Below are 55393 nucleotides of genomic sequence, written 5' to 3' on the forward strand. Positions count from 1 at the left end.
GGGTTGGGCCCCCCCGGGCCCGGTGGGCGGGGGGCCGGCCCCCCCCCCCCCCCCCCCGCGCGCCCGGGGGCGGGGGCCGCCCACCCCGCCCCCCGCCGCCCCCGGGCCGCCGTGCTGTCGGCGCCCGGCCGGCCGACGCGCGGATTCCGCCGCCGGAGCGGTCGGCAACATGCCGAACAAAATTGTTGACAATCTTGTTGGTCTAGATTTACGTTCGACAGGCACTCACTCAGGGAGGGCGCAATGCAGAAGGAAGCCCGTCCAGGCACCGGCGAGCAGGCCAAGCAGCACGCGTTGGCGCAGCTGCGGCAGGCGATTCTGCGCGGAGAGATGGCACCGGCCCAGCGGCTGGTGGAGAACGAACTCGCCGAGCAGTTCGGGGTCACCCGGGCCAGTGTGCGGGCGGCGCTGATCGAGCTGGAATCGGAGGGGCTGGTCGAACGGATCCGCAACCGCGGATCACGCGTCCGGGTGGTGACCGTGGAGGAAGCGGTCGCCATCACCGAGTGCCGCATGGCGCTCGAAGGGCTCTGCGCCGCCAAGGCGGCCGTCCTGGCCACCGACGACCAGCTCGCCGAGCTGGCCGACCTGGGCGCCGCGATGGTCAAGGCGGTCGCCGACGGCGAACCGGTCACCTACTCCGAGCTCAACCACGAAGTGCACGCCCGGATCAGGGAGTTCTCAGGCCAGCGGACGGCCGTGGAGCTCCTGGAACGGCTCAACGCCCAACTGGTGCGCCACCGCTTCCAGTTGGCGCTGCGTCCCGGCCGTGCCCAGCAGTCCCTGAGTGAACACCTGGCCATGATCGAGGCGATCGGGGCCAGGGACCCGCAGGCGGCCGAAGCGGCCGTCCGCGCCCACCTCGGCAGTGTGATCGAAGCGCTGCGCGACTGACGCACCGCGCGGCGACGCGCGGTGCGGCGGACGGCCGAGGCGGACGCACACCTGTCCACCAAGGAGATTGCTGCAATGACGCACGGCTACGCGCCCGCCGCCCCCGACCCCTCGGCCCCGCCCGGGCAGGGGGCGCGCCCATCACGATCGACGCTGGTCGTCACCGCGCACGCCGGGGACTTCGTGTGGCGGGCGGGGGGCGCCATCGCCCTGGCCGCCTCCCGGGGGGAGAAGGTCACCATCGCGTGCCTGACCTTCGGTGAGCGCGGCGAGTCCGCGAAGGCCTGGCGCGAGGGCAAGAAGCTCGACGAGATCAAGGCGATACGGCGCGAGGAGGCCGAGAAGGCGGCCGCCGCGCTCGGCGCCGCGGTCCGCTTCTTCGACGCCGGCGACTACCCGCTGACCGCCACCGCCGAACTCACCGACCAGCTGGTGACGGTCTACCGCGAGACCCAGCCCGACGTCGTGCTCACCCACCCCACCGAGGACCCGTACAACGGCGACCACCCCGCCGCCAACCGCATGGCGCTGGAGGCCCGCGTCCTCGCCCAGGCCATCGGGTACCCCGGCGAGGGCGAGATCATCGGCGCCCCGCCCGTCTTCTACTTCGAGCCCCACCAGCCCGAGATGAGCGGCTTCCGGCCCGAGGTCCTCCTCGACATCACCGAGGTGTGGGAGACCAAGCGCAAGGCCATGGAATGCCTCGGCGCCCAGCAGCACCTGTGGGACTACTACACCGACCTCGCCGTGCGCCGCGGCGTCCAGCTCAAGCGCAACGCCGGCCCCAACCTGGGCCTGGCCCACAGGACCATGGCCGAGGCGTTCATGCGTCCCTACCCGCAGATCGCGAAGGAGCTGGCATGAGCGGCGTGATCGTCACCGGCCCGCCGAAGGCGGACCCGGAGGACGTCGAGGCGATCGCCGGGTACGGCACCGCCACCGTGCACGAGGCGATGGGCCGCACCGGGCTCCTCGGCACCGGGCTGCGCCCCGTCCAGCAGGGCGTCCGCGTCGCGGGCACCGCGGTCACCGTGCTGTCCTGGCCCGGCGACAACCTCATGATCCACGCCGCCGTGGAGCAGTGCGGCGAGGGCGACGTCCTGGTCGTCACCACCACCTCGCCCTCCACCGACGGCATGTTCGGCGAGCTGTTCGCCACCGCGCTCCAGCGCCGGGGCGTGCGCGGTCTGGTCATCAACGCCGGGGTCCGGGACACCGCCGAACTGCGCGAGATGGGCTTCCCCGCCTGGTCCGCGGCCGTCAGCCCGCAGGGCACCGTGAAGGCGACCGGCGGCTCCGTGAACGTGCCGGTGGCCGTCGGCGGCCAGATCGTCCGGCCCGGCGACGTGATCCTCGCCGACGACGACGGCGTGGTGTGCGTGCCGCGCGCGGAGGCCCGCGGTGTCGCCGATGCCTCCGCGGCCCGCGAACGCAAGGAGGCGCTGGCCCGCGCCGCCTTCCTCGAAGGCGAACTCGGCCTGGACCGCTACGGGCTGCGCGAGACCCTGGAACGCCTGGGCGTGACCTACACCTCGTACGACGACTACGTGCGGGACGGAGCCGCGCCGTGAGCGGGTCCGAGGGGGTGCGCTGCATGCTCCTGCGCGGCGGCACCTCCAAGGGCGCCTACTTCCTCGCCGACGACCTGCCCGAGGACGCCGCCGAACGCGACGGCCTGCTGCTGCGCGTGATGGGCAGCCCCGACCCGCGCCAGATCGACGGCCTGGGCGGCGCGCACCCGCTGACCAGCAAGGTCGCCGTGGTCTCGGTCTCCGCCGACCCCGCCGCGGACGTCGACTACCTGTTCCTCCAGGTCGCCGTGGACGAAGCGGAGCTGTCGGACCGTCAGAACTGCGGCAACATCCTCGCCGGGATCGGCCCGTTCGCCGTCGAACGCGGACTGGTCGAGCCGGGGGAGGGCGTCACCTCGGTACGCGTCCGCATGGTCAACTCGGGCGGCCTCGCGCTCGCGACCTTCCCCACCGTGGACGGACGCGTGGTCTACGAGGGCGACGCCGAGATCTCCGGGGTGCCCGGGACCGCGGCGCCCGTCGTCATCGAGTTCCCGCGGGGGAGCGCCCCGCTGCTGCCCACCGGCCGTGCCCGGGACATCGTCGCCGACACCCCCGTGACGTGCGTCGACAACGGCATGCCGACCGTGCTGATCGCCGCGTCCTCGCTGGGCGTCACCGGGTACGAGGCCCCGAAGGACCTGGAGGAGGACCCGGCGCTGGCCGGCCGGCTCCGCGAGATCCGCCTGGAGGCGGGCAAGCTGATGGGCCTCGGGGACGTCGGGAACACCACCGTGCCCAAGCTGACCCTGCTCGCCCCTCCCCGCGAGGGCGGAGCCGTCACGACCCGCACCTTCATCCCGGTGCGCTGCCACACCTCCATCGGCGTCCTCGGCGCGGCGAGCGTCGCCGCCGGGCTGCGCGTGGAGGGCGGCGTGGGACACGCCGTGGCGCACCTGCCCGGACGGGGCGACCGGCTGCGCATCGAACACCCCACCGGATTCCTCGACATCGAGGCCGGTGTCGACCACGGCCCCGACGGCGGCACACCCGTGGCCCGGCGCACCGCCGTCGTCCGCACCGCACGCAAGATCTTCGACGGCACCGTCTTCCCCAGGTCCGCCGGCACGGCACCGACACCCGCACCACCCCAAGGAGGTCCGCGATGACCCCGCCCCTCGGCGACATCGCCCACATCGGCCACGCCCAGCTCTTCACCCCGGACCTGGACGCCAGCGTCGCCTTCTTCACCGACTACATGGGCCTCACGGTCAACGGGGAGCAGGACGGCACCGTCTACCTGCGGACCTTCGACGACTACGAGCACCACAGCCTGGTCCTCACGGCCCGGGAACAGCCCGGCCTCGGCCGGCTCGCCCTGCGCACCTCCAGCGAGGAGGCCCTCCACCGCCGGATCGGGGCGGTCGAGGCGGCGGGCGGCACCGGCCACTGGGCCGAGGACGAACCGGGGCTCGGCAAGGTGTACGTCACCACCGACCCGGACGGCCACGAGCACGCCCTGTACTGGGAGAGCGAGTACTACCGGGCCCCCGACGGGATGGAGCCGGCCCTGAAGAACCAGCCGCAGGCCAAACCCAACCGCGGCGTGGGCGTGCGGCGCCTGGACCACGTCAACTTCCTCGCCGCCGACGTGGTCGCCAACGCCGAGTTCCAGCAGCACGTGCTGGGCGCCCGGCCCACCGAGCAGATCCGGCTCGACACCGGGAGGATCGCGGCGCGCTGGCTGACCTTCACCGACAAGTCGTACGACGTCGTCTACACCTCGGACTGGACCGGCTCGGCCGGACGCCTGCACCACATCGCGTTCGCCACGGACACCCGTGAGGACATCCTGCGCGCGGCCGATCTCGCCATCGACACCGGCGTGTTCATCGAGACGGGCCCGCACAAGCACGCCATCCAGCAGACGTTCTTCCTGTACGTCTACGAACCCGGCGGCAACCGCATCGAGTTGTGCAACCCGCTCACCCGTCTCGTCCTGGCGCCCGACTGGCCGCTGGTCACCTGGACCGAGGAGGAGCGGAAGAAGGGCCAGGCGTGGGGTCTGAAGACCATCGAGTCCTTCCACACCCACGGCACGCCGCCCGTCGGCTGACCGCGTCCGCGGCTCCCCGCCGGGCGACGAACGGCTGAGCGAACCGTTCCGGCCGGTACCCGCGTGCGGGCGGCACCGATCGTGTGCCGCCCGCACGTGCTTTCACCTGCCCGCCGGCCGCTCCGGTTCCGCCATGACGAGTGGCCGGATCGTTTCCAAGATTGTTGACAAAAGCGTTGACACTTCAGGAGTCGGCTCCTTAGCGTCTGTCGCACAATCGGGTCAGCCGCACGAGCCGCGTCGGCCCGCACCCACGACCCCCCTCCAGGGCCCCCACCTCTGGACGAGAGGAAACAACGATGTCCTCCTCCCTCGCCCTGCCCGCTCGCGGCGGCAGCAGACTGGCCGCCCTGGTCGTCGGCCTCTGCTGGCTGGTCGTCCTCTTCGACGGCCTCGACATGTTCATCTACGGCTCCGTGCTGCCGCACATGCTGGAGACGAAGGCGCTCGGCATCGACCCCGGCAAGGCCGGCGACGTCGGCTCCTGGGCCACCTTCGGCATGCTGATCGGCGCCCTGTCCTCGGGCACCGTCAGCGACTGGGTCGGCCGCAAGAAGACGATCATCGCTTCGACCGCCGTGTTCTCACTGGCCTCCGCGGTCTGCGCCGCCGCCGGGAGCCTGGGCGTCTTCAGCCTCGGCCGCTTCCTGGCCGGACTCGGCCTCGGCGGCCTGCTGCCGAGCGCGATCACCATGGTCACCGAGTACGCGCCCCGCGGCCGCCGCGCGCTGATCGTGGGCTCCCTGATGACCGCGCACCAGGCCGGCGGCATCGCCGCCGGATTCGTCGCCCTCGGGACGGGCGACTGGCGGGTCTCCTTCTGGATCTGCGTGATACCGCTGTTCGTCGGGGTTCCGCTGACCGCCGCCTTCCTGCCCGAGTCGATGGCCTTCCTCCAGGCCAAGGGCCGCACCGACGAGGCCCGCGCGCTCGCCGAGCGCTACGGCGTCGACCTGGCCGCCCGCGCCGAGGAGCGCCAGGCCGTCGCCGACCGCTTCGGCGCCGTCACCGCCCTGTTCCGCGGCGGCCGCTGGATCCAGACCCTGCTCTTCTGGACCGCCTCCTTCGGCGGTCTCCTCCTCGTCTACGGCGTCTCGCAGTGGCTGCCCTCGCTGATGAGGGCCAACGGATACAACCTCGGTTCCTCGATCGGCTTCGTGATCGTCATCAACCTCGGCGGCATCGTCGGCATGCTGGTCGGCGGCCGCCTGACCGACAGGTTCGGCGGCTCGGTCGTCTCGGCGGTCTGGTTCGGCGCCACCGCCGTCGGCATCTACTCCCTCAGCATCAAGATGCCGCTGCCCCTCACGTACACCGTCGTCTTCCTGACCGGCCTGTTCCTCTTCAGCGCCCAGGCGATGATCTACGCGACGGTGGCGCACCGCTCCGAGGACGACAACCGCGCCACCGCGGTCGGCTGGACCTCCGGAATGGGACGCTTCGGCGCCGTCTTCGGCCCCTGGCTCGGCGGCCAGCTCCTGGCCACCGGCTCGACCACGACGGGCTTCACCGTCTTCGCCCTCGCGGGCGTCTTCTCCCTGGTGTTCGTCAGCCTGACCGGTCTGCGCCGTGTCCAGGTGACGTCCCCGGACTCCGTCCCGCGGCAGGAGCTGACCGCCACCGGCTGACCGGAGCGGCACGCAGCCGGCGTCCGGGCGGGGCCTGAGGAAGGGCCCGCCCGGACGCTCCCGTGTCCGGGCCGCGCGAAGGGCGGGGGAGGGGCGAAGGGCGGGGGAGGGGGAGGGGGAGAGGACCACGGCGCCCGTCCGTGATGTCCATGGACACTTATTCCCGTTGCCCCGTTCGTCCCGGGATGCTGGAGTGACCCCATGGATCACGTAGCGGTACTGGCGCTGTTCGACCGGGACATGCGGGAAGGCGCGCGGCCCGACGCGCCGGGGGCCCGGGTCGAGCGCGTCGGCAAGGTGGTGCGCCAGAGCGGCGCGGACAAGGGCTGGAACGGGGTGGTGTGGTCCGGCCTCGACGCGGCGAGCGCCGACGCGGCCATCGCCGAACAGGTGCGCTTCTTCTCCGGGCTCGGCGGCGGCTTCGAGTGGAAGCTGTACGGGCACGACCGGCCGGAGGACCTGGGACAGCGGCTGCGGGCGGCCGGCTTCACCGCCCAGCCCGAGGAGACTCTGATGGTCGCCGAGCTGAGCGATCTGGACCTCGACGTCGAACCGCCCGAGGGCGTACGGCTGCTTCCGGTCACCGACCGCGCGGGCGTGGCCCTCGTCGCCGACGTCCACGAGCAGGCCTTCGGCGACGACAGCACCCTCCTGCGCCACCAACTGCTCGCCCAGCTCACCGGCGACGCGGACACCGTCGTGGCCGTCGTGGCGCTCGCCGGGGACGTCCCGGTCAGCGCGGCCCGCATGGAACTCCCGCCGGGGGCCCGGTTCGCCGGGCTGTGGGGCGGCGGCACCGTCGAGGCCTGGCGGGGCCGGGGCATCTACCGCGCCCTCGTCTCCCACCGCGCCCGGGTCGCCGCCGAGCGCGGCTACCGCTACGTCCAGGTCGACGCCTCCAGCCAGAGCCGCCCCATCCTCACCCGCCTGGGCTTCCAGCCGCTCACCACGACCACCCCGTACGTGTACGAAGGCTGACGCCGCCCCTCACAGGTCCAGCCGGTACTCCAGCTCCCGGTGGGTCGGCCGGTAGCCGAGCGCGTCGTTGATGCCGATCATGTGCGCGTTGCCGTCGGCCGTGTCCGTCAGCAGGCCGGAGAGTTCCGGGTACCGCAGACGGGCTCCCCGAACCGACTCCGCCTTCATCCACAGCCCGAGGCCGTGTCCGCGGTGCTCGGGCAGGACGCCGGTTCCGTAGTGCTGGGCGTCGCCGCGCCCGTCGCCCGGTACGACGAGTTCCGAGAAGCCGGCGAGGGAGCCGTCCGAGCGGTCCACCACGGCCACCGTGTGCAGCGCGTCGCCCCGTTCGAGGACGGCCTCGGCCACGGCCACGACCCGCTCCACGTCCCAGACGCCGACGCCGACGCCGTGGTCGCTGTCCTCCATCGGCATGTCGTCCATGGCCCGCCGGGAGTCGGCGAAGGTGCGCGCCAGCTCGTCCGGCACGACGCCGTCCCAGCTCACCAGCGCGTAGCCGGGGTGCGGGCGCCCGGCGATCTCGGTGACGGCCTCGAGGTCGAGCTCCGGCAGCGGGAGGCGGGCGAAGGTCAGGGCCAGCACCGGGCGGAACCCGTGGGCCGTGAGAAACGGTTCACCGGGGGAGCCGGCCGTGACCTGGGCGACCAGCGACCGCCGTCCCTCGCCCCGCGCGGCCGTACGGGCGGCGCCGAGGAGGGCGCCGCCCACTCCGGTGCGCCGGTTCGCGGGGTGCACGGTGATCTCCAGCTCGGCACGGTGGTCCTGGCCCTCCTTGTCGGACAGCCGGAGGAACGCCGAGCCCACCGGTACCCCGTCGGCGTCCGAGGCCAGCCAGGCCAGACGCCGGCTCGACGGGGAGGAGTCCGGATCGGTCAACGGCGTGATGCGCGGCGGCAAGGCGTCTCCGTGGTGTGGGCGCGGACGAGTGCGGGCTGGTGCGGGCGGACAGCCCGCAGAAGGTAGCCGTGCCCGCACCCGCTCCGCAACGCGATTCCCGCGCGGCGCGCCCCGCGGATCTCCGACGTGCACAGTGCGGCGCGCCCCGCGCCCGGGTCCTGCCCCTCAGCCGGGTCCGGCCCGGTGCCGGCCGGTCAGTGGCGCCCCCTCGCCCGGTCCAGCGCCGCGACGCCGATCGCGGCCAGGCCTATCTGGACGAGCCACTCGATCCAGTCGACGCCTTCGGTGTCGGCGACGTCGAACGCGGCCGCGACCCCCGACCCGATGAACGCGGCCACGATGCCGACCACGATCGTCCACAGGACGCCGATGCGCTGGCGTCCGGGCACGACGAGCCGGCCCAGCACACCGATGACGATGCCGATGACGACGGCACTGATGACGCCCGAGATCTCCATCTCAGCCCCTCCTGGTCGGTCCCCGTAGTCATGTGTCTGCCCACGCCGGGCGGACCCGGTCCGCCGTCCGGGGCCGGGGGCGGGTCCGTGACCGGGCCCGCCCCCGGCCGGGCGGTCAGTAGAAGCGGCGGACGAAGACGTCCGGCTCGCCGTTGGTGTCGCCGGGCACGATGTCGTCGGCCGTGGACCGGAAGACCACGTCGCGCCCGCCGGCGCTCACCGCGCCCCTCCCCGCCGAGGCGGGCCGGTCCGAGACGGTCTCGTCGCTGCCCGTCCGCAGGTCGCGCAGCGTGAGCGACGGCCCGCTCGTGTCGTTCGGGGCGTACAGCAGATGGCGGCCGGTGGGATCGATGGCCACGCCCCGCGCGTCCGGCACCTGCTGGACGGTGCCCGAGCGCAGGTCGCGGACGTAGGTGTCGGAGCCCGAGAGGTAGACGACCTTGCCGCCGTCGTCGCTGAGCTGGACCAGCGCCGCCTGCTCGTCCGGCCCCTCGACCGGGCCGGAGGTGGTGCCGTCGGTCCGGTCCCACACGAGGACGTCCTCCGCCTGTCCGTCCTGGTAGGCGACGTAGCGGCCGTCGCCGCTGACGGAGGGCTGGGACGGCAGCGAGTGGCCGAGGGCGGCGACGGTGGTCACGGTGTTGGTCCTCCAGTCCAGGACCTCGATGCGCTGAGTGCGCGAGGGCTGCGCCAGAAGGACGGCGTAGGCGGTGTGGCGGCCGTCCGTGCTCAGCGACGGCTGGCTGCAGCCCGGCAGGCAGTTGACGGAGGCCGTCGCTCCCGTGCTCACCTGGAACCGGCGAATCCGTATGTCGTTGAACCACCGCACCTGATAGGCGGCGTACGCCCCGTCACCGCTGATCACCGGGGGCTGGAGCGGGGACAGGGACCCCATCCGCGCGTTCGTCCCCGCCCGCCGGTCGCGGACGAACACCTGGTCGCTCCCCGTCGCGCTGTCGGCCGTGAGGTTCCTCGCCGACGACGTGAAGACGACATGGCGGCCGTCGGGCGTGATCGAGGCGCCGCCGGAGCCGCCGTCGGCCTCGGTGCCGTCGGCCGCGACACTGATCCTCTCGACACCGGCGCCGCCGTCGCCCGCCACGGCCCCGGGCTCGGCCGAGGCGGCTCCCGGCAGCACCACCGCCGTGACCGCGCAGACCGCGGCCGCCGCGCCCAGGGCGGCCCGCACACGTCGGGTGGTGCCCGGGCTCGCGTTTCCCCTCATGGCTTCTCCCCCTCGAAGAGACCGGATCCTCCCTCCGGCTCCCCGCCGGAAGGACCCCCGGCATGCAACCGCGACGGCACCACGGGGTCAACGCGGCACACGGCGTGACGGGAGACGCGGTCCTCACCCGAGGCGGGGGCCGGCGCCTTCGAGGTGGTTCCAGGTCCGCAGGACGACGTCCCGGCCCTTCGCCGTACGGACCACGGGCGAGTCGTCGGTGAGGACGAAACCCGTCGCCCTGGCGACCGCCTCGCTCGCGGTGTTCCCGTCCTCGATGCACAGCACGACGCGCCGGCCCCCGACGCGCCGGTGGGCGAAGTCCACGGCGAGCCGGACCGCGCGGGTCGCGAACCCCCGGCCCCGGTGGGCGGCCCCCACGCCGTAGGCCAGCTCGACGTCACGCCCGTCGGCAGTGCCGGGGAACAGCAGGATCTCGCCCCGGGGCCGCACGCCGTCCGTCGTGATGGCGAGCTGCACCCCGCGCCTCTCGGCGGTCTTCTGCTCGGCCGCCGCGAGATAGGCGAGCGCCGCCTCGGTGTCGAAGGGTGAGACGACCGGCGTCCACCGGTCGATCTCGGGGTCGTCGTAGAGCGCCACGAGATCCGCGACGTCGTCGTCGGACCACTCGCGCAGTTGCAGTCCCAGCCCCCCGATGCTCAGGGGCCGGGGAAAGTCGAAGGTCGGTCGGCTGTCCATCGGACGATCGTGACGCGCCGGGCACGCGGAGGCCAAGGACGTCAGGACACGCACATGGATCCGGACGTCACCGTCGGTACCCGTTCGTGTGTTCTCCGGATGCGCGGGGACGGGGCCAGGATAGAAAGGGAGCATCGTCCGATCTTCGGGAGGCCGTGATGCTCGTCCCCTTCGGAGCACTTGATTTCCTGGACCGCGCCGTCACCGTGTACGGCGACCGCCTGGGCGTCGTCGACGAACCCGACCAGCCGGCCGAGCCCTGGGAGGGGCTGACCTACCGGAGCGTCGGTGAGCTGGCCAGGGCCCAGGCCGCGGGTCTCGACGCGCTCGGCGTCCCGCACGGCGCACGCGTGGCCGTCGTCTCGCCCAACAGCGCCAGGCTGCTCACCTCCTTCTTCGGCGTCAGCGGTCACGGCCGGGTCCTCGTACCGGTCAACTTCCGGCTGACGTCCGAAGAGGTGAACTACATCGTCGAGCACTCGGGCGCGAGCGTCCTGCTCGTCGACCCCGAACTGGCCGACCGCCTCTCCGGGGTCGGCTGCAAGCACCGCTTCACCCTCGGCGCCGCCGCGGACGCCGAGCTGTACCGCTTCGGCGTCGAACCCCAGCCCTGGGACGCGGACGAGAACGCCACCGCGACGATCAACTACACCAGCGGCACGACGGCCCGGCCCAAGGGCGTACAGATCACGCACCGCAACATCTGGGTCAACGCCACGACCTTCGCCCTGCACGCCGGTGTCACCGACCGTGACGTGTATCTGCACACCCTGCCCATGTTCCACGCGAACGGATGGGGGATGCCCTTCGCGATGGCGGGTCTCGGCGTCCGGCAGATCGCGCTGCGCAAGGTCGACGGGGCGGAGATCCTGCGCCGGGTCGCCGAGCACGGCGTGACGGTGATGTGCGCGGCCCCGGCCGTCGTCAACGCCGTTCTGGCCGCCGCCGAGTCCTGGGAGGGCGAGATCCCCGGCCGTGACCGGGTCCGCATCATCGTCGCCGGCGCGCCGCCGCCCACCAGGACCGTCGCACGGGTCGAGTCACTGCTGGGCTGGGAGTTCATCCAGATCTACGGCCTCACCGAGACCTCGCCCCTGCTCACCGTCAACCGCACCCGCGCGGAGTGGGACGACCTCGACCCGCGGGCCCGCGCCGAGAAACTGGTGCGCGCGGGCGCCCCCGCGCTGGGCGTGACCCTGCGCACCGCCGCCGACGGCGAGATCCTCGCGCGCTCCAACGTCGTGCTGGAGGGCTACTGGGAGCAGCCCGAGGAGACCGGACGGGCGCTGGCCGACGGCTGGTTCCACACCGGCGACGGCGGATCCCTCGGCGAGGACGGCTATCTCACGATCAGCGACCGCAAGAAGGACGTGATCATCACCGGCGGTGAGAACGTGTCCTCGATCGAGGTCGAGGACACGCTCTTCGGCCATCCGGCGGTCGCCGAGGTCGCGGTCATCGGCGTGCCGCACGAGAAGTGGGGCGAGACCGTCAAGGCCCTGGTGGTCCTCGCTCCGGACGCCGGGGTGACGGAGAGCGAACTGATCCGGTACTGCAAGGAGCGCCTCGCCGGGTACAAGGCGCCGACCTCGGTCGAGTTCCGGGAGGTCCTGGCCCGGACGGCCACCGGCAAGCTCCAGAAGTACAAGCTGCGCGAGCCGTACTGGGAAGGACACGAACGGCACGTCAACTGATCGCTGCTCGCGGTGACGGCGGCCGGGCCGCCCGGTACTTCCTTCCCCCCTCCGGAAGAAGTTCGTGCCCGGCCAATCCGTTCCGCCCCTTGCTCCGGAATATCTCCGAGAGCCCGCTCCCCGGACGAGGAGCCGGGCGGGAGGAATCCGATGACGACGAGGCACCGGTCCGCGGACGCACCGGACGGCGGCGGGCACACCGGAGGGGAACGGCAGGGAGCGCTCGGGCGTACGGCCGTGATCGGCGGGGGAGTGGCCGGGCTCACCGCCGCCCACGTGCTGAGCCGTGAGCGGCCCGTGGCCCTCTACGAAGCGGACGACCGGCTCGGCGGGCACGCCCACACCCACGACCTGACCTCGTCCGACGGACGCCTGCACCGCGTCGACTCGGGCTTCATCGTGCACAACCGCCGCACCTACCCGAACCTGCTGCGGCTGTTCGCCGAACTCGGCGTCGCCACCCAGGAGTCCGAGATGAGCATGTCGGTGCGGTGCGAGGGGTGCGGCCTCCAGTACGCGGGCGCCCGGGGCCCCGCCGGTCTGTTCGCCCGCCCGCGCAACGCGCTGCGCGGCCCCTACCTGCGGATGCTCACCGAAGTGCCGGCGTTCCACCGCGCCGCCCGCCGACTGCTGGCCGAGGGCGCCGAAGACACCCTCACCCTGGGCGGGTTCATCGCCCGGCAGGGCTTCTCGCCCTATTTCACCCGCCACTTCATGACCCCGCTCGTCTCCGCCGTCTGGTCCTGCGACGCCGCCACGGCCCGCCGCCACCCGGCCGCCCACCTGTTCCGCTTCCTCGACCACCACGGCATGCTCTCGGTGGGCGGATCACCCGCCTGGCGCACGGTCACCGCGGGCTCCCGCTCCTACGTCGACCGGCTGGCCAAGAAGCTCGACGCGGTGCACACCTCCACTCCCGTCCGGGCCGTGCGCCGCCACGCCGACGGGGTGGACATCACCACCGAGGACGGCACCACCGCCTCGTACGGCTCCGTCGTCGTCGCGGTGCACCCCGGCCAGGCCCTTCGGCTCCTCGCCGACCCCACCCCCCTGGAACGCGAGGTGCTCGGGGCGTTCCGCTGCTCCCGCAACACCACCCTCCTCCACACCGACACCACGCTCCTGCCGAGCGCCCGCCTGGCACGGGCCTCCTGGAACTACCTGATGCCCGACTGCGACACCGGCGCGGACCGGGTCCGGGTCAGCTACGACATGAACCGGCTGCAACGCCTGGACGCGCCCGAGACGTTCGTCGTCACCCTCGGCGGCGAGGACCGCGTCGACCCGGCCCGGATCCTGGCCCGCATGGAGTACGAACACCCCGTCCACACCCCCGAGTCCGTCGCCGCCCAGCGACGGCTCCCCGCCCTGAACGGCCCGGTGACCGCGTACGCGGGCGCCTACCACGGCTGGGGCTTCCACGAGGACGGCTGCCGGTCCGGCGTGGAGGCGGCCGGGGCCCTGGGGGTGACCTGGTGACCGGCGTCCCCGCCCTCTACCCCTGCACGATCACGCACGTACGGACCGGACCCACCCGGTACGCGCTCCGCCACCGGACGTACATGTGGCTGACCGACCCCGACCAACCACCCGAACTGCCCCGTCCACTGCGCCCGTTGGCCCGCTTCGACCCCCGCGACCACTTCGACGGCGACCAGCCGTGCATCCGGGCGGGCCTGGACCGGTTCCTCGCCTCGCACGGCGTCGACCTGCACGGCGGACCGGTGCTGATGCTCGCCCACGCACGGGTCCTCGGCCACGTCTTCAACCCGCTGACCCTGTACTGGTGCCACGACCCCGACGGCACCGCCCGCTGCGTCGTCGCCGAGGTCCACAACACCTACGGCGAACGGCACTCCTACCTGCTGCGCCCCGACGGCGGCGGCACCGCCCGGACCGGCAAGGAGTTCTACGTGTCGCCGTTCTTCCCCGTCGACGGCGCCTACCGCATGCGTCTGCCCGAGCCCGGCAGCCGGCTCGACCTGACGGTCCATCTGGAACGCGCGGGCACCCGGCCCTTCACCGCGACCGTACGCGGAAGGCGCGGCAGCGCGACCGCCGGCGCGCTGCTGCGCCAGGCGCTGCGCCACCCGTGGTCCACCGTCGCCGTGTCCGCCGGCATCCGCCTCCACGGCATCCGCCTCTACCTGCGCGGACTGCCCGTCCAGCCCCGGCCCCCGCGACGAGCCCAGGAGAACGAGAGATGAGGACGGCCGAGCCCTGCCCCGCCGAGGAGGCACCCCGACGGGACACCGGCCCGCTTAGGGGGCTTCTGATGGATCTCCGCGGCGTCGCGACGCCCGGCACGCACTCTCGCCGCACCGGCCGAAAGCCCGAGTACGCCCAGTACGAGGGCTTCCAGCCGGCACGCCGAGAGCACGCACCGGACGCCGCTCCTTCCTCCACGGAGATCCATCAGAAACCCCCTGGCCGGCCGGACGCGGTGCCCCGGCCGCCGTCGTCGCGGGCCCGTACGGCCGTCACCCGCGCGGTGGTGCGCCGCGCGCTCGAACGGCTGCCGCTCCGGGCGCGGTTCGCCGACGGAACCAGCGCCGGTCTCGGCGGCCCGGTCGTCGAGATCCACGACCCGGCCGCCTTCCACGGCCGCATCGGCGCCCAAGGTCTCATCGGCTTCGGCGAGTCCTACATGGCGGGGGAGTGGGACGCGCCGGACCTGACCGCCGCGCTCACCGTGTTCGCGGGCAACGCGGCCCGGCTGGTCCCCGCCCCGCTGCAGAGGCTGCGCGGGCTCTGGGCGACGCGCCGGCCGGACGCCCAGCGCAACACCCCCACGGGAGCCCGCGACAACATCAGCCGCCACTACGACCTGTCCAACGACCTGTTCGCGCTCTTCCTCGACGACACCCTCAGTTACTCGGCGGCCCTCTTCGACGGCTTCCCCGCCACCTGGCCGCTGCTCGCCGCCGCCCAGCACCGCAAGATCGACCGGCTGCTGGACCTCGCCGGCGTGGGACCGGGCACCCACCTCCTCGAAATCGGCACCGGCTGGGGCGAACTGGCGATCCGCGCCGCCGCGCGCGGTGCCCGGGTCACCTCGCTCACCCTCTCCCGCGAACAACGGGCCCTGGCCCGTGAACGGGTCCGCGAGGCGGGACTCGACGGCCGGGTGAGCGTCGAACTGCGCGACTACCGCGAGGCCACCGGGACGTACGACGCCGTGGTCAGCGTCGAGATGATCGAAGCGGTGGGCGAGGAGTTCTGGCCCGTCTACTTCACCACCCTGGACGCGCGGCTCGCCCCCGGCGGCCGCGCCGCGCTCCAGGCGATCACCATGCCGCACGACCGCATGCTCGCCTCCCGCGACACCTTCACCTGGATCCAGAAGTACGTCTTCCCGGGAGGGCTGCTGCCCTCCGTGGAGGCGGTGGAAGAGGTGACCCGCGCGCACACCGGTCTGCGCGTCACCCGCAGGGACGCCTTCGGGACGCACTACGCGGAGACCCTGCGGCTGTGGCGCGAGCGGTTCACCGAACGGGCCGACGAGGTCGCGGCCCTCGGCTTCGACGAGACCTTCCGCCGGATGTGGACCTTCTACCTCGCCTACTCCGAAGCCGGATTCCGCTCCGGCTACCTGGACGTCCAGCAGTACCTGCTCACGAAGGAACCGGAGGAGGACCGTACGCCGTGAACGGATTCCCCTGGGAGGAGTTCGCCCGGAACCTCGCACTCGCGGCCGGCGCGGCGTTCGCCGTCATGCTCGTCACCTTCGCCGTCGCCGTACGCGGGGGACTGCACCGGATCGTCGACGTCGCCTGGGGGCTCGGCTTCACCGCGGTGGCCCTCGTCACCTTCCTGGCGTCCGCCGGTGAGGGCGACGAGGCCCGCCGCGTGCTCGTCACCGTCCTCACCTCGGTGTGGGGACTGCGGCTGGCCGCGCACATCGCGTGGCGCGGCCGGGGACACGGCGAGGACCCGCGCTACGAAGCCCTGCTGGCCAAGGCGCCCGGCAGCCGGAACCTCTACGCCCTGCGGATGGTCTACCTCCTGCAGGGCGCGCTCGTATGGCTGGTGTCGCTGCCCGTCCAGGCCGCGCAGTACGTTCCGGGGCCGCTCACGGGCCTCGCCTGGGCGGGCACCGCGCTGTGGGCCCTCGGACTGTTCTTCGAGGCGGTCGGCGACGCCCAGCTCGCCCGCTTCAAGGCCGACCCGGCGAACCGCGGCCGCCTCATGGACCGCGGCCTGTGGAGCTGGACCCGGCACCCCAACTACTTCGGCGACTTCTGCGTCTGGTGGGGCCTGTTCCTGCTCGCCTGCGACAGCCCGCAGTCGGCCGCCGTGGCCGTGGTCTCGCCGCTGGTGATGAGCTGCCTCCTGATCGGCGGCAGCGGGAAGCCGATGCTGGAGCGCCACATGGGGCGCCGCCCGGGCTACGCCGAGTACGCGGCGCGCACCAGCGGCTTCTTCCCGCTGCCACCACGGCCACGCCGCTGACCGGCCCCGGTGGACCGCGCCGCCGACCGGCCCCGGCGCGCGTGACGTGCCGGGGGCTCGTTCCGTCCCCCGGCCCGAGGGGACGAACGCTCAGAGGGGCAGACCCAGCAGGGCCACCGGCGCGGACGTCGGTCCCGGGGAGCCGCCGGCCGGTTCCACGGTGATCCCCACCCCGGACGCGCCGTCGACGGGCCCCTCCATCAGGACGGTCCCGGTGGTGCGGCCCGGGTCCATCAGCCCGGCGGACCGCATGGTGCCGGCGTCGTCGAACCACAACTGGTAGACCTTGCCGTCCGGCGGTCTCGCCATGTCCGAGGAGACGAACACCGCCCGGTCCCGGCTCCTGGACACCACGACCGTGCCGCTCGCCCCGTCCGCCAGTCTCGCCGTACGGGACTTCGCGTCGGGGGCGGTGAGGACCGCGGCCACCTGGTCCGCGCGCCGTTCGGCCCGCCGGGCCTGCTCCTGGGCGTCCTGGGCGCGTTCGTGCTGCCACACCGCCGTACCGCCCAGCGCGGCCGCCGCGGCCAGGGCCGCGGCGAGCGCCCGGCGCCCGGGCCGGCGCCGGCGGACGCCGGCCCGGGGAACCGCGAGGGGAAGGACGCGCGGCGGCTCCTGGCGGACCACGGTGATCCGCCGCATCACCCGGTCCTTGAGGGCGGGGTCCGGCGAAGCGGTGACGGCCAGGCCCAGGTGCGCGGTCGCGGCCCTCAGCTCAAGGACCTCCCGCGCGCAGTCGGCGCAGTCCGCGACGTGCCTCTCGAAACGCCCGCGTTCGTCGTCGGCCAGGGCGTGCAGCACGTACGCGCCGGTCAGCGTGTGCAGCTCCTCCGTCGTCACACCGTGACCCCCAGACAGTCACGCAGCCGGATCAGGCCGTCGCGCAGCCGGGTCTTGACCGTGCCGAGCGGAGTCGCCAGCAGCTCCGCCACCTCCCGGTAGGTCAGCCCGCGGTAGTAGGCCAGCGTCACCGACTGGCGCTGGAGCTCCGTCAGCGTGCGCAGACAGCGCCGTACCTGCTCACGTTCGAGGTGCGCCTCGACCTGCTCGGCCACCTCGTCGAACTCGGGCGTCCGGTCGAGGAGCGCCGCCCTGTGCTCCCGCGCCGCCGACGCCTCGACCGAGCGCACCCGGTCCACGGCCCGCTGATGGGTGAGGGTGAGCACCCAGTTCATGACCGACCCCCGCTCGGGTCGGTAGCGGGCCGCGGTCCGCCACACCTCGACCAGCACCTCCTGGGCGACCTCCTCCGACTGCGCCCGGTCGCGCAGCACCCTGCGCGCGATGCCCAGGACGGGACCCGCCACCACGTCGTACAGCGAGGCGAACGCCTCCTGGTCACCGCCGGCGACCCGGGTCATGAGATCCGGCAGGTCCGGCTCCGCGGACGGGTGACGTCCGATCTCCACGGCTTCCTTCACGATGTCGGTCCTCCAAGACGCTTCGACGGCCCGGACGCGGTCCGCAGCCGGTGGGCCGGAAAGACGGGAGCGGGCCGTCCGCGCTCAGACCTCGGCGACCGGGCGCAGACAGTCGCGGAGCTGGTGCATACCGCGCCGGGAGTGGCTCTTGACCGTGCCGAGGGGCCAGCCCGTGCGCTGGGCGATCTGGGTCTGGGTGAGGTCCTCGTAGAAGGCGAGGTGAAGCACCCGGCGCTGGGGTGTCGGGAGTTTGGCCAGCTCGTGCCGGACGAGGACGCGGTCGAGCGCGGCCTCGGGCCGGGTCCGGGTGTCGTCGGCGAGGACCAGGAGGGCGCCGGCCGCGCCCACCAGGTCGGTGCGCCGGGTCCGCGCGGACAGCGCGTCGGCGATCTTGCGCCGGGTGATGCCGACGAGCCACGCGGCCACCGGGCCGCGTTCGGGCCGGTAACCCCGCGCCCCGCGCCACACGGCGAGGAACACCTGCTGGGTGACGTCCTCCGCCTCGCGCGCGTCGCCGAGCGCGCGACGGGCGAGGGCCTGGACGAGGGGTGCCCAGCGCCGGTACGCGGTGGCCAGCGACGCCTCGTCCCCGTCGACGATGCCACGGGCCAGATCCACGTCGGTGATCGCGTCACCCGGCTCTGCGGTCGGGTGCTCGGCGGTCGGATCTGCGCTCATGGCCACGGCTCCTCGTTCCGGGAACTCCCTGTGCGGGCCCCGTGGAACCGATTGTGTGAACCGGGGGACAGAGGCGACAACTCGCATCGTTTCTGCGTCGTATAGTCGCCGTATGGGTGATGGCCGGCCGGATCGGGGGAGCGAACCGGGCGCGGGATCCGCCGAGGCCGGTGTCACCACCGGCGCGCTGGCCCGCCGCCTGGGAGTCTCGCCCACGACACTGCGTTCCTGGGACCGCAGGTACGGAATGGGACCCGCGGTCCGTTCCGACGGGAGGCACCGCCGCTGGACGCCCCGGGACGTGGCGGTGCTCGAGGAGATGTGCCGGCTGACCTCGGCCGGAGTGCCGCCCGCCGAGGCGGCCAGGGCCGCGAAGGGCGGGTCCGACCTCCCTGCTCAGCAGGACGGCGGCGCGGCCGGGGTGCCGGAGTCCCCGGCGCGGGCGGCCGGAGCGGAGTCCCTCGGGGACCCCCGGCAGGAGTGCAAGGGGCTCGCGCGCGCCGTCGTACGCCTCGACGCGCCTTCCGTGGAGGACCAGTTGACCTCGCTCGTCGAGCGGCACGGCGTGGTCGTCGGCTGGGAGGAGGTGATGGTGCCGACCCTGCACGCGGTGGGCCGCAAGTGGGAGTCCGCCGGGGACCGTTACGTGGAGGTGGAGCACCTGCTGTCGTGGCACATCTCCCGGGTGCTGCACCGGGCTTCGGGACCGGCGGGCCCCGGAGCGCCGGTCACCGGGGCGGGGCCGGTCCTGCTGGCCTGTGTGCCGGGCGAGCAACACTGCCTTCCGCTGGAGGCGTTGCACGCGGGGCTGGTCGAACGGGGCCTGCCCACGCGGATGTTCGGCCCCGCCGTGCCCCCGGAGGCGCTGACCGCGGCGGTGCGGCGGCTGGGGCCGGTCGCCGTCGTGCTGTGGTCGCAGACCCGTTCCACCGCCGACCGCCCCCTGGCCCGGCACATCGCGGCCATGTCATGGGGGGTCAAGGGCGCCCGGGGGCGTCCCGCCGTCCTTCTCGGCGGCCCCGGCTGGGCCGGACGCCCGGAGCAGGGCATGCTCCGGCCGGCGGGTCTGCGAGAGGCGCTCACTACGCTGGCGGGCCTGGCCGAGGGCTGAGACGCAAAGCGGCCGCCCTCGCGGAACTTCCGCTCGGACGGCCACCGTCGGCCGGGTCTCGTGGGGGTCAGCCCACCGTCGGCGTCGGAGAGGGCAGCGCGGCTCCCGGGGGCTGCGACGCCCCGCCGGCGGGCTGCGACGTCGCGCCGGCCGCGGGCTGCGACACCCCGCCCGCCGGAGGCGTCAGGACGACCTCGGGCTCGCCGGGCTGCGGCGCGGGAGGCGTCAGGTTGACCGCGGGCACCTTCGGGGCGGTGGTCTCCTGGATGATCACCTGGTCGAAGTCGACCAGGCCGGTCTTCTCCATCACGGTGATGTGGTCCAGCACGGTGTCGTTGGCCTGGTCGGCGAGCTGCCGCACGAGCGAGTTCTGGGTCGTGGCGCGGATCTTCGCCACGGTCGAGAAGATCTGCCCGTGGGTGATGCGCAGGATGTTGGCGAACTCGGTGTTGAACTTCGAGCCGGAGTTCGCGCTCAGCGTCGACACGAAGCCCTGCTGCTGCGGGGACGGCTTGTTGGGCAGCGTGATGCCGAGTTCCTTGGCTATCTTGCGGCTCGTGGCGTCGAGGCCCGCGTGACCCGAGATCAGGTGCTCGCCCGCCGTGCGGACCTCCGGTGTGGTCCCCTTCTGCAGGGCCAGCTGTCCGACCGGGTACTCCCACAGTCCCGCCGCGCGCACCTTGACGACGAAGTCGCGGTCGGCCTCGGTCAGCGGTCCCGAGGACGGATTGGCGATGACGTTGACCGTGGTGGCGGACGTGGTCTCGACCCCCAGCAGGGCCGGATAGGCGAGCGCGGCCAGGGTCAGCGTCAACGCACCGGTCACGGCGAGAGTTCCCATGTTCCGTGTAATGCGCATTGAACAGCCTCCTGGTGGCGGGTACGGCGGTCCCGGAGCCGTCGGCTCCGGGGTGGCCGCGCGATGGATCCGGTGCGCGCGGACCCGGTACGAGTGGTTCGGACGACCATCAGTACGTCGGCGCACCGATGCGGAATCTCTACAACAGGTAAAATCCTCGGCAGTTTATCTCCGGCTCGGCCCGTTCACGCACGGGGTCGTGGTGTCGCCCTCAGTCCAGGCCGCGGGCCCTCCTGAACCGGGCCAGCCCCTCGGACAGGCCGACGATCGGTTCCGGATAACCGCGGGCCGCCCGGCCCGGATCCCGGAGCTTCCACGGCTCGTGCACGGCATGCCCGGAAATGTCCGCCAACTCGGGTACCCAGCGCCGTACGTACGCCCCGTCCGGGTCGTGACGCCTGGCCTGGGCCAGCGGGTTCAGGACACGGTTGGGCCGACTGTCCGTGCCCGTTCCCGCCATCCACTGCCAGTTGAGCTGGTTGTCGGCGACGTCGCCGTCCACCAGCAGGTCCAGGAAGTGCCGGGCCCCGACCCGCCAGTCCACGTACAGCGTCTTGGCCAGGAAGCTCGCGGTGAGCAGGCGCCCCCGGTTGTGCATCCAGCCCTCGTGGCGCAGCTGCCGCATCGCGGCGTCCACCACCGGATAGCCGGTCCGCCCCTCGCGCCACGCCTCGACGTCCTCCCGCGCCTCGGCCTCCGAGCGCCAACGGTCGTGCCGGGGACGGTAGTCGGCGGCGGACGCGTCAGGCCGGGCCGCGAGCACCTGGTGGTGGAAGTCCCGCCAGGCCAGCTGCCGTACGAACGCCTCGGCGCCCGGACCGCCCACGCCGCGCGCCCGGTGGACCAGTTCGGCCGGCGACAGCGTGCCGAAGTGCAGATGGGGGGAGAGCCGGGAGGTGGCGTCGCCGGGCAGGTCGTCGTGGCGGTCCTCGTACGCCCCGATCCCGCTCCGCAGCCAGGCCGTCAGTCGTTTCCTGGCCTCCTTCTCGCCGCCCCGGGCCAGCCCCTCGGACACGCCGGACACGTCCGAGCGCGAGGGGATCGCCTCCGAACCGACGCCGTCCGGCACCCGGACGGCCCTGGGGGCCGCGACCGGGTCCCGCAACGGCTGTCGCGCCCATTGCCGGTGGTACGGCGTGAAGACGGCGAAGTGGTCGGAGGACGCCGGGGTCACCGCGCCGGGGGCGAGCGCGGTGACCACCGCGTCGTGGACGTACAGGCGTCGGCCGTCCGCCTCCAGGGCGGCGCGCAGGCGCTCCTCCCTGCGGTGCGCGTACGCGCTGGCTCCCGCCGCGACGTGCACCGCGGCGGCGCCGGTCTCGGCGGCGGTCCCGGCGACCTCCGCCGCCACGTCGCCGGAGCGCACCACCAGCCGGCCGCCGCGCTCGCGCAGCCCGGCGTCCAGGTCCGCCAGACAGTCGGCGAGGAACGCCATCCGGTTGGGGGCCGTGAACCCGGCGTCCGCGACGGCGTCGTCGCGGACGAAGAGCGGCACCACCGCGTCCGAACCGTCGAGGGCGGCCCGCAGCGGCGGGTGGTCGTGCAGGCGCAGGTCGGCGGTGAACAGGACGATCGAGACGCTCATGGGACGGCTCCGGGGCGGTGCTGGGAGGGGTACGGCATTCGGTCTGCTTCGGCTGCGGGAACGCGTGCGGATGCGCTCCGGACGGCTCGCGCGGACGGGCCCTCGCGCCGGTCCCTCGCGGATGCGGGGGCACCGGCGGCGCGGGCACGGGCCGGGCGCCGCGGGCGCCGGCGAGCGCGCCGGGGAGCGGCCGGGGTGCCGGCGAGCGCGGCGTGGGCGTCCCGGGCGGCTGCGGGGAGCGGGGCACGGTGCCGCCGCGGGTCAGCGGGCGAGCGCGGGGGCCGTCGCGTCGGCGGGGGTGTTCCCGGCGGCCAGGGCGATGTTCCGGGCCATGCCGCCGAACACCACGGTGTGGAACGGCGAGACGCTCCACCAGTACAGGTGCCCGAGCAGCCCGTGCGGATGGAACAGGGCCCGCTGCCGGTAGCGCGTACGCCCGTCGTCCGTCACGTCGGCGTACATCTCCAGCCACGCCAGTCCCGGCAGCCTCATCTCCGCCCGCAGCCGCAGCAGACGGCCCGGCTCGATCTCCTCCACCCGCCAGAAGTCGAGGGAGTCGCCCACCCGCAGCCGGCCGGCGTCCCGGCGCCCGCGCCGCAGCCCCACCCCGCCCACCAGCCGGTCCATCCAGCCGCGCACCGCCCAGGCGAGCGGGAAGGAGTACCAGCCGTTGTCCCCGCCGATGCCCTCGATCACCCGCCACAGGCTCCGCGGCGACGCGTCCACGGTCAGTTCGCGTTCGTCCGTGTAGAGGCTGCCGCCGGCCCAGTCGGGGTCGGTGGGCAGCGGGTCGCTGGCCGTCCCGGGGTACGACGCCGACGACCAGCGGGTGGTCACCTGCGCGTCGCGCACCCGCTGGAGCGCCAGGGTGACCGCCGCGTCGAAGCCGATCGGCCGGCCCGGAGGATCGGGAACGTACCGGACGATGTCGTGCTCGTGGCACACGACCTCGTGGCGCAGCGACTCGGTGAGCGGGCGCGCGATCGACGCGGGCACCGGGGTGACCAGTCCGACCCAGTGACTGGACAGCCGGGGCGTGAGCACCGGCACCGGGAAGATGAGCCTGCGCGGCAGGCCGGCGACGGCCGCGTACCGCCGCATCATCTCCAGGTACGTGAGGACGTCGGGACCGCCGATGTCGAAGGCGCGGTTGACCTCCGGGGGCATCCCGGCGCTGCCGACCAGGGTGCGCAGCACGTCGCGCACGCCCATCGGCTGGATCCGGGTGTGCACCCAGCTCGGCGTCACCATCACCGGCAGCCGCTCGGTGAGATAGCGCAGCATCTCGAAGGAGGCCGAGCCGGAGCCGATGATCACCGCGGCGCGCAGCACGGTGGTCGGTACGCCCGACTCCAGCAGGATGCGCCCCACCTCGGCCCGGGACCTCAGGTGCGGCGACAGCTCCCGGACCGGAACGCCCTCGGGGGTGAGACCGCCCAGGTAGACGATCCGCCGCACGCCCGCCGCACGTGCCCGCTCGCCGAAGATCCGGGCCGCCCTGCGGTCCGTCTCCTCGAAGTCGCGGCCCGTGCCGAGCGCGTGCACGAGGTAGTAGGCGACCTCGCAGTCGCGCAGCGCGTCGGCGACCGAGCCGGCGTCCGTGACGTTGCCGCGCACGACCTCCGCCTCGCCCGCCCAGGGATAGTCGCGCAGCTTGGCGGGCGAGCGGGCCAGACAGCGCACCCGGTACCCCTCGGCCAGCAGTTCGGGTACCAGCCGTCCGCCGATGTAGCCGGTGGCACCGGTCACCAGACACCGGGGGCCGGTGCCTGTCTCCTCGTCGCTCATGGGTCCTCCGTCGGTCGCCGTCGGGCCCCCTCGGGGACCTCCTCCCTCCCTGATCCCTTCCCCCCGGGAACCGCCCGCGGATGCGCCGTACGGGGTGGTCACCGGGCACCGGGGCCCGGACGGAAAGGTGCCGGGTACCCGGGCGGAGAGGCGTCAAGGCTTCTATAGGCTGATCACGTGGCCAGACGAGACGACCCCGACGACCGGACGGACGGCGCGGACCCCGGCGCGGACCCCGGCGCGGACCCCGGTGCGGACCCCGGCGCGGACCCCGGTGCGGACCCCGGCGCGGGCCGCGGGCGGGACCGGAGCGCGGCGACGGACCTCCACACCTTCGCGGTCGAACTGCGCCGGCTGAACGGCGAGATCAACCGGCTGGTGCACGGCTTCGCCGGGGAACACGGCCTGCACGCGACGGACGTCCTGGCGCTCGCGGCGATCCTCGACGCCCCCGAGCCGCTCACGCCCGGACGGCTGCGCGAGCACCTCGGACTCACCTCGGGCGCGGTCACCGCGTGTCTGGACCGGCTCGAACGCGCGGGCCACATCCGGCGCGTCCGGGAGAGCCCCGACCGCAGGGTGGTCCACCTCCACTACGTCCCCGACGCGAGGTCGGCCGCGCGCGCCCACTTCCGGCCGCTCGCCGACGTCACGGCGAGCGTGCGGTCCGGTTTCAGTGAGGACGAGTTGTCCGTGGTCCTCCGTTTCCTGGCGACGATGAACGAACAGCTCTCGGCCGTACGCTCACCCGGTCGCTGAACCCGCAGGCGCGGGCGGGCCCTCGTCCCGGGTGCGAACGGTCGCCGTCCGCCGCATCCGTACGGCCGCCGGGGCGGGAATCCGGGGCATGGTCTACGATCTGGCCCCGAGATATCTCAATGATTGAGATTGTCATTCATCGAGACACCTGTCGGCGAAAATCTGGAGAGCGATGTCCCTCACCCCGCGACGAGCCCTGTGGCTGATCCCCGTCGTCCTGCTCGTCGCCTGGCTCGGCATCGGAGGCGCCCTCGGCCCCTACGCCGGCCGGCTCGGCGAGGTCTCCACCAACGACCAGGCCGCCTTCCTGCCGCGCAGCGCCGAGTCCACGAAGGTGGTGGTCCAGCAGCGTGCCTTCCAGCAGGACGGGACGCTGCCCGCGATCGTCGTGTGGACCGTGGAGGGCGACGCCTCCGCCGGGGCCCGGCAGTCCGCCGCGACCCGCGCGCTCGCCGGTCTCGCCGGCACCCCCGGCGTGGTCGGCCGGCCCTCGCCCGCCCTGCCCTCGCAGGACGGCAAGGCCCTGGAGGGCGTCGTCCAGCTCAGGACCGACCTCGGCAAGCAGCTCCCCGAGACCGTCGAACGCATTCGTACCGCCGCCGCAGGCGTCCCGGGCACGACGGCGTGGATCGCCGGACCCGCGGCCAGCCAGGCCGACCTCGGCGACGCCTTCGCCGGGGTCGACGGACTGCTCCTCGGCGTGGCCCTCGCCACCGTCCTCGTCATCCTGCTGCTCGTCTACCGCAGCGTGCTCCTGCCCTTCCTCATCATCCTCGGATCGGTGTTCGCGCTCGGCCTGTCCTGCGCCGTCGTCTACGTCCTCGCCGACCACGACGTCGTACGCGTCGACGGGCAGGTCCAGGGCATCCTCTCGATCCTCGTGATCGGCGCCGCGACCGACTACGCCCTCCTGCTCAGCGCCCGCTTCCGCGAGGAACTCGCCCTGACCCCGGACCGGTTCGCGGCCGCCCGGGAGGCGCTGCGGCAGTCCTGGGGCGCGATCGTCGCGAGCGCGGGAACGGTCGCCCTCGGACTCCTGGCGCTGCTGCTCAGCGACCTGACGAACAACCGGGCGCTCGGTCCCGTGGGCGCCATCGGCGTGGCCTGCGCCGCGCTCAGCTCCCTCACCTTCCTGCCCGCCGTCCTGGTGCTCCTCGGCCGCGCCGCCTACTGGCCGGCCAAGCCCCGCCGGGCCGGCTCGGTGAGCACCGGCGACGGCATCTGGAACCGGGTCGCGGCGCTGGTCGACCGCGCGCCGCGCAAGGTCTGGGCGACGGCCCTGGCCGGGCTCCTCGCCTGCGCGGCCTTCGCGCCCACCCTGACCGCGAAGGGCATCCCACTCTCCGAGATCTTCGTCAACGACGCGCCGTCGGTCGCCGCCCAGGAGACCCTCGGGCGGCACTTCCCCGGCGGCTCGGGCAACCCCGCCGTGATCATCGCGAACGCGGACCGCGTCGGGCAGGTCACGTCCGCGGCACGCGCGACGGACGGTGTCGCGTCGGCCGCCGCGGTGACGGAGTCCGGGCGGCCCGGCGGGGGAGCGCCCCGGATCGTCGACGGCCGGGTCCGTGTCGACGTCACGCTGCGGTCCGCCGCGGACAGCGACGCCGCCAAGGCCACGGTCGCCCGGCTGCGCACCGCGGTGCACGCCGTACCGGGCGCCGACGCGCTCGTGGGCGGTTACGCGGCCCAGCAGTACGACACCCGGCAGACCGCCGAACGCGACCGCGCGCTCATCGTGCCGGTGGTCCTCGCCATCATCCTGGTCATCCTGACCGTCCTGCTCCGCTCGCTGCTCATGCCGGTGCTCCTGGTGGCCACGGTGGCGCTCAACTTCCTCGCCACGCTGGGCATCTCGTCGCTGGTGTTCCGGCACGGGTTCGGTTTCACCGGCACCGACGCGTCCGTGCCGCTGTACGGCTTCGTGTTCCTGGTGGCCCTGGGCGTCGACTACAACATCTTCCTGATGTCCCGGGTCCGCGAGGAGTCGTTGCGTCACGGGGTGCGCCAGGGTGTGCTGCGCGGACTCGTGGCCACCGGCGGGGTGATCACCTCGGCGGGTGTGGTGCTGGCCGCGACCTTCGCCGCCCTCGGGGTGATCCCGCTGGCCTTCCTGGTGCAGATCGCCTTCATCGTCGCCTTCGGCGTCCTGCTCGACACCCTGGTCGTCCGCTCCCTGCTCGTGCCCGCCCTGGTCCGTGACATCGGCCGCCGGGCGTGGTGGCCGGGGACGCTCAGCCGCGGACCCGGGGCCGGACCCGGGCCGGCGTCCGCGCCCGGAGCCCGGGAGGACGGGCGCGCCGAGGTGCGCGAGGCCGAGTCGCGGCAAGCCTGATCAGATCTGCCTGATCCGGCCTGTCCGGTCCGGCCGGCCTGTCCTGTCCGGCCGGACCGGTACGAACGATCCGGTACGAACGGTCCGCTCGCGTGGTTCCCGCGGGCGGACCGTCCGCCGTTGCGCGGCTCAGTCCTCGTCGCCGGCCGGAACCACCACGAGGAACGCGTCCGAGTCCAGATCCATCACGACCGTCGCCCGCAGGCCCTCCGTACGGCGTCGGGCCGCGTACTCCTCCGCGGTCCAGGATCCGCGCGGAGCCCCGGCGGGAAATCGTTCCAGTACCTCTGTGCCCATGGCGGCAGACACCTCCGGCTCTGACAGCGGACCCGGCTCGGAGGGTCCCGTGGGATGCGGTTGCCCGGGTTCCACCGAGACATGTCATGTTCCGGGATGCGAGACCGGACGGCCGTTCCTTGACTGCCCGCGTCCTGGGCTGCGACGATCTCCGCCATGAAGAAGCGACTGGACCTCACGCGGCGACGCCACGTCGACCTCGCGCGTGTCTGCAGCGCCTTCTGTCGCCGCGAAGCCTGACGATCCCGGCCGCGGCTCCTTCGCCCGGGTCCGTCCCCCACGGTGACCGCTTCCCAGCGCGATCCGGCGTCTCCCCTTCTCTCTCCCCTTGCTCCGGCACCCGAACTCCGGCTGATTCCGGCTGAGTTCGCGAACCCCGGCGCGTTCCGGACAGCCGCCGGCACCCGGTGCCGCGCCGCGGTCCGCGCCGCGCCGAGGTCCGACCGCCTCGCGGAGAGCGGGAGTCCGTCCGGACTCAGGCCCGTTTCCAGCGTGCCGCGCATGCGGAGTGCGAGCCTGGCCTGTCTCCGTACCGCTTCCCGCCCGCCCGCCCGCCTGTCCGCCCGTCCGGCAGTCCGCCGACCCGGCACCCGGGTCACGGAACCCATCCGCGAGCCCGTTCGCGGTCCCCATCCGGAACTCGTTCACGAAAGAGGACTCATGGCCACCGTCCTGTCCGTCTCCGGCAGCCCCTCGGTCTCCTCGCGCACCGCCAGGCTCCTGCGCCACCTCGACGCCCGGCTTGCCGCACAGGGCCACGACGTGATCCCCCTCGACGTCCGTACGATCCCCGCCGAGGCGTTGCTCGGCGCGGACTTCCGGCACCCCGCCATAGTCGAGGCGGCCGAACTGTTCGCCCGTGCCGACGGCGTGGTCGTCGCCACCCCTGTCTACAAGGCCGCCTACTCCGGGGTCCTGAAGGCCCTGCTCGACCTGCTCCCGCAGTACGCCCTGACCGGGAAGACCGTGCTGCCGCTGGTGACGGGAGGCAGTACCGCCCATGTGCTCGCCCTGGACTACGCGCTCCGTCCGGTCCTCAACTCCATGGGAGCGGCGCACATTGTGCAGGGCTGGTTCACCCTCGACAAGGACATCACCACGGGCCAGGACGGGAGTGTGACCGTGGCGCCGGGCAGTGCCGAGGCCCTGGCCCAGGTGGTGGACCAGTTCTCGAGGGTCCTCGGCGGCACGCCCCTGCTCGCCGCCACGGGCTGACGCCGACGGGCACCCGCCGGCGCACCGGGTCCCACCCTCCGTCGCAGGACGGGCGCCGACCGCGGCCCGCCCGGGACGGGGCCCGCCCTGATCGGCGGTGTCGCGGTGCGCGTCTCCCCGATCACGGGCATCGTGGTGACGTGACCGATGCGGGTGGCACCGAGGCCGCCGGCCCGGCACCCGCCGGACGGCTCGCGGGGCCGCCGGTGAACCCGTTCGCCGGCCACCACCTCGTCCCCGCCGTCCTGACCGTCCTCGCACCGGACTCGGCGGGCGACACCCGGGACCGGCGGACTCTCCGGTCCGGGCTTCCTGCCGTCCGCACAGGCCGCAGGACGCGCCGTCGGGGCCCGCTCCGGGGGCGCCCGCACGGGCCGAACGGTCCGCACCGGGGACCTGCGGCCCCTGCCCTGCCCGACCGTTCGACACGATGCTGGAACCGGAACCCCACCGGGCCACCGACTCAGGAGGTGGACATCATGCCCCGCACCGTCACCGTGGGCCTCGACGGTTCTCCCGAGAGTCTCGCCGCCGTCGAATGGGCGGCCCGCGAGGCGCGGCTGCGCGGTCTGCCGGTCAGACTGGTCAACGTGTGGGAACCGGACCCCGGCCCCCTGGCCCAGGCACCGCTGCTCGGCGCCGAGACCCACCAGCACTGGAGCGAGAGGATCCCGCGCGAGGCCGCCGAAGGGGTGAGGGCACGCCACCCGGGAGTCCACGTCACGGTGGAGCAGCTCTCGGGCCGGCCCGCCGAGGTGCTGCTGAAGGCCGCCGACGACGCCGAACTCCTGGTCCTCGGCACGCGAGGGCTCAGCGGGGTGGGCGGTTTCATGGTCGGCTCGGTCGGACTGGCCGTCGTGGCGCACGTCGGGCGGCCCGTGGTCCTCGTGCGCGCCGGTGAACAGGCCGCCGACGAGCACCTGCCGGACCCGACGGGCATCCCGTCCGCCGCGGCGCCCTTCCGCCCCGTCGTGCTCGGACTCGACATCGGCGCCCCGGACGACGAGCTGACCGGTTTCGCCTTCGAGGCGGCCCTCCTGCGCGCCACGGCGCTGCGGGCCGTGCACTCCTGGAACGAGCCGCCCTACATCGCGTACGGGCTGCCGGCGGACCTGAGGCTGAACTACCGGCTCGCCGCCGAGGACGCCGCCGTCATGACCGCGGCCCTGCGGACCTGGCGCGACAAGTACCCGGCCGTCGAGATCATCGAGGACTCCCTGTCGGGGAAGCCGGCCAGCCACCTCGTGGACGCCTCCCGGGAGGCGTCGCTCGTGGTCGTGGGCCGCAGGATCCGCCGTGCCGCGCCCGGCGCGCACATCGGGCCCGTCACGCACGCCGTGCTCCACCACGCCACCGCCCCCGTGGCGGTCGTTCCGCACCCGTGATCGCAGCGGGCCGTCCCCGGCCCCGTGCCGATCGCATCCCGTTCGCGCAAGGAGGGACACCTCATGAAAGCAGCAGTCGTACGAGCGTTCGGTGAGCCGCTGGTCATCGAGGAGCGCCCGGACCCCGAGCCGGCACCCGGCCAGGTCCGCATCCGGCTGGAGGCATCCGGGCTCTGCCACACCGACATCCACGCGGCCCACGGCGACTGGCCGGTCAAGCCGAGCCCGCCGTTCGTCCCCGGACACGAGGGCGTCGGCCTGGTCGAGGCACTGGGCGAGGGCGTCACCCACCTCAGGGTGGGACAGCGGGTCGCCGTGCCCTGGCTCGGCAAGGCGTGCGGACGCTGCGAGCACTGTCTCTCCGGCTGGGAGACCCTGTGCGAGCAGCAGATCAACACCGGCTACGGGTGCGACGGAGGCTACGCCGAGAAGATGCTCGCCTGGGCCGACTTCGCCCAGCCGGTGCCCGAGGGGATCTCCCCGCTCGACGCGGCCCCGCTCACCTGCGCCGGCGTCACCACGTACAAGGCCCTGAAGGTCGCCGACGTCCGGCCCAGCCAGCTCGTCGCCGTTTCCGGCGTCGGCGGACTCGGCCATCTGGCACTCCAGTACGCGAAGATCGCCGGGGCGACCGTGGCGGCGATCGACGTCACCGACGACAAGCTCGAACTCGCCCGGGAACTCGGCGCCGACATCGTGATCGACGCCCGCAAGGAGGACGTGGGCGAGGTCCTGCGGAGCCACGGCGGAGCGCACACCGCGCTGGCGCTCGCGGTCAACGAGGAGGCGTTCGCCGCGGTGTACACCGGACTGCGGCGCGGCGGGAAGCTCGTCATGGTCGCCATGCCGGCGCACGGCACGATCCAGGTCCCGATCTTCGAGACCGTGCTGAACGGCACCTCCGTGATCGGCTCCATCGTCGGCACCCGGCAGGACCTGGCCGAGGTGTTCGAACTGCACGCCGCGGGCCGGACCAGGGTCATCCGCGAGTCCCGGCCCCTGGACTCGGTCAACGAGTCCATCGGCGAGGTGCTGCACGGCCGGGTCCAGGCCCGGATCGTCTTCGACTTCGGCGAAGGGAGCTGACCGCGCCGGAGCGGACGCCTCAGAGGCCCGCCGCGTGATCCGGGACGAACGTCTGCAGATCGCGCGGCGGGCGCACGTACCCCGTCGACGGCGGCCGTTCGGGCAGCTCCAGCACCGGCGGCGGCACCTCGTGGTACGGCACCGTGGAGAGCAGATGGGCGATCATGTTCAGCCTGGCACGGCGCTTGTCGTCGCTCTCGACCACGAACCACGGCGCCTCGGTGATGTCCGTGTGCACCAGCATCTCGTCCTTCGCCCGGGAGTACGCCTCCCAGCGGGTGATCGACTCCAGGTCCATGGGCGACAGCTTCCAGCGCCGCGTGGGGTCCTTGAGCCGGCGCCGAAAGCGCTTCTGCTGCTCCGCGTCGCTCACCGAGAACCAGTACTTGCGCAGCAGCACGCCCGCCTCGACCAGCATCCGCTCGAAGATCGGGCACTGCCGCAGGAAGAGCTGGTGCTCCTCCTTCGTGCAGAAACCCATGACGTGCTCGACCCCGGCGCGGTTGTACCAGCTCCGGTCGAACAGCACGATCTCCCCGGCGGCCGGCAGATGCTCCACGTACCGCTGGAAGTACCACTGGGTGCGCTCGCGCTCGGTCGGCTTGGGCAGCGCCGCGATCCGCGCGACGCGCGGGTTCAGGTGTTCCGCCACCCGTTTGATCGTGCCGCCCTTGCCCGCGGCGTCCCGGCCCTCGAAGACCACCACCATGCGGGCCCCCTCGGTCCGCACCCACTCCTGGAGCTTCACCAGCTCCGTCTGCAGACGCAGCAGCTCCCGCTCGTACGCCGCGGGCGGCACCTTCTCCGTCTTCTCGTCGGCCATGCCGCCTCCTCCGCTCGACGCCCGAGGCCGGACACCAGGACAGCACGGTACTGACCGACGACGAACCGCGCACGCCGTATGCCACGGGCGGGCCGCCCGTACCTACCGGAGGATGGAGGCATGGACGACCTCACCTGGGAGTACGAGGGCTACCACCCGGCGCAGGAACGCCTGCGGGAGTCGCTGTGCACCCTCGGCAACGGGTACTTCGCGACCCGGGGCGCGGCCCCGGAGTGCGCCGCCGACTCCGTCCACTACCCGGGCACGTACGCGGCGGGCTGCTACAACCGGCTGACCTCGCAGGTGGCCGGACAGCAGGTCGAGAACGAGGACATGGTCAACCTCCCCAACTGGCTGCCCCTGCGCGTGCGGACCGCCACCGGGAGCTGGCTCACCCCCGACTCCCACCGGCTGCTCGACCACCGGCTGCGCCTCGACCTGCTCGCGGGCACCCTGGAACGCACCGCGCGCTACGAGGACGAGGAGGGCCGCAGCCTCGCCGTCCGGCAGCTGCGCCTGGTCCACATGGCCGATCCGCACCTCGCCCTGCTGCGCACCGAGGTCACGGCCGAGGGATGGTCGGGCCCCGTCGAGATCGAGTCGGCACTCGACGGGACGGTCACCAACAGCGGGGTCGAGCGCTACCGCTCCCTCGCCTCACGCCATCTGACGGACGTCCGGACCGGCACCGGCGGCCCCGGCACGGTCTGGCTGCGCTGCGGCACCACCACCTCGGAGATCGGCATCGCACTGGCCGCCCGGACGGTCACGGACGCGCCCGCCGAGGCCAGGGACGCGCACACCCCGGGACGCGCCGCCCGGTCGCTCAGGATCGAGCTGACCGACGGCCGCACGGTGACCGTGGACAAGACCGTGGCCCTGCACACCTCCCGCGACCGGGCGATCAAGGACCCGCTGGACGCGGCCGTCGACCGGGTCCAGCGGGCCGCGGACTTCGAGACGCTGCTGCGCGACCACCGCACCGCGTGGCGGCAGCTGTGGCGCAAGGCCGAACTGGACGTGCGCGACAGCACGGGCTCGATCCTGCGCCTGCACCTGTTCCACGTGCTCCAGACGCTCTCCCCGCACACCGCCGAGCTCGACGCAGGCGTCCCGGCCCGGGGGCTGCACGGCGAGGCGTACCGGGGACACGTCTTCTGGGACGAACTGTTCGTGCTGCCGTTCCTGAACCTCCACTTCCCCGAGGTCTCCCGCGCCCTGCTCACCTACCGCCACCGCCGTCTGGAGCGGGCCTGCCGGGCGGCCCGTGACGCCGGCCGCACCGGCGCGATGTACCCGTGGCAGAGCGGCAGCGACGGACGGGAGGAGACCCAGCGACTGCACCTGAACCCGCGTTCCGGACGCTGGCTGCCCGACCACTCGCACCTCCAGCACCACGTCGGATCGGCGGTCGCGTACAACGTGTGGCAGTACTGCGAGGCGAGCGGCGACACCGAGTTCCTGCACACCAAGGGCATCGAGATGCTCGTGCAGATCGCCCGCTTCTGGGCCGGCTCCGCCGAGTACGACAGCGGCTACGGCCGCTACCGGATCCGCGGTGTCGTCGGCCCCGACGAGTACCACGACGCCTACCCGGGCACCGACCGGCCCGGACTCGACGACAACGCCTACACGAACGTCACCGCGGCCTGGGTGCTCTGCCGCACGCTCGACGTGCTGGGCGAGATGCCCGAGCTGCTGCGCCGGGACACCGTGGAGCGGACCGGCCTCGACCCCGCCGAACTCGATCTCTGGCACGACGTGTCGAGCGGACTGCACGTGCCCTTCCACGCCGGCGTCGTCAGCCAGTTCGAGGGCTACGGCGCCCTCGCGGAGCTCGACTGGGAGGGCTACCGGCGGAGGTACGGCGACATCCGACGGCTCGACCGGATCCTGGAGGCCGAGGGCGACAGCGTCAACCGCTACCAGGCGTCGAAGCAGGCGGACGTGCTGATGCTCGGCTACCTCTTCTCGCCCGCCGAACTCGGCGCCCTGTTCCGCATGCTCGGACACGAGGTCGACGACACCCTCTGGCGGCGCACCGTCGACTACTACCTCGGCCGTACGAGCCACGGCTCGACGCTGAGCAGCCTGGTGCACGGCTGGGTCCTGGGCCGGGCCAGGCGCGCCGAGGCCTGGACCTACATCCACGAGGCGCTGCGGGGCGACATCGCCGACCTCCAGGGCGGCACCACGGGGGAGGGCATCCACCTGGGCGCGATGGCGGGCACCCTCGACCTCGTCCAGCGCGGGCTGACCGGTCTGGAGACCCGGGGCGGAGCACTGCGGTTCGACCCGGTCCCGCTGCCGGAACTGTCCGAGTACGGTCTCGCGATCCGCTACCGGCGTCACCGCGGTGTCCAGCTGCACCTGAGCTCGGGATGGCTGAACGTGAGCGTGCCGGCGTCGGACGAACCGCCGGTCGACATCACCCTGGCGGACCGCACGGTCACGGTGGCGCCGGGCGAGTCCTGCACGCTCACGCTGCCGGACCGGCGCGCGTGAGCGGGGACCGGTCCGGGTACGCGCGGTACCGGCGGGGGCGGGCCGGTGCGGGACTCAGCGCGTGGAGTGCTGGCCGGCCGTCTCCGGGCGTTCGAGCTGGTTGGCCAGGACCGCGGCCTGGACGCGGCGCTGGACGCCGAGCTTGGCCAGCAGCCGGGAGATGTGGTTCTTCACCGTCTTCTCGGACAGGTACAGCTCCTTGCCGATCTCGCGGTTCGTGAGCCCGTCCCCGATCAGCGCGAGGATGTCCCGCTCGCGCGGCGAGAGGCCGGCGAGCTCCTGCGCGAGGGGCGGCTCCTCAGCCGGGTCCGTGCGCAGCTTGCGCATCAGCCGGGCGGTCGTCGTCGGGTCCAGCATCGACTGGCCGGACGCGACGGTACGGACCGCCGAGATCAGGTCGGACCCCTTGATCTGCTTCAGGACGTAGCCCGCCGCCCCGGCCATGATCGCGTCGAGCAGCGCCTCCTCGTCGTCGAACGACGTCAGCATCAGGCAGGACAGCTCGGGCATCTGGCTGCGCAGTTCCCGGCAGACGCTGATGCCGTCACCGTCCGGCAGACGTACGTCGAGAACGGCCACGTCGGGGCGCAGCGCGGGACCGCGCACCAGGGCGTGCTCCACGCTGTCCGCGTCACCGACCACCGAGATGTCCGGCTCCGCGTCCAGCAGATCGGTCAGACCACGGCGCACCACCTCGTGGTCGTCCAGCAGGAAGACCCTGATCGGGTTCTGCTCGGAGAACGTACGCGCCTCGGTCATGACGACCCCTTGTTCAGTAATGGACGGACCGTGAGTCCACTCAAGTAGATCATCACCCTTTCGGCCCCGGCGTACTAGGGCCGATCGGCCCCTTCCTCGTGCACACGTCCTACCCCGCAGGGGGTGTGATCAGGCTCACCCCTTCGCGTCCTCCGGGCCCGTCAGCTCGAAACCCACGTCCACCACCCCTTCGACGGCCCGCACCAGCCGGGCGGCCACCGGAACGAGCGAGGTGTCGCGGACCCGTCCGAAGAGGGTGACGACACCGCCCCGCACCTCGACGCGGACCGCCGCGGGCGACGCCGGGAACAGACAGGACACGACCTCCCTCCGGACCTCCTCGGCGATGTCCTCGTCGCTGCGCAGGAACACCTTGAGGAGGTCGCCGCGGCTGACGACACCCTCCAGAGTGCCGGTCTCGTCGACGACGGGCAGCCGTTTGACCTTGGCGCGTGCCATGACGCGGGCGGCCTGCGCCAGGGTCGCGTCCGCCCGCACGGTGACCGCCGGAGACGTCATCAGCTCCTCCGCCCGCACGCCGCCGGCCTTGGCGAGATCGTCCAGCCGCCGGGCCTGCGTCCGCCGGTCGGGGTCGTGGTCGCGGAACTCCTGCTTGGGCAGCAGATCGGCCTCGGAGACCACCCCGATCACCCGGCTCTCGCCCTCCAGGACGGGCAGGGCGCTGACCTGCCACTGCTCCATCAGCTGCACGATCTCCTTGAACCCGGCCCCGCGGCCGACGGCGGCGACCGTGTGGGTCATCACGTCGCTCACGATGTGCGGACTGCCGTGCACGGTGACTCCTCGATCGTTTCGATGACGCTTTTGATGCCGCGCCCGTCCTCAGCGCGCGCTGCCGCTTCCGTGGGGGGCGTACAGGTCGAGCAGCCGGGTCCGGGCCGACTGGAGCCGGTGGGCGACGATCTCGCCGGCCCACCGGGTCACGGCCATCCCCAGGGCCGGATCGGTGCGGCACAGGTCCCGGACCTCCTCGGCGTCGAACTCGTACGCGCGCACCGGGCTCGTCGCCTCGGCGCCCAGATGCCAGGTGTGCGGGGCGAACAGCCAGGACCAGCCCACGAGCTCGTTGTGACCGAGGAGCTCGATCACGGCCGGCCGACAGCCCGGGACCCGGGTGTCGAGGGCCACCGTGCCGGTCCTGATGATCCAGAACCGGTCCGCGTGGCGGCCTTCCTCGAACAGTCGGGTGCCCTCGGCGAACGACACCTCGCGGGCCACTCGGAGGAGCTGTTCCCGATGCTGGGCGGGCAGCGCCCGCAGCATGGTGGATGTGGTGGAAGTGCTCATGATTCGCCTCTTCCTGGCGCCGACCCCTTCACCTCAAATCTCGACCCGCGCCGAGCCCGCCGCCATGGGCCGTCCGGCCCCGGTCGCGGGCCCTTCGGCACGGTCCGCGCCGAAGGGCCCGCGGGACGGGCTGCCCGACCCCCGGCAGGGACCTTCGGTCCCGTCGTCGGGGACTTGCGACCCCTCCGAACTCCCTTGTCCCCGCAGGACATTGAAGGCGCAACAGAAGGAAACGACGATCGAGTCCATGTCGAACACCCTGGGAGGGATCAGCATCATGGCAGTCCACGAGCAACCCCGCCGGCGCACAGGGTTCCACCTCCCGTCGCGCGGGATCCGTTCGGCACGGGCCTCGGGCGAGGCCGCGGACGCACCGGCCACGACGGTCCGCTCGTACGCCTTCGCGGGCCTGCGTCTGCTGACGGGCTTCGTCTTCCTGTGGGCCTTCCTCGACAAGACCTTCGGGTTCGGCTACGCGACCCCGTCCGGCAAGGGCTGGATCGACGGCGGCTCGCCCACGAAGGGGTTCCTCGGCGGGGTCGCCGCCGGGCCGATGGAGTCGACGTTCCACTCCTGGGCCGGTCAGACCTGGGTCGACTGGCTGTTCATGGCCGGCCTGCTCGGCATCGGCGTCGCCCTCGTCGCCGGTGTCGCCCTGCGGCTCGCCGCGGTCGCCGGCACCGTGATGATGGCGTTCATGTGGCTCGCCGAGTGGCCGCCGGCCCGGCACCTGTCCGACGGTTCGCCGAGCATGTCGCCCAACCCCTTCGCCGACTACCACGTGGTCTACGCGGTCGTCCTGGTGGCCCTCGCCGCCGCGGGCGCCGGTGCCACCTGGGGTCTGGGCCGGCTCTGGGAGCGGCTTCCCCTGGTGAACCGCAGTCCCTGGCTGCGGTGACCGCGGCCGTCGCGGCGCCCCCGTGAACGTGCGGGGGCGCCGCGACGTACACCGCCGGGCTCCGCCGTACTCGTGCCGCGCTCCGCCGCGCGGGAGGGGTTCCACCCGCCCGCGGCGGGAACACGGGCACCCGACCGGTCGGGTGCGGGACCGGCCGCTTCGTCACCGGCGGGCGCGAAGTCCCGCGCCGCATGGGCTGGTTGGTCCCTTCCGGGGACCTGCGGCCCCTCCTCGGGCGCCCGCACCACCACGAGACTGATCACGCATCCCCAAGGAGGTCCCCAGATGTCCCGCACCATCGTCGTCGGTCTGGACGGCTCGCCCGAGAGCCTCGCCGCAGCCGAATGGGCAGCCGGTGAAGCCCGGCGCACGGACGCCCGACTGCACCTCGTGCACGCGTGGTTGTGGCACCCCTACGTGTACGGCCCGCTGGCCGGCGCCTCGGTTCCGCCGTCCTCGGAGGACCCGCAGCGCGACTGGGCCGAACGCCTGCCGCACGAGACCGCGGCCGGGCTCGTCACGGACCACCCCGGTCTGTCCGTCACGGCCGAGCGCGTCGCCGAACAGCCCGTCACCGCCCTGCTGGCCGCCGCCGAGGACGCCGAGCTGCTGGTCCTCGGGTCCAGGGGCCTCGGCGGCGTCGCCGGCTTCCTGACCGGGTCCGTGGCGCAGGCCGTGGTGGCCAGGAGCCGGACGCCGATCGTCCTCGTACGGGCCGACGCTCGGCCCGCAGGGCCTGCCTCCGGGCACGAGGAGGTCGTCCTCGGACTCGACCTGGAGCACCCGGACGCCTCCGTGATCGGGTTCGCCTTCCGGGCGGCGGCCCACAGGGTGACGGACCTGCGCGTCGTCCACGGCTGGAGCCTGCCGCCGTACTACGGCTACGGCGGGGCCCTCGACGCGGGCGTCGACGGCGCGCTGCTCACCGAGGTCCAGCGCCACCTCGCAGAGGCGCTGGCTCCCTGGCGGGAGAAGTTCCCCGCCGTCGAGGTGCGCGAGCAGGCCGTCGTCGGCGGCGCGGGGCCCCATCTCGTCGAGGCCTCGCGGAACGCCGCGCTGGTCGTGGTCGGCCGTCGCACCCGGCGGTCCCCGGTCGGCAGCCACATCGGCCCGGTCACCCAGGCGGTGCTCCACCACTCCACCGCGCCGGTCGCGGTGATCCCGCACGACTGACCGCCCACCGCCGCCGCACGAGGAAGGGCCCCGGGGATCCCCGGGGCCCTTCCTCGTGCGCGCACCCGGAACACCGGGCGGCCGGACGCATCCGCGAGCGTGAGGGCCGTACGCACCCGCGCCCGGGGGACGGACGTGCCCGGGACCGGGGAACGGGCGCACCCACGACCACGGAAGGACGGACGTGCCGGGGTCAGGGGGTCTTGTGCCCCCACTGCGGGCCGAGCCGTTCCCACTCGCGCTCCCACCGGTCGTAGCGCCGCTGGTCGAGCCGCCAGCGGGCGAGGCCGCCCGCGCCGAAGACCAGGCCGGCCAGGGCCACGGCGGCGCCGATGCCCAGCAGGGTGGACTCGGTGGCCGCGGCGCTCGCGGTCGGCGGTGCCGTGGTGGGCAGGCCCCGCGCGTCCAGCCAGATCACCACGTGGGCTCCGGCCTTCTGCCCGGATTCCACCAGGGCGCTGCCGACGTGCGGCGCCCCGTCCGCGGCCGTCCACCGGACCGTCGCCCGGACCCTGTCGTAGACCGTGCCCTCCCCGGCGGGCACCGCCGATCCCGTACCGCCGACCAGTACGGCGGGGACGGCGTGCCGGTCGTGGCGCAGCCGCGTGAAGGACTCGTCGGCGGCGCGGGCCGTCGCCAGACCGGCGAGGGTGCCGCCCAGCACCATCACCGTCCAGACGATCAGCACGATCCACGCCTCGAAGACGTCGTCACGGCGACGCAGCGGATTCCTCCGCCAGCGCCAGCACCACTGCCTCGCACCCTGTGCTCCGCGCATGGCACCGCACCTCCTCGTTACCCCCCAACAGTGCAAGGGGATCGCCGCGCGCGCGAGCCGTGGCAAGGGCCGCCCGGTCCCGCGGTGGGGACCGACCGGCCCATGTGCGCGGCATCTGCCCCGGTCAGGGTGGATATGTGAGGCCGAGTCGCGTGCCGAACGGCCTGTCGACGAGGCGATGTCCGTCCTGGCCGCCGGGGCGCTCCACTCGGCGGGGCGCTCCACCCGTGGGGACCCTCCGCTCGTCGCGACGCCCCGCCGGAAGGAAGTGATGGGTCATGTTCGAACAGACACGAAGCGTCATGTCCGCACAGGTGCGAGGGCCGGCGGCCGGCAGGGCAGCGGCCGATCCGGATCCGCCGGGCACCCCGGCGGGGGCGGGCGACGTCGGGCGGCGCATCGCCGCGCGACGCGAGGAACTCGGTCTGACCCGGCAGGACGCGGCCGTCCGCGCGGGCATCGCCGCCGACTACCTCCGGTACCTGGAGCAGCAGCCCAGCGCGGCTCCCGGGACGAGCGCCCTGATCCGGCTCGCGGACGCCCTCGACACCAGCGTCGCCGCCCTGCACGGAGGCGGGACCGGACTGCCGCCGGGCACCGGCCGGGCCGCCGACCACGCCGAGCTGATCGAACTCGGCCCCGAGGAATGCCGGGCCCGGCTGTCGACGCACGGCGTCGGCAGGATCGCCGTCCTGACGCCCGACGGGCTCGTGGTCCTTCCCGTCAACTACGGCGTCGTCGAGGGGGCGGTCATGTTCAGGACGGCGCCCGGTTCGGCACCCGCGGCCGCGGTCGGAGCCCGGGTCGCCTTCGAGGTGGACCACATCGACGAGGCCCTCGGCCAGGGCTGGAGCGTGCTCGTCCAGGGCCGTGCCCGTGCCGTGACCGGTGCCAGCGCCGTACGGCGGCTCGACGCCCTCGCCCACAGCCGCCCCTGGGCCGGCGGAGCGCGGCGCGACCTGTGGGTAGGCGTCGACGTGGAAAGGATCTCGGGCCGCCGGATCGTCGTGCACTGACCGGTCCCGGACCGGGCGCGGGGGCTCCGGACCGGGCGACTCGGTGCCGAGTCCGTCGGCGGCGAAGGCACCGAAGCCCGGCGACCCGGCCCCGGCCGGTGAAGCGGGCACCGGGAAGCGGCCATTCTCCGCCCGGCCGGGACCAATGGTCCCTGTTCCGCCCGGCCCCGGCCGCCGGAGTCTGAACCGCATGTCGCTGTACTGCTGTGTCGCCTCGACGCGTGAGAGTTGGCCCCGGTGATGAATCCCAACGACGGCTTCCGTGAACTCGGCCGGCAGGAGTGCCTGGACCGGCTCGTCGGCGCGCCCATCGGCAGGGTCGTCCACACGCGGGACGCCCTGCCCGCGGTCCTGCCGGTCAACTTCCGTCTGGACGGAGAGTCCGCCGTCGTGCTGCGGACGTCGGCCGACTCGGAACTGGCCCGCTGCATCGACGGCGTGGTGGTGGCCTTCGAGGCCGACGCGGTGGACGCGACCGCGCACTCCGGCTGGAGCGTGGTCGTGACGGGCCGCGCCGTGGTGGTGACCGACCCGGTCGAGCACGAACGCCTCGACCGGGCGGGCCCCTGGTCCTGGGTGGCCTCGCCCCGCGACGTCTTCATCCGGATCGCCTCCGAGCTCGTCACCGGACGCGAGCTCGTCGGGGGCCGCACGCTCTACGGCGTCGACCTGCCCCTCTGAGAGGCCACCGGGGGGCCGAAAGGCCCCCGGACGCGGGACTTCGGCTCCTTGAGTCTGTACTGTTCGGCGCCCGCCGGGACGATCGCGATGGACGAGTATCGAAGACGCGGAAAGTGCGCGGAGCACCGACCATTCGACACTGTGTGAGGGAGACCGGCGATGACCACAACGGTGGCGGCCGAGGGCCGTACGGCGGAGGCGTGGCAGGGCTTCGAGGGAACGTCGTGGCGCGAGCGGATCGACGTGCGCGACTTCATCCAGGCCAACTACACGCCCTACGAGGGCGACGCGGCCTTCCTGGCCGGCCCGACGGACCGTACCCGGGCCGTCTGGGGCACGGTCAGCGCGCTCTTCCCCGAGGAGCGGGCGCGGGGGATCCTCGACGTCGACACCGCCACCCCCTCCACGATCACCTCGCACGCCCCCGGATACATCGACCGCGAGCGGGAGCTGATCGTCGGCCTCCAGACCGACGCCCCGCTGAAGCGGGCCATCATGCCGAGCGGCGGTCTGCGCATGGTCGAGAACGGGCTGAAGGCGTACGGCTACGAGCCCGACGACTTCGTCACCCGCGTCTTCGGCACCTACCGCAAGACCCACAACGAAGGCGTCTTCGACGCGTACACCCCCGCCATGCGCGCCGCCCGCAAGGCCGGCATCATCACCGGTCTGCCCGACGCCTACGGCCGGGGCCGGATCATCGGCGACTACCGGCGCGTGGCGCTGTACGGCACGGACCGGCTCATCGCCGCGAAGCGCGCCGAACGCGCCGGCCTGGACGCCGCGCCGTCCGGCGAGCACGTCATCCGCGACCGCGAGGAACTCGCCGAGCAGATCAAGGCGCTGGGCGAACTGACCCGGATGGCCGCCACGTACGGCTGCGACGTCTCGCGCCCCGCCGCCACCGCCCACGAGGCCGTGCAGTGGCTGTACCTGGGCTATCTCGCCGCCGTCAAGGAGCAGAACGGCGCGGCCATGTCCCTGGGCCGCACCTCGACCTTCCTGGACGTCTACCTCCAGCGGGACCTGGACGCCGGGGTCCTGGACGAGACCCGGGCCCAGGAGCTGATCGACGACTTCGTGATCAAGCTGCGCATCGTCCGGTTCCTGCGCACCCCCGAGTACGACGCCCTGTTCTCCGGAGACCCGACCTGGGTCACGGAGTCCATCGGCGGCATCGGCGAGGACGGCCGCCCGCTCGTCACCCGCACCTCGTTCCGCTTCCTGCAGACCCTCTACAACCTGGGACCGGCCCCCGAGCCCAACCTCACCGTCATGTGGTCGCCCGGCCTCCCGTCCGGCTTCAAGGAGTTCTGCGCCCAGGTCTCCATCGACACCAGCGCCGTCCAGTACGAGTCCGACGAACTGATGCGGCCCCGCACCGGCGACGACACCGCGATCGCCTGCTGCGTCTCCGCCATGGCGGTCGGCAGGCAGATGCAGTTCTTCGGCGCGCGGGTCAACCTCGCCAAGGCACTGCTGTACGCGATCAACGGCGGCCGGGACGAGATGAGCGGCGAGCGGATCGCCCACGGGGCCCCGGCCCTGACGGGGGAGTACCTGGAGTACGAGGAGCTCTCCAAGGCGTACGACGTCATGCTGGACTGGCTGGCGGAGACCTACGTCGACGCGCTCAACGTCATCCACTACATGCACGACAAGTACGCCTACGAGCGCATCGAGATGGCGCTCCACGACTACCCCGTGCACCGCTTCATGGCCTGCGGCATCGCCGGTCTGTCCGTGGCCGTCGACAGCCTCTCGGCCGTCAAGCACGCCCGGGTGAAGGTGATCCGCGACGAGACCGGTCTGGCCGTCGACTACGAGATCGAGGGCGAGTACCCGGCGTACGGCAACAACGACGACCGGGCCGACGCCATCGCCGTCGGCCTCGTGGACTCCTTCATGACGAAGGTCCGCGAGCACCCCACCTACCGGGACGCCGAGCACACCCAGTCGGTGCTGACGATCACCTCGAACGTCGTCTACGGCAAGCACACCGGCAACACGCCCGACGGCCGCCGCGCGGGAGCGCCCTTCGCACCCGGCGCGAACCCGATGAACGGCCGCGACCGGCACGGGGTGGCCGCCTCCGCGCTCTCCGTCGCCAAGCTGCCCTACGAGCACGCCCGTGACGGCATCTCCCTGACGACGACGATCACCCCGGAGGGCCTGGGACACGTGCCCGCCGAGCGCGCCGGCCACCTCGTCGGCATCCTCGACGCCTACACGGCCTCCGGCGGCTTCCACATGAACGTCAACGTCCTGGACCGGGCGGTCCTGGAGGACGCGATGGAGAACCCGGAGAAGTACCCGGAGCTGACCATCCGGGTCTCCGGATACGCCGTCAACTTCGTCCGCCTGACCCGTGAGCAGCAGCTCGACGTGATCAGCCGCACCTTCCACGGAGCGCTGTGAGGACGGCCACGACGGGCCGGATCCACTCCTGGGACCTGTCCACCGGCGTGGACGGTCCCGGGACCCGGTTCGTCCTCTTCGTCAACGGCTGCCCGCTGCGCTGTCTCTACTGCGCCAACCCCGACACCTGGCACATGCGCGACGGCAAGGAGGCCACCGTCGACGAGGTGATGGCGGAGATCGAGAAGTACCGGCCGTTCATCACCGCCTCCGGGGGAGGGGTGACCATCACCGGCGGCGAGCCCCTGCTCCAGCCCGCCTTCACCGGAGCGGTGCTGCGCCGCTGCAAGCAGGCCGGACTGCACACCGCCGTGGACACCTCCGGGTTCCTCGGTGCCCGTGCCGGCGACCAGCTCCTCGCGGACACCGACCTGGTGCTGCTCGACATCAAGTCCTTCGACGTCACCGCCTACCGGAAGCTCACCGGCGGCGAACTCGGCCCGACGCTCAACTTCGCCACCAGGCTCGACCGTCTCCACATCCCGGTGTGGGTCCGCTACGTCCTCGTCCCGGGCCACACCGACGCCCCCGAGCCCATCGACGGACTCGCCCGGTTCCTCTCCGGGCTCGGGAACGTCGACCGCGTGGACGTCCTCCCCTTCCACAAGATGGGCGCCGCCAAGTACGAGGCCCTGGACATCCCCTTCCCCCTGCGGGACAACCCCGTTCCCGACCCCGCCCTGATCGAACGCGTCCGGGGCCAGTTCAGGTCCCACGGACTCGCCGCCCAGTGACCCGCGCGCGGGAAAAATCCCGGGCCGCTCCACCGCGGCCCGGGGCAGGATGCTCCCGTGAATCATGTCCTGAGCGGTCTCGCCGACAACACGGCCCTGCCGTCCGAACTGGTCGACCGGCTGATCGCGGTCGCCGACGCCGACCTCGCCCATGACCTCGCCGGCCGGGCGGACCTCACGCACGCGCAGGCGGTCGCGCTGTTCTCGCGCGACCGGGCGACCGGCGTACCGCTCGCCCACCAGGGCAGGCTGACAGCCGCCGACGTCGATCCCCTGACGGAGCCGGACACCGCCCTCGCCCTGCTCGACGAGGGATCCGGCAGCCCGGAATGGGCCCGCCTCCTCGCAGCGGACCCGCTGGCGGAGCGCAGGGAGAGGCTGGCCGCCTGTCCCGGCCTCCCGGCCGACGTGGTGGAGACCCTCGCCACGGACCCGGATCCCCGCGTCGTCGCGGAACTCGCCCTGTGGACCACGCGGGAGACGGCCGCGAGGCTCGCGGAGCATCCGCACGCCGAGGTCCGCCGCGCCGTGGCGGTCAACGAGGAGACGCCCCCGGACGTCCTGGCCGCGCTCGTCACCGGCGAGGGACTGCCTCCCGCGAGCAACTGCCCGGTCTGCGACCGCGAGCCGCCCCCCTTCACCCACGATCCTGAATGTCCCCGGCTGGACTGCGACTTGAGACCCGGCGCCTTCTGCGACGGCTCCCACGGGTCCACCGTCCACGACATACGGCTCGCGGCACTCGGCAACCCCGCCACGCCCACCGAGGCGGCCGTCCGCTTCGCCGGCCATCCCTCGACGCTGCTGCGCTGGACGCTCGCCGCCCGCCCGGACCTGCCGCCGGAGGTGTGCGCACGGCTCGCCGCCGACCCCGTTCCCGGTGTCCGCGCCGACCTCGCCGAGAACCCCGCGACCGGCGAGGACGTGATGCGCCTACTGGCACGGGACCGGGACCCCCGGGTGCGCCGGAGCCTCGCCCGCCATCCCCGTGTCCCGCTCGACGTGCTCACCGAACTGGCCCGCACCGCCAAGGCCGCCACCACGCTGCTGCCCCGCGTCGCCGCCGCGACCCCCGCCGAGGTCGAGGACCTGGCCGGGTCGCCGGACCCGGCGGCACGCATGCTCGTGGCCCAACGCCGTGATCTGCCGCCCGGGACGCGTGACGCGCTGGCGGGCGACCCCGACGCGAAGGTGGTCAAGGCCGTCGCGCCGCACCCGGGGCTCACCGAAGGGCGGTTGCGTGCCATGGTCGCCCGGCACGGAAACAGGGTCCTCGCCCAGGTGGCGGCCAACCCCGATGCGAGTCCCGGGCTGCTGGAACACCTGACGCGCCAGGCACCACCGGCGCAGAAGGCGCTCCGGGAGGTCGCCCGGCACCCGAACGCGACGGCCCCGGCCCTGCTCGCCTGCCTCGCCGACGACCGGGCGCGACGCGTGGCCGCCGCCCGTCCCGCACTCCCGCCGGGGGTGATCGTGGAACTGCTCCGCGACCCCGACCGGCAGGTGGCGGAAGCGGCGGCGGCCAACCCGTCGCTGCCGCTCGCCGTGATGGAGGAACTCGTGGGCAAGGCGTGCGAGCCCGTCGTGAACGGCGGCTGAGACGCCCGGCGCACACGGAGGAGCGGGCCGCACCTCCCCCGCCGGGGTGTGCGGCCCGCTCCTCACCCACGCGTCACCCGAGTGGGGTCAGAGCATCTCGGTCTCGCCGCGCGACGCCTCGCCCCACAGCGTGTGGAAGCTGCCCTGACGGTCGGTGCGCCGGTAGGTGTGGGCGCCGAAGAAGTCGCGCTGGCCCTGGGTGAGGGCGGCCGGCAGGCGGTCGGCGCGCAGCGTGTCGTAGTAGGACAGCGATGCGGAGAACGCGGGCACCGGGACGCCTCTGCGGGTGGCGATGGAGACGACCTCGCGCCACGGGACCTGCGCGTCCTTGATCTCGGTGGCGAACCCCGCGTCGGACAGCAGGCTCACCAGGCCCGGGTCGACGGCGTACGCGGCGCGGATGCGGTCGAGGAAGGCCGCGCGGATGATGCAGCCGCCGCGCCAGATCTTCGCCACCTCGCCGAGGTCGATGTCCCAGCCGTACTCGGCCGCCGCGTCCAGGATCATCTTCCAGCCCTGGTCGTAGGCGATCAGCTTCGAGGCGTACAGGGCGTGTTCGACCTGGCTGGTGAAGCGCTCGGCCTCGGTCGCCGACAGCTCCCAGTGGGTGCCGCCGGGCAGGCCGCGGTAGGCGGAGCGCAGCGCGTTCTGGCTGGAGGCGGCGCGGGCGAAGGTCGCCTGCGCGATGGCGGTGACCGGGGAGCCGAGGTCCAGGGCGGTCTGCACGGTCCAGCGGCCGGTGCCCTTCTGCCCCGCGGCGTCCACCACGACGTCCACGAAGGGTTCCCCGGTGGCGGCGTCCGTGTGCGCGAGCACCTCGGCGGTGATCTCGATGAGGTAGGAGTCGAGGCGGCCCTTGTTCCAGCGCCGGAAGATCTCCGCGATCTGCGGCGGCGTGTAGCCCCCGACGCGCCGGAGCAGGTCGTAGGCCTCGCCGATCAGCTGCATGTCGGCGTACTCGATGCCGTTGTGCACCATCTTGACGAAGTGGCCGGCACCGTCGGTGCCGACGTGCGTGGCACAGGGCTCGCCGTCCACCTTGGCACTGATCGACTCGAACATCGGGCCGAGCGAGGCGTACGACTCGGGGGAGCCGCCGGGCATGATGCTCGGCCCGTTGAGGGCGCCCTCCTCGCCGCCGGACACGCCCGCGCCGACGAAGTGGATGCCGCGCTCGCGCAGCGACTGCTCACGGCGGCGGGTGTCGGCGAAGTGGGCGTTGCCCCCGTCGATGATCATGTCGCCGTCTTCGAGCAGCGGGGCGAACTCCTCGATGACGGCGTCGGTGGCGGCACCCGCCTGCACCATGATCATGAGGCGGCGGGGGCGCTCCAGCGCCGCCACGAAGTCCTCGGCCGACTCGGCCGCGACGAAGGCGCCCTCGTGCCCGAACTCCTCGACCAGGGCCTTCGTGCGCGCGGGGGTGCGGTTGTGGACGGCGACGGTGTAGCCGTTCCTGGCGAAGTTGCGGGCCAGGTTGCGGCCCATCACCGCGAGCCCTGTGACGCCGATCTGCGCGGTCGCCTTCATGGTGTGCTCCTTGGATCCGGTTCTGCCTGTCCATGTACCTGACGGGCGGGCAGACGACTGTCGCTGTGCCGATCAGTACGCCGGGAGGGGCCCGGGTGTTCACCTTTCGCGGAAGGAGCTGTGCGGGTCAGCCGTTCCGGCGCAGCCGCCAGCCGTGGTCCACCGGTCCGATGCCGGCGCCGAGCGCGAAACCGGCCTCGATCGCGGCGGTCACGTACGCCTTGGCCCGCCGTACCGCCTCCGGCACCGCGAGGCCCTCGGCCAGCCCCACCGCGACGGCCGAGGCGAGCGTGCACCCCGTCCCGTGGGTGTGCCGGTTGTCGTGGCGGGGCGCCCGCAGCCAGTGCTCGGCCGTCCCGTCGGTGAGCAGGTCGACGGCCTGCCCCGGCAGATGACCCCCCTTCACCAGCACCCAGCGCGGACCGAACGCGAGCAGCAGACCGGCGGCCCGGCGCATGCCCGCCTCGTCGTCCGCCTTCACCCCGGTGAGCTGGGCGGCCTCGTCGAGGTTCGGGGTGGCCACGGTCGCCCGCGGCAGCAACAGGGTCCGTACGGCGTCCAGCGCGTCGTCGGCCAGCAGCCGGTCCCCGTGCTTGGAGACGCTCACCGGGTCCACGACGACCGGGACGCCCACGTCGGACAGCAACTCGGCGACCGTGGCGACCAGTCCGGGCGACGAGAGCATCCCCGTCTTCACGGCCTGGACGCCGATGTCGTCGACCACGCTGCGGTACTGGGCCCGCACCGCCTCCTCGGACAGCTCCCAGGCACCCTGCACGCCCACGGAGTTCTGCGCGGTCACGGCGGTGAGCACGCTCATCCCGTGGGCGCCCAGCGCGAGCATGGTCTTCAGGTCGGCCTGGATTCCTGCGCCTCCGCCGGAATCGGATCCGGCGATCGTCAGGACGCGGGGCGGGACGGTCATGGGGTGTTCCTCTCGGGTACGTCCCGGGCACGAAGGCCCGGGGACGGCGGAGCGACGGGTGGCCCTCAGGCGCGGCGGCGCAGCCGCAGCGGGGCGTAGAGGGCGAGGGCCACCAGGAACGCCACGTAGTACGAGAGGTCGGCGCCGTGCAGCGCGTCGGCCACCGGACCGACGTACAGGCTCGTGTCCATGAACGGCACGGCCGCGCCGAAGGCGGCGACGAAGGCGACCAGCGACGGCCATCCGGGGCGCGGACGGGACAGCTCGGCGGCGACGTCGAGCGGCGCGTCCCCGCGCTCCCGCCCCCGGGCGATCCAGTCGACCACGACGATCGCGACGAACCCGGGGATCCAGCAGCCCACGAACAGCAGCACGTTCTGGAAGCGCGCCGTGGTGTCGGCGGCGTGCATCCACAGCACCAGCGGGAAACCGAGCACGGCGGCCAGGGCGGCCGCCACCGGACGCGGTGTCCGCACGCCCAGGGTCTGCAGGGCCAGCGAACCGCTGTAGTCGTTCATCGCGTTGCTGCACACCGAGGCGAGCGCCACGGCCAGCAGCCCGAACGCGCCCGCGGCACCGCCGCCCAGCAGCGAGTCCACGCCCGCCGCCGTCTGGTCGGTCAGCACCGCCGCGCCCCACAGTCCGAGGACCTGGACGGCGACGAAGGACGTGACGAGCCCGAGCAGGGTGCACCAGAACATCCGCGGGCGGGAGGTCGTACGCGGCAGGTAGCGGCTGAAGTCACCGGCGTACGGGGCCCAGGACAGCGAGAGGCTCAGCGCGATGGTGCTGGTGAGGACGAACGCGCCCGCGCGGTCGGCGCCGGCGGCGGACCCGTCGGTGACGGGGTGGACCCCGTCGAGCATCCGCCAGGCGATCACCGCGAACGCCACGGTGAGCACGAACGTCATGACGATCTGGAGACGGTGGACGGCTTCGTAGCCGAGGACGCCGAGCGCCCCCTGGGCGGCCATCACGACCAGGACGCCGAGCCAGAACGGCCAGCCGCACAGCCGCGCCAGCGCGTCTCCGCCGAACAGGCCGATCAACGCGTCCCAGGCGATGGAGGACAGCCACTGGAGCACCCCGGGAAGCAGCACCGCCCGGCCGAACGCGAGCCGCGCGAGCGGGAGTTGACCGGTGCCGGTGAGGCCGCCCCAGGTGCTGAGGTAGGCGGTGGGCAGGGCGCCGAGCACGGTCCCGAGGACGACGGCGGCCAGCGCGGTGGTGAAGTCCAGGCCGAGCGTGATCCCGATCGTGCCGGTGAACACGCCCGTCATCGTCAGGTTCGGGGCGAACCACACGGTGAACAGGCGTCCGGCACCGCCGTACCGGTTGCTCTCGGGGACCGGCTCGATGCCGTGCCCCTCGACGCGGAGGTCGCCGGGTGCGGCGGGCATCCGTCCGTCGAAGACGGCAGGCCGGCTGTCGGCGGGCAGCCCGCCGGGAACATGCGTCAACGGCATGGAAGACATCCCTCCGCCAGTACGAACTGGTTCAGGTTCGACGGGTGTGATCTCAGCCCTCGGCGGGGCACCCCGTGTCCGGTACGACGGACACACTAACCGCTCCCGAGGACGGAGCGGGAGGGGGTCCCGCCGACAGAACCCGAGCTCAGCTCCGGTGCGCGGCGCGGCCCCCGCCTCCGGGACGCGCTCCGGACGGCCCGGGGGCGCTCCGGCGTACGGCGTGAAACCCGACCCGGAACGCGCGCCGGACCGTTCGGGAACCGCCCGGGGTCCCGAACCCGGGGTTCTCCGCCCGCGCCACCCCGGGCCCGCTCATCCGGACCGGCGCGCGCCCGCGCGCACTCCGGTTCATTCGAACGGCGCGGGCGGGCCGGTTCGCAGCGCGGCGCGTGCCGCCCCTCGGTACTGTCGGAAGCGATCGCCGCCCGCTCTCTGTTCCCGGGTTCCCGGACCCCGGTGGCCGGGCGGAAGGAGGCAGGGTGCCGTGACCGTGATCTCCCTGAAGACCGCGCAGGTGCGGGAAGGTCTCGCCCTCCCGTACGCCGAAGCGGGCTACCCCAGCGGTACGCCCGTCGTCTTCGTGCACGGTCTGGCCGACTCCTGGTGGTCCTTCGAACCCCTCCTGAGGCGCCTTCCGGCGTCCCTGCACGGATACGCGCCCACGCAGCGCGGACACGGCGACGCGGGCCGGCCGGCCGAGGGCTACGCCCCCGACGACTTCGCCGCCGACCTGGTGGCCTTCCTGGACGCGGTCGACATCCCGCGGGCCGTCCTGGTCGGGGCGTCCAGCGGGGGCGTGGCGGCCCGGATCGTCGCCGGGAGCCACCCCGACCGCATCGCGGGTCTGGTCCTGCTCGGCGTCCCCGGCACCCTCGCGGACAAACCGGCGGTGACCCGGATGGTGAGGGCCATGGAGGAACTGGCCGACCCCGTGCCCCGCGCGTTCGTCGAGGGCTTCCTGGCCGACACGGTGAACCGCCCGATCGCCCGGGGCTTCATCGAGACCATGGTGGAGGAGAACCTGAAACTTCCCGCGCACGTCTGGAAGGACACCGCCCGCGGTCTCCTCGACACCGATCTCCGCGTGACCCTCGCGGGCATCCTGGTGCCCACTCTCGTCATCTGGGGTGAACAGGACGAGTTCCTGCCCCGCGACGACCAGCGGACCATCCTGGACGCCGTCCACGGAGCCGACTTCCTCGCCTATCCGGCGACCGGCCACTCGGTCCACTGGGAACAGCCCGAACGCGTCGTCGCCGACCTCGCCGCGTTCGTCACGCGGATCGAGCACCCCGGCACGCGGTACGGCGGCGTCTGACCCACCCGGCGGGCGCACGGCGGCTCCTCGGCCCCGGGGCCGCGGTCACTGACGCGATCCGTACCGCCGCCGCCCGCCGACGTGTCCATGCATGGCATGCTCATGCTCCCCACAGGAAGGGAACACGTGCCATGAGACCGAGCCGACGCTCCCTGCTCGCCGCCACCGCCGTACTGGGATCCGTTGTCGCCGTCCCCGCCCCGGCCGCCGGCGCGGCCGAACTCCCGGCCCCCGGCGCCTATTACGTCCAGAGCGCCGTCACAGGACTGAACGCCGCCGACAGCGCGGGCGCGATCGTCCAGCACAACCCCAAGGGCGACGAGGACCACCAGCGGTGGACCCTGCGCCGAAGCGGCTCCTCCTTCGTGCTCGAAAGCGCCGACTCCGCGGGCAGTTGCCTGGGCCGCTCGGGCGACCAGGCCCGGACCGTGGCCTGTACGAGTGCCGATGCCGCCTGGGAGGCGACGCCTGGCGGTTCCGAACAGTACGCGCTCAAAGCCCCTGGAACGAACAGGTACTTGACCCTCACCGACAAATCCGCGGGCTCCAACTACCCGGCCCAGGTGGCGATCGGCTCACCCGGCGCCCTCGCCTCCTGGTTCCTCATCCCGGTCGAGCCCGCGACCCGGCCGATGCCGTCCCAGGGCCAACGCACCCTGGACCAGGTCACGTTCCTCACCACCCACAACGCCTACGCGAACGGCGTGGACGGCGGCTTCGCCCCGCCCTTCGTCAACTTCTTCCCGAATCAGAACCGCGGCATCAACCAGCAACTCGCCGACGGTGTACGAGGGTTCATGCTGGACCTGCACCAGACGCCCGACGGCGCGATCCTCTGCCACAACAGCTGCACCCTCGTCAGCAAGCCGGTCGCGCTCTGGGTCGACCTCCAGCGCATGACCGACTTCCTCAAGCAGCACCCCGACCAGTTCGTCACCGTGTTCCTGGAGGACTACGTCGACCCGGCCGTCCTGCGCGCCGAACTCGCCCGCGTGAACGGCCTGTCCGACGTCCTCTACCGTCCCGACCGGACCGGCGTGCGCGAGAACGGCTGGCCGAGGCTCGCCGACCTGACCGCCGCCGGACACCGCCTGCTCATCTTCACCGACCACGGCCGCTCGTCCGACGAGGCCGCCGGACTGACCCGGGACAGCTTCGGCGTCATGTACCAGCGCGAGTGGACCGTCGAGAACTACTGGTCCATGGGCTCGGGCATCGGCTCCTCCGACTGGTCCTGCTACAGCCGCTGGTACGGCGCGGACACGAACGTGCCGCTCACGCGCACCGAGCCGGGTTTCCGTCCCCTCTTCGTCATGAACCACTTCCGCGACGCCGCCATCTCCGGGACCGCCGGCACGGACAACACCAAACTCGCCGACCGGGCCCGCCGCTTCTGCCAGCCGGCCGCCCGCAAGAAGCCCAACTACCTCGCCGTCGACCGCTACGACCTGGGCGACCCCGCGTCCGCGGTGAACACGCTGAACACGTACGTGTATCCGTAGCCCGACGGTGTCCAGGGACTTCCCCCCGGGCGTCGAACGACGGCGCCGCGCCTACCGGGCCGCCCCCTCGCGCCAGGCTCCGTAGGCCCGCTCGATCTCGCCGAGGTACTGAGTCAGGTGGAAGCGGACCTCCTCGACGACCCCGTGGTCGAGGTCCGGGTACGACAGACCTGACCAGACGACCGTCTCGCCCTGGAGCTGCACGGTGACGGTGAGCCCGTCCCGGGCGGGCCCGGGCGGGCCGCGGTCCGCCACCCGCACCTCACGGGGCGCGTCCGTCGGGTAGAGCGGTCCGCCCGGGCGGAGGAGCCGCCGGGGGTGCAGGCCGAGCGCGCTGCTGTCGCTGCGCGTCACGAGGTCGAGCCCGTCGACGAAGAGGTAGGTGTGCACGTCGGCGCACACCGGCGGTCCCGGACACGTGCTGATCAGCAGGGTGCTCACCGCGCCGCCCCGACGACCGGTCCCCCCGGCCCGAATCCCACCCGGGGCCCTACGCGGCACCGGCCTCATCCGACGTCATGAACCGATCATAGCGACCGCACGACACCGCCCCGGAAGCCGACGGAGGCGACTTTCTGTCCACGCGGTCCCCTGCTCTCGTACACTCCGCGGGATGAAGCGGGCGCGTTCAGCCGGAGTCGTCGTTCTCGCGCTCCTGCTGAGTGCTTGCGGCGCGGAGTTCACTCCGCTGTTCGTCGAGAGCGGGAGTTCCGGTCCGGTGATCGGCTGGCGCGAGTGTCCTGGCGCGAAGTACGACGGCATCACCGAGGTCGGCCTGTACCGGTGGGACCGCGACGGCACCGCCGACGATCCGGGCGAACTGCTGTGGCACATCGAGGCTTCCGACGGGGTCCCGCTCCACCGCGTACGCCTCGGAAGCGCCCCGCGGGGTTTCACGACACGGCTCCCGCTGACCGTCGATTTGGACCCCGCGTCCACGTACGCGCTGCGCGCCAACATGACCTCGGACGATCTCGTCTCGGGCTTCCTCGTGTTCAGGCCGCGCCAGCTCACTGCCGGGCGCGTCGTCTTCAGCGACGGCGACGAGGAATCACGAGGGTCGTACGAGGACCGGGACGACGAGGAGTTCGGCTGCTTCGCCCGCTGAAGGCGGACCTGGCGGCCCACCGCACCCTTCGGGTCCTCGAACCGGCCGGGACCACCGCGCCGACCCGCACCACGATTTCGACAGGTGTCCCCGTCGAAATGTCACGAAGCTGTCCGAAGACTGCTCCCGCTCGGTGCGATCGGGGTGCGGTACCGCTCCCATGAGGCACGATCACCGGGACATTCCGAATCCCGGGGGACCTCTCATGGCTCGCACAGCTCGCTCACGCCGTACCACCGCCGCACTCGCCGCCCTGTCCATCGGCGTCCTGGCCCTGACCGCATGCAACGGCGACGCCGAGGGCGACGTGGCCGCCCCGGGCAAGCACGCGAGCCCTTCCGCCACGGACAAGGGCGCGGACAAGGGCGAAGCCACCGACGTGCCCTCGTCGGCCGCCCCGGGTGACGGCGGTGGCAGCGGGAAGTCCTCCGCCACCCCCGGCACCCCGTCGTCGGCACCGACGTCCGGCTCCGACGACGACCAGGACGGAGGCGTCGGCATGTGCGAGACGACCGACCTCACCTACAAGGTCACCGTCGCCTCCAGGCCGGTCAACCACGCCCTGCTGACCGCGAGCAACAAGGGCGGCGACGCCTGTCTGCTGCCGGCGAACGACCTGGTGATCACGATTCCGGGGCTCGACGGCGCCGCCGAGCACATGGGACCCGAGGGCAAGGACTGGATCCTGAAGCCCGGCGAGAGCGCGTACGCCGGGATCCTGTTCGCGCGCGCCGACACCGCGGGCGGCAAGAGCGCCGACAAGGTGGAGGTGGCGCTCACCGCTTCCGAGAGCCCGTCGACCGTTCCGGTCGCCGGTGGCCCCATCACGGTCAACGACAGCCAGGTCACCAGCTTCTTCGGCACCGCCGAGGACGCGCTGACCTACTGATTCCCCGCACGGCCGCGTCCGCCGCCTCCTCGCCGTACCCACCTTGCTTTCGGGTAGGGCGCCCGGTCCTTCAGGGCCGGGGTGAATGCCCGCTCCCGCGGAGCGGGCAGGTGAAGCCGAATCGCCGCCAGGGCGGTTCGGCGTCTTGGTAGAGACGGCGGCGAGGCCGGCCTCGAGCGGGTGCGGCAACTCGGAGTCGAGGTGGTCGCTTGACGGTGGCCAGCTGGCTGGTGGTCGGTTGGGTTGGTGGCCGGGGTGGTCACTCGCACGGGTGATGTCGGTCGATGGTGTGGGCGGCCGGGGAACGCGTTGGCTAGGTTCGCGGTCATGGCACGGTTTCGGATGTACCCGACGGGCGAGCAGGCGGGCGTCATGCTCGGCCACTGCGCGCACGCCCGGTACGTCTGGAACCTGGCCGTCGAGCAGCACGCGCACTGGTACCGGGGCCGCAGGGCGGCTCCCGGTTTTGCCGAGCAGTGCCGTCAGCTCACCGAGGCCCGGCGCGACAACGCATGGCTGGCCTCGGGCAACGCGGATGTGCAGCAGCAGGCCCTGAAGGACTTCGCCAAAGCCAAGAACGCCCGCTTCACCTCCGGGTTCGGTGAGCCGACCTGGCGCAGGAAGCACGTGCACGAGGGCTTCCGGGTGATCGGCACCGATCGCGTCGGGGAGTTCGAGGCGGACGGCTCACCGAAGCTGAACGCCAGGGGCAGGCAGGTGATGGGCCGGTCGGTCGTGGTGCAGAAACTCAACCGCAGGTGGGCGCGGGTGAAGGTGCCCGGCTGCGGCTGGGTCCGCTTCCGGCTCAGCCGCAACGGCAAAGGTTCCCGGCTGCCGCAGGCGAAGACGTTCCGTGTCACCTTCCGTAACGGACAGTGGCACATCGCCTTCG

At 73.1% G+C, this 55393-nt stretch carries 52 protein-coding genes and 1 riboswitch (1 of these 53 cut by a window edge); of the genes, 32 read left to right on the forward strand and 20 right to left on the reverse strand.

The window, feature by feature from the left end; translation table 11 throughout:
* Positions 1 to 243 precede the first annotated feature (243 nt).
* The 7 genes from ACFW6B_RS17065 to ACFW6B_RS17095 all read left to right on the forward strand — a co-directional run bounded on the left by ACFW6B_RS17065 (position 244) and on the right by ACFW6B_RS17095 (position 7127).
* A complete protein-coding gene (locus ACFW6B_RS17065) occupies positions 244 to 894 on the forward strand; it encodes a GntR family transcriptional regulator (protein ID WP_386596673.1) in 651 nt (216 codons plus the stop codon).
* A gap of 75 nt (positions 895 to 969) precedes the next feature.
* On the forward strand, positions 970 to 1758 hold the full coding sequence (locus ACFW6B_RS17070; RefSeq protein WP_386596675.1) for a PIG-L deacetylase family protein: 789 nt from the start codon (positions 970 to 972) through the stop codon (positions 1756 to 1758).
* Positions 1755 to 2465, forward strand: a complete 711-nt coding sequence (locus ACFW6B_RS17075; protein WP_386596678.1) for a 4-carboxy-4-hydroxy-2-oxoadipate aldolase/oxaloacetate decarboxylase — start codon at positions 1755 to 1757, stop codon at positions 2463 to 2465. Before ACFW6B_RS17070 ends, ACFW6B_RS17075 begins: the two co-directional genes overlap by 4 nt.
* Before the next feature lie 23 nt (positions 2466 to 2488).
* Positions 2489 to 3574: a 4-oxalomesaconate tautomerase gene (locus ACFW6B_RS17080; protein WP_386596797.1), complete on the forward strand. Its 1086-nt coding sequence runs from the start codon at positions 2489 to 2491 to the stop codon at positions 3572 to 3574.
* Positions 3571 to 4521, forward strand: a complete 951-nt coding sequence (locus ACFW6B_RS17085) for a VOC family protein (RefSeq protein WP_386596680.1) — start codon at positions 3571 to 3573, stop codon at positions 4519 to 4521. Before ACFW6B_RS17080 ends, ACFW6B_RS17085 begins: the two co-directional genes overlap by 4 nt.
* Before the next feature lie 299 nt (positions 4522 to 4820).
* Positions 4821 to 6149: an MFS transporter gene (locus ACFW6B_RS17090; RefSeq protein WP_386596682.1), complete on the forward strand. Its 1329-nt coding sequence runs from the start codon at positions 4821 to 4823 to the stop codon at positions 6147 to 6149.
* Positions 6150 to 6350: 201 nt separating this feature from the next.
* Positions 6351 to 7127 (forward strand): GNAT family N-acetyltransferase, encoded by a 777-nt coding sequence (locus ACFW6B_RS17095; RefSeq protein ID WP_386596685.1) that lies wholly within the window; start codon positions 6351 to 6353, stop codon positions 7125 to 7127.
* 9 nt (positions 7128 to 7136) lie between these two features.
* Here ACFW6B_RS17095 and ACFW6B_RS17100 read toward each other — a convergent pair whose 3' ends face one another.
* The 4 genes from ACFW6B_RS17100 to ACFW6B_RS17115 form a co-directional block, all read right to left on the reverse strand.
* Complete coding sequence (locus ACFW6B_RS17100) at positions 7137 to 8024, reverse strand: GNAT family N-acetyltransferase (RefSeq protein WP_386596687.1); 888 nt, start codon at positions 8022 to 8024, stop codon at positions 7137 to 7139.
* A gap of 194 nt (positions 8025 to 8218) precedes the next feature.
* Positions 8219 to 8482: a GlsB/YeaQ/YmgE family stress response membrane protein gene (locus ACFW6B_RS17105; protein WP_386596689.1), complete on the reverse strand. Its 264-nt coding sequence runs from the start codon at positions 8480 to 8482 to the stop codon at positions 8219 to 8221.
* 115 nt (positions 8483 to 8597) lie between these two features.
* A complete protein-coding gene (locus ACFW6B_RS17110; protein WP_386596691.1) occupies positions 8598 to 9707 on the reverse strand; it encodes a TolB family protein in 1110 nt (369 codons plus the stop codon).
* Between the two features lie 123 nt (positions 9708 to 9830).
* Positions 9831 to 10403: a GNAT family N-acetyltransferase gene (locus tag ACFW6B_RS17115; protein WP_386596694.1), complete on the reverse strand. Its 573-nt coding sequence runs from the start codon at positions 10401 to 10403 to the stop codon at positions 9831 to 9833.
* A 158-nt stretch (positions 10404 to 10561) separates the two neighbouring features.
* Between ACFW6B_RS17115 and ACFW6B_RS17120 the strand changes: the two genes are divergently transcribed.
* From ACFW6B_RS17120 to ACFW6B_RS17140, 5 genes are all read left to right on the forward strand, one after another.
* Positions 10562 to 12097, forward strand: a complete 1536-nt coding sequence (locus ACFW6B_RS17120) for an AMP-binding protein (protein ID WP_386596696.1) — start codon at positions 10562 to 10564, stop codon at positions 12095 to 12097.
* Positions 12098 to 12247: 150 nt separating this feature from the next.
* Positions 12248 to 13576, forward strand: a complete 1329-nt coding sequence (locus ACFW6B_RS17125) for an NAD(P)/FAD-dependent oxidoreductase (RefSeq protein ID WP_386596698.1) — start codon at positions 12248 to 12250, stop codon at positions 13574 to 13576.
* A complete protein-coding gene (locus ACFW6B_RS17130; RefSeq protein ID WP_386596701.1) occupies positions 13573 to 14304 on the forward strand; it encodes a DUF1365 domain-containing protein in 732 nt (243 codons plus the stop codon). The genes ACFW6B_RS17125 and ACFW6B_RS17130 overlap by 4 nt, the downstream gene beginning before the upstream one ends.
* Before the next feature lie 68 nt (positions 14305 to 14372).
* Positions 14373 to 15746, forward strand: a complete 1374-nt coding sequence (locus ACFW6B_RS17135; RefSeq protein ID WP_386596704.1) for a class I SAM-dependent methyltransferase — start codon at positions 14373 to 14375, stop codon at positions 15744 to 15746.
* Entirely contained in the window at positions 15743 to 16549 is an 807-nt protein-coding gene (locus tag ACFW6B_RS17140) for a DUF1295 domain-containing protein (protein ID WP_386596706.1), read from the forward strand. Before ACFW6B_RS17135 ends, ACFW6B_RS17140 begins: the two co-directional genes overlap by 4 nt.
* Positions 16550 to 16639: 90 nt before the next feature.
* Here ACFW6B_RS17140 and ACFW6B_RS17145 read toward each other — a convergent pair whose 3' ends face one another.
* From ACFW6B_RS17145 to ACFW6B_RS17155, 3 genes are all read right to left on the reverse strand, one after another.
* Positions 16640 to 17389 (reverse strand): anti-sigma factor domain-containing protein, encoded by a 750-nt coding sequence (locus ACFW6B_RS17145; RefSeq protein ID WP_386596708.1) that lies wholly within the window; start codon positions 17387 to 17389, stop codon positions 16640 to 16642.
* Positions 17386 to 17970, reverse strand: coding sequence for a sigma-70 family RNA polymerase sigma factor (locus tag ACFW6B_RS17150; RefSeq protein WP_386596710.1), 585 nt, complete (start codon positions 17968 to 17970; stop codon positions 17386 to 17388). Before ACFW6B_RS17150 ends, ACFW6B_RS17145 begins: the two co-directional genes overlap by 4 nt.
* Positions 17971 to 18054: 84 nt before the next feature.
* The gene (locus tag ACFW6B_RS17155; RefSeq protein ID WP_386596712.1) at positions 18055 to 18648 is read right to left on the reverse strand and encodes a sigma-70 family RNA polymerase sigma factor; all 594 of its coding nucleotides are present in this window, start codon (positions 18646 to 18648) and stop codon (positions 18055 to 18057) included.
* 112 nt (positions 18649 to 18760) lie between these two features.
* Here ACFW6B_RS17155 and ACFW6B_RS17160 point away from each other — a divergent pair, with 112 nt between their 5' ends.
* A complete protein-coding gene (locus ACFW6B_RS17160) occupies positions 18761 to 19759 on the forward strand; it encodes a MerR family transcriptional regulator (protein ID WP_386596713.1) in 999 nt (332 codons plus the stop codon).
* Between the two features lie 67 nt (positions 19760 to 19826).
* On the opposite strand, the gene ACFW6B_RS17165 is transcribed toward ACFW6B_RS17160, so the two are convergent.
* The 3 genes from ACFW6B_RS17165 to ACFW6B_RS17175 all read right to left on the reverse strand — a co-directional run bounded on the left by ACFW6B_RS17165 (position 19827) and on the right by ACFW6B_RS17175 (position 23991).
* Positions 19827 to 20618 carry a DUF4142 domain-containing protein gene (locus ACFW6B_RS17165; protein WP_386596715.1) on the reverse strand — a complete coding sequence of 264 codons (792 nt, stop codon included), beginning with the start codon at positions 20616 to 20618 and terminating at the stop codon, positions 19827 to 19829.
* Positions 20619 to 20829: 211 nt separating this feature from the next.
* The gene (locus ACFW6B_RS17170) at positions 20830 to 22203 is read right to left on the reverse strand and encodes a cryptochrome/photolyase family protein (protein WP_386596717.1); all 1374 of its coding nucleotides are present in this window, start codon (positions 22201 to 22203) and stop codon (positions 20830 to 20832) included.
* Positions 22204 to 22464: 261 nt separating this feature from the next.
* Positions 22465 to 23991 (reverse strand): SDR family oxidoreductase, encoded by a 1527-nt coding sequence (locus ACFW6B_RS17175; protein ID WP_386596719.1) that lies wholly within the window; start codon positions 23989 to 23991, stop codon positions 22465 to 22467.
* A gap of 177 nt (positions 23992 to 24168) precedes the next feature.
* Here ACFW6B_RS17175 and ACFW6B_RS17180 point away from each other — a divergent pair, with 177 nt between their 5' ends.
* Both ACFW6B_RS17180 and ACFW6B_RS17185 read left to right on the forward strand, forming a co-directional pair.
* Entirely contained in the window at positions 24169 to 24750 is a 582-nt protein-coding gene (locus ACFW6B_RS17180; protein ID WP_386596721.1) for a MarR family winged helix-turn-helix transcriptional regulator, read from the forward strand.
* A 172-nt stretch (positions 24751 to 24922) separates the two neighbouring features.
* Complete coding sequence (locus tag ACFW6B_RS17185; RefSeq protein ID WP_386596723.1) at positions 24923 to 27085, forward strand: MMPL family transporter; 2163 nt, start codon at positions 24923 to 24925, stop codon at positions 27083 to 27085.
* 129 nt (positions 27086 to 27214) lie between these two features.
* On the opposite strand, the gene ACFW6B_RS17190 is transcribed toward ACFW6B_RS17185, so the two are convergent.
* Positions 27215 to 27382: a hypothetical protein gene (locus tag ACFW6B_RS17190; protein ID WP_386596725.1), complete on the reverse strand. Its 168-nt coding sequence runs from the start codon at positions 27380 to 27382 to the stop codon at positions 27215 to 27217.
* Positions 27383 to 27538: 156 nt separating this feature from the next.
* On the opposite strand from ACFW6B_RS17190, the gene ACFW6B_RS17195 reads away from it, so the two are divergent.
* The 4 genes from ACFW6B_RS17195 (at position 27539) to ACFW6B_RS17210 (ending at position 31068) form a co-directional block, all read left to right on the forward strand.
* Positions 27539 to 27622, forward strand: coding sequence for a putative leader peptide (locus ACFW6B_RS17195; RefSeq protein ID WP_386596799.1), 84 nt, complete (start codon positions 27539 to 27541; stop codon positions 27620 to 27622).
* A gap of 420 nt (positions 27623 to 28042) precedes the next feature.
* On the forward strand, positions 28043 to 28597 hold the full coding sequence (ssuE, locus tag ACFW6B_RS17200; RefSeq protein ID WP_386596727.1) for an NADPH-dependent FMN reductase: 555 nt from the start codon (positions 28043 to 28045) through the stop codon (positions 28595 to 28597).
* 479 nt (positions 28598 to 29076) lie between these two features.
* Entirely contained in the window at positions 29077 to 29982 is a 906-nt protein-coding gene (locus tag ACFW6B_RS17205) for a universal stress protein (protein ID WP_386596729.1), read from the forward strand.
* 63 nt (positions 29983 to 30045) lie between these two features.
* Positions 30046 to 31068 carry a zinc-dependent alcohol dehydrogenase gene (locus tag ACFW6B_RS17210; protein WP_386596732.1) on the forward strand — a complete coding sequence of 341 codons (1023 nt, stop codon included), beginning with the start codon at positions 30046 to 30048 and terminating at the stop codon, positions 31066 to 31068.
* Positions 31069 to 31087: 19 nt separating this feature from the next.
* On the opposite strand, the gene ppk2 is transcribed toward ACFW6B_RS17210, so the two are convergent.
* Entirely contained in the window at positions 31088 to 31891 is an 804-nt protein-coding gene (ppk2, locus tag ACFW6B_RS17215) for a polyphosphate kinase 2 (RefSeq protein ID WP_386596734.1), read from the reverse strand.
* A gap of 120 nt (positions 31892 to 32011) precedes the next feature.
* Between ppk2 and ACFW6B_RS17220 the strand changes: the two genes are divergently transcribed.
* Positions 32012 to 34396 carry a glycoside hydrolase family 65 protein gene (locus tag ACFW6B_RS17220; RefSeq protein ID WP_386596736.1) on the forward strand — a complete coding sequence of 795 codons (2385 nt, stop codon included), beginning with the start codon at positions 32012 to 32014 and terminating at the stop codon, positions 34394 to 34396.
* Between the two features lie 54 nt (positions 34397 to 34450).
* Here ACFW6B_RS17220 and ACFW6B_RS17225 read toward each other — a convergent pair whose 3' ends face one another.
* The 3 genes from ACFW6B_RS17225 to ACFW6B_RS17235 form a co-directional block, all read right to left on the reverse strand.
* Positions 34451 to 35155, reverse strand: coding sequence for a response regulator (locus tag ACFW6B_RS17225; protein ID WP_386596738.1), 705 nt, complete (start codon positions 35153 to 35155; stop codon positions 34451 to 34453).
* A gap of 135 nt (positions 35156 to 35290) precedes the next feature.
* Complete coding sequence (locus ACFW6B_RS17230) at positions 35291 to 35950, reverse strand: CBS domain-containing protein (RefSeq protein WP_386596740.1); 660 nt, start codon at positions 35948 to 35950, stop codon at positions 35291 to 35293.
* Between the two features lie 48 nt (positions 35951 to 35998).
* Complete coding sequence (locus ACFW6B_RS17235; RefSeq protein ID WP_386596742.1) at positions 35999 to 36463, reverse strand: Crp/Fnr family transcriptional regulator; 465 nt, start codon at positions 36461 to 36463, stop codon at positions 35999 to 36001.
* 277 nt (positions 36464 to 36740) lie between these two features.
* On the opposite strand from ACFW6B_RS17235, the gene ACFW6B_RS17240 reads away from it, so the two are divergent.
* Both ACFW6B_RS17240 and ACFW6B_RS17245 read left to right on the forward strand, forming a co-directional pair.
* Positions 36741 to 37361: a hypothetical protein gene (locus ACFW6B_RS17240; RefSeq protein WP_386596801.1), complete on the forward strand. Its 621-nt coding sequence runs from the start codon at positions 36741 to 36743 to the stop codon at positions 37359 to 37361.
* Between the two features lie 285 nt (positions 37362 to 37646).
* Positions 37647 to 38534 (forward strand): universal stress protein, encoded by an 888-nt coding sequence (locus tag ACFW6B_RS17245; protein ID WP_386596744.1) that lies wholly within the window; start codon positions 37647 to 37649, stop codon positions 38532 to 38534.
* 193 nt (positions 38535 to 38727) lie between these two features.
* On the opposite strand, the gene ACFW6B_RS17250 is transcribed toward ACFW6B_RS17245, so the two are convergent.
* The gene (locus tag ACFW6B_RS17250; RefSeq protein WP_386596746.1) at positions 38728 to 39312 is read right to left on the reverse strand and encodes a hypothetical protein; all 585 of its coding nucleotides are present in this window, start codon (positions 39310 to 39312) and stop codon (positions 38728 to 38730) included.
* A 278-nt stretch (positions 39313 to 39590) separates the two neighbouring features.
* On the opposite strand from ACFW6B_RS17250, the gene ACFW6B_RS17255 reads away from it, so the two are divergent.
* The 5 genes from ACFW6B_RS17255 (at position 39591) to ACFW6B_RS17275 (ending at position 45760) form a co-directional block, all read left to right on the forward strand.
* Complete coding sequence (locus ACFW6B_RS17255; protein ID WP_386596749.1) at positions 39591 to 40328, forward strand: helix-turn-helix domain-containing protein; 738 nt, start codon at positions 39591 to 39593, stop codon at positions 40326 to 40328.
* 240 nt (positions 40329 to 40568) lie between these two features.
* Complete coding sequence (locus ACFW6B_RS17260) at positions 40569 to 41009, forward strand: pyridoxamine 5'-phosphate oxidase family protein (RefSeq protein ID WP_386596803.1); 441 nt, start codon at positions 40569 to 40571, stop codon at positions 41007 to 41009.
* Between the two features lie 159 nt (positions 41010 to 41168).
* Complete coding sequence (gene pflB / locus ACFW6B_RS17265) at positions 41169 to 43427, forward strand: formate C-acetyltransferase (RefSeq protein WP_386596751.1); 2259 nt, start codon at positions 41169 to 41171, stop codon at positions 43425 to 43427.
* Positions 43424 to 44161, forward strand: coding sequence for a pyruvate formate-lyase-activating protein (gene pflA, locus ACFW6B_RS17270; protein WP_386596753.1), 738 nt, complete (start codon positions 43424 to 43426; stop codon positions 44159 to 44161). The genes pflB and pflA overlap by 4 nt, the downstream gene beginning before the upstream one ends.
* A gap of 57 nt (positions 44162 to 44218) precedes the next feature.
* Positions 44219 to 45760, forward strand: coding sequence for a hypothetical protein (locus ACFW6B_RS17275; RefSeq protein ID WP_386596755.1), 1542 nt, complete (start codon positions 44219 to 44221; stop codon positions 45758 to 45760).
* Between the two features lie 87 nt (positions 45761 to 45847).
* On the opposite strand, the gene gndA is transcribed toward ACFW6B_RS17275, so the two are convergent.
* The 3 genes from gndA to ACFW6B_RS17290 all read right to left on the reverse strand — a co-directional run bounded on the left by gndA (position 45848) and on the right by ACFW6B_RS17290 (position 49681).
* A complete protein-coding gene (gndA, locus tag ACFW6B_RS17280; protein ID WP_386596757.1) occupies positions 45848 to 47290 on the reverse strand; it encodes an NADP-dependent phosphogluconate dehydrogenase in 1443 nt (480 codons plus the stop codon).
* Between the two features lie 127 nt (positions 47291 to 47417).
* Complete coding sequence (gene thiD / locus ACFW6B_RS17285) at positions 47418 to 48215, reverse strand: bifunctional hydroxymethylpyrimidine kinase/phosphomethylpyrimidine kinase (protein ID WP_386596759.1); 798 nt, start codon at positions 48213 to 48215, stop codon at positions 47418 to 47420.
* 65 nt (positions 48216 to 48280) lie between these two features.
* Positions 48281 to 49681, reverse strand: coding sequence for a purine-cytosine permease family protein (locus tag ACFW6B_RS17290; protein ID WP_386596761.1), 1401 nt, complete (start codon positions 49679 to 49681; stop codon positions 48281 to 48283).
* Positions 49673 to 49766, reverse strand: a riboswitch (TPP riboswitch). It overlaps the preceding gene by 9 nt.
* Positions 49767 to 50168: 402 nt before the next feature.
* Here ACFW6B_RS17290 and ACFW6B_RS17295 point away from each other — a divergent pair.
* Positions 50169 to 51002, forward strand: coding sequence for an alpha/beta fold hydrolase (locus tag ACFW6B_RS17295; protein WP_386596763.1), 834 nt, complete (start codon positions 50169 to 50171; stop codon positions 51000 to 51002).
* 131 nt (positions 51003 to 51133) lie between these two features.
* Positions 51134 to 52504 carry a phospholipase gene (locus ACFW6B_RS17300; RefSeq protein WP_386596765.1) on the forward strand — a complete coding sequence of 457 codons (1371 nt, stop codon included), beginning with the start codon at positions 51134 to 51136 and terminating at the stop codon, positions 52502 to 52504.
* A 51-nt stretch (positions 52505 to 52555) separates the two neighbouring features.
* Here ACFW6B_RS17300 and ACFW6B_RS17305 read toward each other — a convergent pair whose 3' ends face one another.
* Positions 52556 to 52945, reverse strand: a complete 390-nt coding sequence (locus ACFW6B_RS17305; protein WP_386596767.1) for a hypothetical protein — start codon at positions 52943 to 52945, stop codon at positions 52556 to 52558.
* Between the two features lie 172 nt (positions 52946 to 53117).
* On the opposite strand from ACFW6B_RS17305, the gene ACFW6B_RS17310 reads away from it, so the two are divergent.
* The 3 genes from ACFW6B_RS17310 to ACFW6B_RS17320 form a co-directional block, all read left to right on the forward strand.
* A complete protein-coding gene (locus ACFW6B_RS17310) occupies positions 53118 to 53612 on the forward strand; it encodes a hypothetical protein (RefSeq protein WP_386596769.1) in 495 nt (164 codons plus the stop codon).
* A gap of 205 nt (positions 53613 to 53817) precedes the next feature.
* Complete coding sequence (locus ACFW6B_RS17315) at positions 53818 to 54501, forward strand: DUF4232 domain-containing protein (protein WP_386596772.1); 684 nt, start codon at positions 53818 to 53820, stop codon at positions 54499 to 54501.
* Positions 54502 to 54828: 327 nt separating this feature from the next.
* Positions 54829 to 55393, forward strand: the beginning of a protein-coding gene (locus ACFW6B_RS17320; protein WP_386596774.1) for an RNA-guided endonuclease InsQ/TnpB family protein. 734 nt of this gene lie beyond the right edge of the window; 565 of the gene's 1299 nt are visible here — the first part of the coding sequence; the start codon lies at positions 54829 to 54831; its stop codon lies off the right edge, out of view.

The sequence above is a fragment of the Streptomyces sp. NPDC058751 genome, assembly GCF_042746485.1.
GTDB lineage: Bacteria > Actinomycetota > Actinomycetes > Streptomycetales > Streptomycetaceae > Streptomyces.

Coding starts and splice junctions, on each gene's coding strand:
- ACFW6B_RS17065 (WP_386596673.1), top strand. CDS start 244: ATGCAGAAGGAAGCCCGTCCAGGCACCGGCGAGCAGGCCAAGCAGCAC.
- ACFW6B_RS17070 (WP_386596675.1), top strand. CDS start 970: ATGACGCACGGCTACGCGCCCGCCGCCCCCGACCCCTCGGCCCCGCCC.
- ACFW6B_RS17075 (WP_386596678.1), top strand. CDS start 1,755: ATGAGCGGCGTGATCGTCACCGGCCCGCCGAAGGCGGACCCGGAGGAC.
- ACFW6B_RS17080 (WP_386596797.1), top strand. CDS start 2,489: ATGCTCCTGCGCGGCGGCACCTCCAAGGGCGCCTACTTCCTCGCCGAC.
- ACFW6B_RS17085 (WP_386596680.1), top strand. CDS start 3,571: ATGACCCCGCCCCTCGGCGACATCGCCCACATCGGCCACGCCCAGCTC.
- ACFW6B_RS17090 (WP_386596682.1), top strand. CDS start 4,821: ATGTCCTCCTCCCTCGCCCTGCCCGCTCGCGGCGGCAGCAGACTGGCC.
- ACFW6B_RS17095 (WP_386596685.1), top strand. CDS start 6,351: ATGGATCACGTAGCGGTACTGGCGCTGTTCGACCGGGACATGCGGGAA.
- ACFW6B_RS17105 (WP_386596689.1), bottom strand. CDS start 8,482: ATGGAGATCTCGGGCGTCATCAGTGCCGTCGTCATCGGCATCGTCATC.
- ACFW6B_RS17110 (WP_386596691.1), bottom strand. CDS start 9,707: ATGAGGGGAAACGCGAGCCCGGGCACCACCCGACGTGTGCGGGCCGCC.
- ACFW6B_RS17115 (WP_386596694.1), bottom strand. CDS start 10,403: ATGGACAGCCGACCGACCTTCGACTTTCCCCGGCCCCTGAGCATCGGG.
- ACFW6B_RS17120 (WP_386596696.1), top strand. CDS start 10,562: ATGCTCGTCCCCTTCGGAGCACTTGATTTCCTGGACCGCGCCGTCACC.
- ACFW6B_RS17125 (WP_386596698.1), top strand. CDS start 12,248: ATGACGACGAGGCACCGGTCCGCGGACGCACCGGACGGCGGCGGGCAC.
- ACFW6B_RS17135 (WP_386596704.1), top strand. CDS start 14,373: ATGGATCTCCGCGGCGTCGCGACGCCCGGCACGCACTCTCGCCGCACC.
- ACFW6B_RS17155 (WP_386596712.1), bottom strand. CDS start 18,648: ATGAGCGCAGATCCGACCGCCGAGCACCCGACCGCAGAGCCGGGTGAC.
- ACFW6B_RS17160 (WP_386596713.1), top strand. CDS start 18,761: ATGGGTGATGGCCGGCCGGATCGGGGGAGCGAACCGGGCGCGGGATCC.
- ACFW6B_RS17165 (WP_386596715.1), bottom strand. CDS start 20,618: ATGCGCATTACACGGAACATGGGAACTCTCGCCGTGACCGGTGCGTTG.
- ACFW6B_RS17170 (WP_386596717.1), bottom strand. CDS start 22,203: ATGAGCGTCTCGATCGTCCTGTTCACCGCCGACCTGCGCCTGCACGAC.
- ACFW6B_RS17175 (WP_386596719.1), bottom strand. CDS start 23,991: ATGAGCGACGAGGAGACAGGCACCGGCCCCCGGTGTCTGGTGACCGGT.
- ACFW6B_RS17185 (WP_386596723.1), top strand. CDS start 24,923: ATGTCCCTCACCCCGCGACGAGCCCTGTGGCTGATCCCCGTCGTCCTG.
- ACFW6B_RS17190 (WP_386596725.1), bottom strand. CDS start 27,382: ATGGGCACAGAGGTACTGGAACGATTTCCCGCCGGGGCTCCGCGCGGA.
- ACFW6B_RS17195 (WP_386596799.1), top strand. CDS start 27,539: ATGAAGAAGCGACTGGACCTCACGCGGCGACGCCACGTCGACCTCGCG.
- ssuE (WP_386596727.1), top strand. CDS start 28,043: ATGGCCACCGTCCTGTCCGTCTCCGGCAGCCCCTCGGTCTCCTCGCGC.
- ACFW6B_RS17205 (WP_386596729.1), top strand. CDS start 29,077: ATGCCCCGCACCGTCACCGTGGGCCTCGACGGTTCTCCCGAGAGTCTC.
- ACFW6B_RS17210 (WP_386596732.1), top strand. CDS start 30,046: ATGAAAGCAGCAGTCGTACGAGCGTTCGGTGAGCCGCTGGTCATCGAG.
- ppk2 (WP_386596734.1), bottom strand. CDS start 31,891: ATGGCCGACGAGAAGACGGAGAAGGTGCCGCCCGCGGCGTACGAGCGG.
- ACFW6B_RS17220 (WP_386596736.1), top strand. CDS start 32,012: ATGGACGACCTCACCTGGGAGTACGAGGGCTACCACCCGGCGCAGGAA.
- ACFW6B_RS17225 (WP_386596738.1), bottom strand. CDS start 35,155: ATGACCGAGGCGCGTACGTTCTCCGAGCAGAACCCGATCAGGGTCTTC.
- ACFW6B_RS17235 (WP_386596742.1), bottom strand. CDS start 36,463: ATGAGCACTTCCACCACATCCACCATGCTGCGGGCGCTGCCCGCCCAG.
- ACFW6B_RS17240 (WP_386596801.1), top strand. CDS start 36,741: ATGGCAGTCCACGAGCAACCCCGCCGGCGCACAGGGTTCCACCTCCCG.
- ACFW6B_RS17245 (WP_386596744.1), top strand. CDS start 37,647: ATGTCCCGCACCATCGTCGTCGGTCTGGACGGCTCGCCCGAGAGCCTC.
- ACFW6B_RS17250 (WP_386596746.1), bottom strand. CDS start 39,312: ATGCGCGGAGCACAGGGTGCGAGGCAGTGGTGCTGGCGCTGGCGGAGG.
- ACFW6B_RS17255 (WP_386596749.1), top strand. CDS start 39,591: ATGTTCGAACAGACACGAAGCGTCATGTCCGCACAGGTGCGAGGGCCG.
- ACFW6B_RS17260 (WP_386596803.1), top strand. CDS start 40,569: ATGAATCCCAACGACGGCTTCCGTGAACTCGGCCGGCAGGAGTGCCTG.
- pflB (WP_386596751.1), top strand. CDS start 41,169: ATGACCACAACGGTGGCGGCCGAGGGCCGTACGGCGGAGGCGTGGCAG.
- gndA (WP_386596757.1), bottom strand. CDS start 47,290: ATGAAGGCGACCGCGCAGATCGGCGTCACAGGGCTCGCGGTGATGGGC.
- thiD (WP_386596759.1), bottom strand. CDS start 48,215: ATGACCGTCCCGCCCCGCGTCCTGACGATCGCCGGATCCGATTCCGGC.
- ACFW6B_RS17290 (WP_386596761.1), bottom strand. CDS start 49,681: ATGCCGTTGACGCATGTTCCCGGCGGGCTGCCCGCCGACAGCCGGCCT.
- ACFW6B_RS17300 (WP_386596765.1), top strand. CDS start 51,134: ATGAGACCGAGCCGACGCTCCCTGCTCGCCGCCACCGCCGTACTGGGA.
- ACFW6B_RS17310 (WP_386596769.1), top strand. CDS start 53,118: ATGAAGCGGGCGCGTTCAGCCGGAGTCGTCGTTCTCGCGCTCCTGCTG.
- ACFW6B_RS17315 (WP_386596772.1), top strand. CDS start 53,818: ATGGCTCGCACAGCTCGCTCACGCCGTACCACCGCCGCACTCGCCGCC.